Source organism: Bacillus luti, assembly GCF_001884105.1.
GTDB lineage: Bacteria > Bacillota > Bacilli > Bacillales > Bacillaceae_G > Bacillus_A > Bacillus_A luti.
On sequence record NZ_MACI01000069.1, the window covers coordinates 230,687 to 288,357 of the forward strand.

The 57,671-nt window shown below is 31.8% G+C and carries 58 protein-coding genes, 2 pseudogenes, 1 riboswitch and 1 other annotated feature (2 of these 62 running past the window's edge); of the genes and pseudogenes, 16 read left to right on the forward strand and 44 right to left on the reverse strand.

Annotation, left to right across the window (positions count from 1 at the left end; all coding sequences use genetic code 11):
• From BAQ48_RS17270 to BAQ48_RS17285, 4 genes are all read left to right on the forward strand, one after another.
• Positions 1-827, forward strand: the 3' portion of a protein-coding gene (locus BAQ48_RS17270; RefSeq protein ID WP_071712083.1) for an FAD-dependent monooxygenase. Its footprint begins 496 nt before the window's first position; the window shows 827 of its 1,323 coding nt (coding positions 497-1,323); its start codon lies beyond the left edge, outside the window; its stop codon occupies positions 825-827.
• Positions 828-890: 63 nt separating this feature from the next.
• Positions 891-1,418, forward strand: a complete 528-nt coding sequence (locus tag BAQ48_RS17275) for a GNAT family N-acetyltransferase (protein ID WP_071712084.1) — start codon at positions 891-893, stop codon at positions 1,416-1,418.
• A 16-nt stretch (positions 1,419-1,434) separates the two neighbouring features.
• Entirely contained in the window at positions 1,435-1,956 is a 522-nt protein-coding gene (locus tag BAQ48_RS17280; protein WP_000999083.1) for a YfiT family bacillithiol transferase, read from the forward strand.
• Position 1,957: 1 nt separating this feature from the next.
• Positions 1,958-2,431: a GNAT family N-acetyltransferase gene (locus BAQ48_RS17285; RefSeq protein ID WP_071712085.1), complete on the forward strand. Its 474-nt coding sequence runs from the start codon at positions 1,958-1,960 to the stop codon at positions 2,429-2,431.
• Positions 2,432-2,552: 121 nt separating this feature from the next.
• Here BAQ48_RS17285 and BAQ48_RS17290 read toward each other — a convergent pair whose 3' ends face one another.
• Positions 2,553-2,930 carry a PH domain-containing protein gene (locus tag BAQ48_RS17290; RefSeq protein WP_000522462.1) on the reverse strand — a complete coding sequence of 126 codons (378 nt, stop codon included), beginning with the start codon at positions 2,928-2,930 and terminating at the stop codon, positions 2,553-2,555.
• 179 nt (positions 2,931-3,109) lie between these two features.
• Between BAQ48_RS17290 and BAQ48_RS17295 the strand changes: the two genes are divergently transcribed.
• The 4 genes from BAQ48_RS17295 (at position 3,110) to BAQ48_RS17315 (ending at position 6,999) form a co-directional block, all read left to right on the forward strand.
• Positions 3,110-3,961, forward strand: coding sequence for a patatin-like phospholipase family protein (locus BAQ48_RS17295; protein ID WP_071712086.1), 852 nt, complete (start codon positions 3,110-3,112; stop codon positions 3,959-3,961).
• A gap of 11 nt (positions 3,962-3,972) precedes the next feature.
• A complete protein-coding gene (locus tag BAQ48_RS17300; RefSeq protein WP_071712087.1) occupies positions 3,973-4,344 on the forward strand; it encodes a YxiJ-like family protein in 372 nt (123 codons plus the stop codon).
• Positions 4,345-4,479: 135 nt separating this feature from the next.
• Positions 4,480-6,105 (forward strand): DnaJ family domain-containing protein, encoded by a 1,626-nt coding sequence (locus tag BAQ48_RS17305; protein WP_084064776.1) that lies wholly within the window; start codon positions 4,480-4,482, stop codon positions 6,103-6,105.
• A gap of 78 nt (positions 6,106-6,183) precedes the next feature.
• The gene (locus BAQ48_RS17315; RefSeq protein WP_071712088.1) at positions 6,184-6,999 is read left to right on the forward strand and encodes a YwqG family protein; all 816 of its coding nucleotides are present in this window, start codon (positions 6,184-6,186) and stop codon (positions 6,997-6,999) included.
• Positions 7,000-7,768: 769 nt separating this feature from the next.
• On the opposite strand, the gene BAQ48_RS17320 is transcribed toward BAQ48_RS17315, so the two are convergent.
• Positions 7,769-8,539, reverse strand: coding sequence for an LAGLIDADG family homing endonuclease (locus BAQ48_RS17320; protein ID WP_001166826.1), 771 nt, complete (start codon positions 8,537-8,539; stop codon positions 7,769-7,771).
• Between the two features lie 296 nt (positions 8,540-8,835).
• Between BAQ48_RS17320 and BAQ48_RS17325 the strand changes: the two genes are divergently transcribed.
• Positions 8,836-9,798 carry an MBL fold metallo-hydrolase gene (locus tag BAQ48_RS17325; RefSeq protein ID WP_071712089.1) on the forward strand — a complete coding sequence of 321 codons (963 nt, stop codon included), beginning with the start codon at positions 8,836-8,838 and terminating at the stop codon, positions 9,796-9,798.
• A 169-nt stretch (positions 9,799-9,967) separates the two neighbouring features.
• Here BAQ48_RS17325 and BAQ48_RS17330 read toward each other — a convergent pair whose 3' ends face one another.
• From BAQ48_RS17330 to BAQ48_RS17395, 14 genes are all read right to left on the reverse strand, one after another.
• Entirely contained in the window at positions 9,968-10,489 is a 522-nt protein-coding gene (locus BAQ48_RS17330) for an NUDIX hydrolase (RefSeq protein WP_071712090.1), read from the reverse strand.
• A gap of 22 nt (positions 10,490-10,511) precedes the next feature.
• The gene (dnaN, locus tag BAQ48_RS17335) at positions 10,512-11,642 is read right to left on the reverse strand and encodes a DNA polymerase III subunit beta (protein WP_071712091.1); all 1,131 of its coding nucleotides are present in this window, start codon (positions 11,640-11,642) and stop codon (positions 10,512-10,514) included.
• Positions 11,643-11,672: 30 nt separating this feature from the next.
• Complete coding sequence (locus BAQ48_RS17340; RefSeq protein ID WP_071712092.1) at positions 11,673-12,116, reverse strand: NUDIX hydrolase; 444 nt, start codon at positions 12,114-12,116, stop codon at positions 11,673-11,675.
• Positions 12,117-12,335: 219 nt separating this feature from the next.
• Positions 12,336-12,752 (reverse strand): GNAT family N-acetyltransferase, encoded by a 417-nt coding sequence (locus BAQ48_RS17345; RefSeq protein ID WP_071712093.1) that lies wholly within the window; start codon positions 12,750-12,752, stop codon positions 12,336-12,338.
• A 178-nt stretch (positions 12,753-12,930) separates the two neighbouring features.
• Positions 12,931-13,557 carry a cadmium resistance transporter gene (locus tag BAQ48_RS17350; RefSeq protein WP_071712094.1) on the reverse strand — a complete coding sequence of 209 codons (627 nt, stop codon included), beginning with the start codon at positions 13,555-13,557 and terminating at the stop codon, positions 12,931-12,933.
• 324 nt (positions 13,558-13,881) lie between these two features.
• Entirely contained in the window at positions 13,882-15,090 is a 1,209-nt protein-coding gene (locus BAQ48_RS17355) for an L-lactate MFS transporter (RefSeq protein ID WP_071712095.1), read from the reverse strand.
• A 284-nt stretch (positions 15,091-15,374) separates the two neighbouring features.
• A complete protein-coding gene (locus BAQ48_RS27985; protein WP_000653324.1) occupies positions 15,375-15,518 on the reverse strand; it encodes a hypothetical protein in 144 nt (47 codons plus the stop codon).
• Positions 15,519-15,549: 31 nt separating this feature from the next.
• On the reverse strand, positions 15,550-16,566 hold the full coding sequence (locus tag BAQ48_RS17365; RefSeq protein ID WP_071712096.1) for a serine hydrolase domain-containing protein: 1,017 nt from the start codon (positions 16,564-16,566) through the stop codon (positions 15,550-15,552).
• 102 nt (positions 16,567-16,668) lie between these two features.
• The gene (locus BAQ48_RS17370; protein ID WP_071712097.1) at positions 16,669-16,935 is read right to left on the reverse strand and encodes a heterocycloanthracin/sonorensin family bacteriocin; all 267 of its coding nucleotides are present in this window, start codon (positions 16,933-16,935) and stop codon (positions 16,669-16,671) included.
• A 181-nt stretch (positions 16,936-17,116) separates the two neighbouring features.
• Positions 17,117-17,563 carry an NUDIX domain-containing protein gene (locus tag BAQ48_RS17375; RefSeq protein ID WP_071712098.1) on the reverse strand — a complete coding sequence of 149 codons (447 nt, stop codon included), beginning with the start codon at positions 17,561-17,563 and terminating at the stop codon, positions 17,117-17,119.
• A 25-nt stretch (positions 17,564-17,588) separates the two neighbouring features.
• On the reverse strand, positions 17,589-17,927 hold the full coding sequence (gene cutA, locus BAQ48_RS17380; RefSeq protein ID WP_071712099.1) for a divalent cation tolerance protein CutA: 339 nt from the start codon (positions 17,925-17,927) through the stop codon (positions 17,589-17,591).
• A gap of 30 nt (positions 17,928-17,957) precedes the next feature.
• Complete coding sequence (locus BAQ48_RS17385; protein WP_071712100.1) at positions 17,958-18,416, reverse strand: GNAT family N-acetyltransferase; 459 nt, start codon at positions 18,414-18,416, stop codon at positions 17,958-17,960.
• Positions 18,417-18,492: 76 nt separating this feature from the next.
• Entirely contained in the window at positions 18,493-19,416 is a 924-nt protein-coding gene (locus BAQ48_RS17390; RefSeq protein WP_071712101.1) for a nucleoside hydrolase, read from the reverse strand.
• A gap of 195 nt (positions 19,417-19,611) precedes the next feature.
• On the reverse strand, positions 19,612-20,523 hold the full coding sequence (locus tag BAQ48_RS17395; protein WP_071712102.1) for a DMT family transporter: 912 nt from the start codon (positions 20,521-20,523) through the stop codon (positions 19,612-19,614).
• A 151-nt stretch (positions 20,524-20,674) separates the two neighbouring features.
• On the opposite strand from BAQ48_RS17395, the gene pdxR reads away from it, so the two are divergent.
• Positions 20,675-22,111 (forward strand): MocR-like pyridoxine biosynthesis transcription factor PdxR, encoded by a 1,437-nt coding sequence (pdxR, locus tag BAQ48_RS17400; RefSeq protein WP_071712103.1) that lies wholly within the window; start codon positions 20,675-20,677, stop codon positions 22,109-22,111.
• A 40-nt stretch (positions 22,112-22,151) separates the two neighbouring features.
• Here pdxR and BAQ48_RS17405 read toward each other — a convergent pair whose 3' ends face one another.
• Positions 22,152-22,682 (reverse strand): DUF4269 domain-containing protein, encoded by a 531-nt coding sequence (locus BAQ48_RS17405; protein ID WP_071712104.1) that lies wholly within the window; start codon positions 22,680-22,682, stop codon positions 22,152-22,154.
• Positions 22,683-22,855: 173 nt separating this feature from the next.
• On the opposite strand from BAQ48_RS17405, the gene BAQ48_RS17410 reads away from it, so the two are divergent.
• Together BAQ48_RS17410 and BAQ48_RS17415 are read left to right on the forward strand one after the other, a co-directional pair.
• Positions 22,856-23,317 (forward strand): DUF2306 domain-containing protein, encoded by a 462-nt coding sequence (locus BAQ48_RS17410; protein WP_071712105.1) that lies wholly within the window; start codon positions 22,856-22,858, stop codon positions 23,315-23,317.
• A gap of 722 nt (positions 23,318-24,039) precedes the next feature.
• Positions 24,040-24,756, forward strand: coding sequence for a hypothetical protein (locus BAQ48_RS17415; RefSeq protein ID WP_116758532.1), 717 nt, complete (start codon positions 24,040-24,042; stop codon positions 24,754-24,756).
• A 65-nt stretch (positions 24,757-24,821) separates the two neighbouring features.
• Here BAQ48_RS17415 and BAQ48_RS17420 read toward each other — a convergent pair whose 3' ends face one another.
• From BAQ48_RS17420 to BAQ48_RS17465, 10 genes and pseudogenes are all read right to left on the reverse strand, one after another.
• Positions 24,822-25,037: a hypothetical protein gene (locus tag BAQ48_RS17420; protein WP_001104089.1), complete on the reverse strand. Its 216-nt coding sequence runs from the start codon at positions 25,035-25,037 to the stop codon at positions 24,822-24,824.
• A 472-nt stretch (positions 25,038-25,509) separates the two neighbouring features.
• A complete protein-coding gene (locus BAQ48_RS17425; RefSeq protein ID WP_071712107.1) occupies positions 25,510-26,316 on the reverse strand; it encodes a DegV family protein in 807 nt (268 codons plus the stop codon).
• 199 nt (positions 26,317-26,515) lie between these two features.
• Positions 26,516-27,022: a DUF3189 family protein gene (locus BAQ48_RS17430; protein ID WP_071712108.1), complete on the reverse strand. Its 507-nt coding sequence runs from the start codon at positions 27,020-27,022 to the stop codon at positions 26,516-26,518.
• An 87-nt stretch (positions 27,023-27,109) separates the two neighbouring features.
• A pseudogene (locus BAQ48_RS17435) lies at positions 27,110-27,741 on the reverse strand (VanZ family protein).
• Between the two features lie 178 nt (positions 27,742-27,919).
• The gene (locus BAQ48_RS17440; RefSeq protein ID WP_071712110.1) at positions 27,920-28,945 is read right to left on the reverse strand and encodes a serine hydrolase domain-containing protein; all 1,026 of its coding nucleotides are present in this window, start codon (positions 28,943-28,945) and stop codon (positions 27,920-27,922) included.
• Positions 28,946-29,054: 109 nt separating this feature from the next.
• Complete coding sequence (locus BAQ48_RS17445; protein WP_071712111.1) at positions 29,055-30,293, reverse strand: MFS transporter; 1,239 nt, start codon at positions 30,291-30,293, stop codon at positions 29,055-29,057.
• 65 nt (positions 30,294-30,358) lie between these two features.
• Positions 30,359-30,616: a binding site (T-box leader), on the reverse strand.
• A 175-nt stretch (positions 30,617-30,791) separates the two neighbouring features.
• A complete protein-coding gene (locus tag BAQ48_RS17450; RefSeq protein ID WP_071712112.1) occupies positions 30,792-32,930 on the reverse strand; it encodes a penicillin-binding protein in 2,139 nt (712 codons plus the stop codon).
• A gap of 305 nt (positions 32,931-33,235) precedes the next feature.
• Complete coding sequence (locus tag BAQ48_RS17455; protein ID WP_071712113.1) at positions 33,236-33,835, reverse strand: undecaprenyl-diphosphatase; 600 nt, start codon at positions 33,833-33,835, stop codon at positions 33,236-33,238.
• A 261-nt stretch (positions 33,836-34,096) separates the two neighbouring features.
• Complete coding sequence (locus BAQ48_RS17460; protein ID WP_071712114.1) at positions 34,097-35,086, reverse strand: zinc-binding dehydrogenase; 990 nt, start codon at positions 35,084-35,086, stop codon at positions 34,097-34,099.
• Between the two features lie 165 nt (positions 35,087-35,251).
• A complete protein-coding gene (locus BAQ48_RS17465) occupies positions 35,252-35,758 on the reverse strand; it encodes a GrpB family protein (protein WP_071712115.1) in 507 nt (168 codons plus the stop codon).
• Positions 35,759-35,884: 126 nt separating this feature from the next.
• Here BAQ48_RS17465 and BAQ48_RS17470 point away from each other — a divergent pair, with 126 nt between their 5' ends.
• Positions 35,885-36,766, forward strand: coding sequence for a protein kinase domain-containing protein (locus BAQ48_RS17470; protein WP_071712116.1), 882 nt, complete (start codon positions 35,885-35,887; stop codon positions 36,764-36,766).
• Between the two features lie 40 nt (positions 36,767-36,806).
• Positions 36,807-38,114 carry a sensor histidine kinase gene (locus BAQ48_RS17475; protein WP_116758533.1) on the forward strand — a complete coding sequence of 436 codons (1,308 nt, stop codon included), beginning with the start codon at positions 36,807-36,809 and terminating at the stop codon, positions 38,112-38,114.
• Positions 38,115-38,215: 101 nt separating this feature from the next.
• Here BAQ48_RS17475 and BAQ48_RS17480 read toward each other — a convergent pair whose 3' ends face one another.
• From BAQ48_RS17480 to BAQ48_RS17495, 4 genes are all read right to left on the reverse strand, one after another.
• Entirely contained in the window at positions 38,216-38,323 is a 108-nt protein-coding gene (locus tag BAQ48_RS17480) for a YjcZ family sporulation protein (protein WP_000120182.1), read from the reverse strand.
• A gap of 134 nt (positions 38,324-38,457) precedes the next feature.
• A complete protein-coding gene (locus tag BAQ48_RS17485) occupies positions 38,458-39,258 on the reverse strand; it encodes an energy-coupling factor transporter transmembrane component T family protein (protein WP_071712118.1) in 801 nt (266 codons plus the stop codon).
• Positions 39,251-40,951, reverse strand: coding sequence for an ABC transporter ATP-binding protein (locus tag BAQ48_RS17490; RefSeq protein ID WP_071712119.1), 1,701 nt, complete (start codon positions 40,949-40,951; stop codon positions 39,251-39,253). Before BAQ48_RS17490 ends, BAQ48_RS17485 begins: the two co-directional genes overlap by 8 nt.
• A 10-nt stretch (positions 40,952-40,961) precedes the next feature.
• Positions 40,962-41,510 carry an ECF-type riboflavin transporter substrate-binding protein gene (locus BAQ48_RS17495; protein WP_071712120.1) on the reverse strand — a complete coding sequence of 183 codons (549 nt, stop codon included), beginning with the start codon at positions 41,508-41,510 and terminating at the stop codon, positions 40,962-40,964.
• 139 nt (positions 41,511-41,649) lie between these two features.
• Positions 41,650-41,765, reverse strand: a riboswitch (SAM riboswitch).
• Positions 41,766-41,915: 150 nt separating this feature from the next.
• Here BAQ48_RS17495 and BAQ48_RS17500 point away from each other — a divergent pair.
• The gene (locus BAQ48_RS17500) at positions 41,916-42,599 is read left to right on the forward strand and encodes an aspartate/glutamate racemase family protein (RefSeq protein ID WP_116758534.1); all 684 of its coding nucleotides are present in this window, start codon (positions 41,916-41,918) and stop codon (positions 42,597-42,599) included.
• Positions 42,600-42,960: 361 nt separating this feature from the next.
• Here the strand turns inward: BAQ48_RS17500 and BAQ48_RS17505 are convergent, their stop codons facing one another.
• The 10 genes and pseudogenes from BAQ48_RS17505 to BAQ48_RS17550 all read right to left on the reverse strand — a co-directional run bounded on the left by BAQ48_RS17505 (position 42,961) and on the right by BAQ48_RS17550 (position 54,399).
• Positions 42,961-45,075: a peptidoglycan D,D-transpeptidase FtsI family protein gene (locus tag BAQ48_RS17505; protein WP_071712122.1), complete on the reverse strand. Its 2,115-nt coding sequence runs from the start codon at positions 45,073-45,075 to the stop codon at positions 42,961-42,963.
• Positions 45,076-45,297: 222 nt separating this feature from the next.
• Positions 45,298-47,085 (reverse strand): PAS domain-containing sensor histidine kinase, encoded by a 1,788-nt coding sequence (locus BAQ48_RS17510; protein WP_071712123.1) that lies wholly within the window; start codon positions 47,083-47,085, stop codon positions 45,298-45,300.
• Positions 47,086-47,524: 439 nt separating this feature from the next.
• Positions 47,525-48,379 carry a Cof-type HAD-IIB family hydrolase gene (locus tag BAQ48_RS17515; protein WP_071712124.1) on the reverse strand — a complete coding sequence of 285 codons (855 nt, stop codon included), beginning with the start codon at positions 48,377-48,379 and terminating at the stop codon, positions 47,525-47,527.
• A gap of 211 nt (positions 48,380-48,590) precedes the next feature.
• Positions 48,591-48,746 carry a DUF1540 domain-containing protein gene (locus tag BAQ48_RS17520; protein ID WP_000046092.1) on the reverse strand — a complete coding sequence of 52 codons (156 nt, stop codon included), beginning with the start codon at positions 48,744-48,746 and terminating at the stop codon, positions 48,591-48,593.
• 73 nt (positions 48,747-48,819) lie between these two features.
• Positions 48,820-49,449, reverse strand: coding sequence for a Vat family streptogramin A O-acetyltransferase (locus BAQ48_RS17525; RefSeq protein ID WP_071712125.1), 630 nt, complete (start codon positions 49,447-49,449; stop codon positions 48,820-48,822).
• The gene (locus BAQ48_RS17530; RefSeq protein ID WP_071712126.1) at positions 49,439-50,719 is read right to left on the reverse strand and encodes an MFS transporter; all 1,281 of its coding nucleotides are present in this window, start codon (positions 50,717-50,719) and stop codon (positions 49,439-49,441) included. The genes BAQ48_RS17525 and BAQ48_RS17530 overlap by 11 nt, the downstream gene beginning before the upstream one ends.
• Before the next feature lie 268 nt (positions 50,720-50,987).
• Positions 50,988-52,223 carry a cytochrome P450 family protein gene (locus tag BAQ48_RS17535; protein ID WP_071712127.1) on the reverse strand — a complete coding sequence of 412 codons (1,236 nt, stop codon included), beginning with the start codon at positions 52,221-52,223 and terminating at the stop codon, positions 50,988-50,990.
• A gap of 157 nt (positions 52,224-52,380) precedes the next feature.
• A complete protein-coding gene (locus tag BAQ48_RS17540) occupies positions 52,381-52,785 on the reverse strand; it encodes a hypothetical protein (protein ID WP_071712128.1) in 405 nt (134 codons plus the stop codon).
• A gap of 147 nt (positions 52,786-52,932) precedes the next feature.
• A pseudogene (locus tag BAQ48_RS17545) lies at positions 52,933-53,205 on the reverse strand (hypothetical protein); the annotation flags it as partial.
• Positions 53,206-53,397: 192 nt separating this feature from the next.
• Positions 53,398-54,399 carry a DUF1835 domain-containing protein gene (locus tag BAQ48_RS17550; RefSeq protein ID WP_071712130.1) on the reverse strand — a complete coding sequence of 334 codons (1,002 nt, stop codon included), beginning with the start codon at positions 54,397-54,399 and terminating at the stop codon, positions 53,398-53,400.
• 219 nt (positions 54,400-54,618) lie between these two features.
• On the opposite strand from BAQ48_RS17550, the gene BAQ48_RS17555 reads away from it, so the two are divergent.
• Positions 54,619-54,843 carry a hypothetical protein gene (locus BAQ48_RS17555; protein ID WP_071712151.1) on the forward strand — a complete coding sequence of 75 codons (225 nt, stop codon included), beginning with the start codon at positions 54,619-54,621 and terminating at the stop codon, positions 54,841-54,843.
• 256 nt (positions 54,844-55,099) lie between these two features.
• On the opposite strand, the gene BAQ48_RS17560 is transcribed toward BAQ48_RS17555, so the two are convergent.
• The 3 genes from BAQ48_RS17560 to BAQ48_RS17570 form a co-directional block, all read right to left on the reverse strand.
• Positions 55,100-55,516 carry a DUF3995 domain-containing protein gene (locus BAQ48_RS17560; RefSeq protein ID WP_071712131.1) on the reverse strand — a complete coding sequence of 139 codons (417 nt, stop codon included), beginning with the start codon at positions 55,514-55,516 and terminating at the stop codon, positions 55,100-55,102.
• Between the two features lie 144 nt (positions 55,517-55,660).
• Positions 55,661-56,425, reverse strand: a complete 765-nt coding sequence (locus tag BAQ48_RS17565; RefSeq protein WP_071712132.1) for a DUF3959 family protein — start codon at positions 56,423-56,425, stop codon at positions 55,661-55,663.
• Positions 56,426-56,630: 205 nt separating this feature from the next.
• On the reverse strand, positions 56,631-57,671 hold the end of the coding sequence (locus BAQ48_RS17570) for an RNaseH domain-containing protein (RefSeq protein WP_071712133.1). The gene runs 1,347 nt beyond the window's last position; only the last 1,041 of its 2,388 coding nucleotides appear in the window; the start codon falls outside the window, past its right edge; the stop codon is at positions 56,631-56,633.

Sequence of the window (57,671 nt, forward strand, 5' to 3'; positions counted from 1 at the left end):
CAGATATTATAGTTGATGCAAGTGGATTTGGTTCGAAAAGTATAGAGTGGCTACGAGAATACGACATTGAAGTGCAAGAAGAGAAAGTTCGTATTGATTTATTTTACACAACGAAAATGTTTCAGCTTAAAGAAAATGAAACATTAAACTGCTGTAATATGCTAATGTCTCCAAGTTTCCCTGACAATCCGTATGGTGTTCTTATTCAAACAATAGAGGATAATCGTTATTTTGTGACTTTCAGCGGATATGCGAATGAAAAAGCGCCACAAACAGATGAGGAATTTTATAATTTTGCTGAAAATCTATCAATCTCAAATGTGACTGATTTCCTAAACAAAGCGGAGGCAATTTCACATATCAAAACGTATAAAATTCCTTATCAAGTACGTAGGCGATTTGATTTAGTGAATAATCTACCCGAAAGATTGTTAGTAGTTGGAGATGCACATTGTCGTTTTGATCCTGTTTTCGGGCAAGGTGTTTCAGTAGCTGCTATGGAGGCCCACCAATTGCAGTTACTTTTACAAAGGAGACAAAAGCTTAATAAAACATTTACACAGCAGTTTTATAAAGAGACCGCTCATATAATACAAACTCCATGGGAAATGACTACAACAGAAATATCACGTCATCCTAAGCTAAAAAGAGAATTAACAATAAAGCAAAAATTTCAGCTATGGTATACAAAACAAATATATCAACTATCTGCAACTGACTCTGACGTTTATATTCGATTAGTAAGAGTGATGAATTTAATTCGTAGTCCATTTCATTTATTTCATCCGAAAGTACTAATTGCTGTGTTACTGAAGCGAAAGAAATAGCAGGAAATTAATTGATTTAAAAAGAATATATAACATTTAGTAGATATAGAAGGAGTAATCGAGATGAAAATATACATAGAACAATTAAAGAAAAACGATGCTAAGGATTTATTTACGTTTGAACTTATGAATAAGTCTTTTTTTGAAACAATGGTACCAAATCGTGGGTCGCAATATTTTGATTTTGAATATTTCCAAAAACTACTAGACGATTTATTAATAGAACAGACGGATGGAGATTCTTATTTTTATTTAATTCGTAATGAAGAAAAAGAAATTGTAGGACGAATAAATTTAGTAGATATAGATACGGAAACTCGAAGCAGTTCGTTAGGTTATCGGGTCGGAGAAAAGTTTACTAAAAAAGGAGTTGCAACAGCAGCTGTAAAATTAGTTTTAGACGTAGCGCAAAATAATGAAATTAATGAAGTTCATGCTAAAACAACTACTAATAATCTCGCATCACAAATTGTACTAGAAAAAAGCGGATTTGATTCTTATCATAACGAAGCAGATACAACATCTGTAGAATTAAATGGAGAACATGTGAAGTTTGTACATTATAAATGGAGAAATACTTCGCGCTTATAATAAGGGGGACTTATTCATGAATGATTTACGTTATCCAATTGGCCAATTCACATACAAACGTCCTATAACGGAAGAAATGATTGATACATGGATTCAAGAAATTGAAAATTTACCTAATGAACTAACAAAGGCAATCAAAGATTTAGATCAGAAGCAGTTAGACACACCGTACCGCGTTGGCGGGTGGACGGTTCGTCAAGTAGTTCATCACGTTGTTGATAGCCATATGAATAGTTACATACGCTTTAAATTAGCACTAACAGAGAAGAATCCAACGATTAAGCCATATAAAGAAGAAAAGTGGGCAGAACTACCTGATTCTAAATTACCAGTAGATGTTTCACTAGTAATGTTAGATTCATTACATAAAAGATGGGTTAACCTTTTATATTCTTTAGAACTTGAAGATCTAGAAAAGACATTTAACCATCCAGAGACTGGTGAAACAAAACTCGCTGCTGCAATAGGACTATACGCATGGCATGGCCGACATCATACAGCTCATATTACCTCGTTAAGAAAGCGACTTAATTGGTAACATGGAGATTACATTAGAGAAGGCGACAGAAAGTGATGCAGCATCGTTATTTCAAATGCAAATAGACTCATTTAACCCTTTATTAAATAAATATAAAGACTATGAAACAAACCCAGCAAATGAATCTATTGAAAAAACTATTTTAAGGATAAATAATCCCCGCAGTAATTTTTATAAGATGATGATAGATTCGAACCTTGTTGGAGCGATATGTATATCCCAAAAAGAAATACCTTATAAATTTTGGATCAGTCCAATGTTCATTCATCCAATTTATCAAGGGGAAGGAATCGCTCAAAAGGTACTTATTTTAATTGAAGAGATGTTTCCAAAAGCACGAAGTTTTGAACTTGCTACGATTTTAGAAGAAGAAAGAAATTGTTTTCTATACGAAAAAATGGGGTATAAAAGAACAGAAGTAATAAAGAAATTAAATGATAAAACTACACTTATTTATTACAAAAAAGAAAGGTAAAGCATTTGAAATACGCTTTACCTTTTTATGTTATTTTAGATTAAATATACAATATCAATGTATATTCTTCCAAAATACTCGGGTTAGTAATTTTAAAAATGAATAAACATTCATAAATTGACTATTTCGTCGTATATGTTACCAATGCTTTTTGAATGCTTAAAACACTATCGTCACCTTTAAATTCTTTCGTAATTGGTGCACTTAAACTAGATACCCAAATTTTAAGTTCTGCATCTAAATCAAAATGCCCAGCTGTTTCAATACTAAATTGTGTAATGCTTTTATAAGGAATAGAATGATACTCCGTCTTTTTACCTGATATCCCTTGTTTATCTACTAATATAAGACGACGATTTGTAAATACGATTAAATCACGAATTAATTTATAAGCATGTTCAACTTTCTCATCGTCTAGCATAATCTTCTCTAAATCACGTTCTACACTTTCTGTACTCGCATTTGATGCATTTCCTAAAATACCACTAAATAAACCCATATGAAATTCCTCCTTTAATATCTGTGGAATGAGTTACTTATATTGTACCATGTTACTAACTTAGAGATTACGACATTACCTTAGTAGTTTTTGGCTATTGTTGTAATTAGTTTATATAACCTCATCTTAAAATCTTGTGCTAATATGGAAATAAGAAAAATGAAGCAGAGGGATATAACATGAAGAATACCGGTTTAGTATTAGAGGGCGGAGGAATGAAAGGTTTGTATACTGCCGGCGTACTCGAATATTTTATGGAAAAGAACTTATTCTTTCCTTATGTAGTCGGCGTATCAGCTGGAGCCTGTATGGGAGCAACTTATTTATCACGTCAAAAAGGGAGAAATAAAAAAGTAAATACAGAGCTAGTAGCAGATCACCGTTATATATCTTATCGAAATTTGATTCGAAAACGTGAATTATTTGGAATGGATTTTTTATTTGATGAAGTACCAAACAAAATTGTACCATTTGATTTTCAAACTTTCTTAAACTCAAATGAACAGTTTGTAATAGGAACGACAGATTGTGAGTCAGGACAGGCTATTTATTATAATAAAACAGAACATGGAAATGATATTTTAAAAATCATTCGTGCCTCAAGCTCTGTACCGTTTATAGCACCTGCTGTAGAATACGATAATCGAAAGTTGTTAGATGGAGGGATTATAGATCCGATTCCAGTTCTAAAAGCTCAAAATGATGGTTATGAAAAGAACGTTGTAATTATGACAAAGCCAGAAGGATACGAAAAGCAACGGAATAGATTTTCTGGACTGGCTAAAATTTTATATAGAAAATATCCGAATATCGCAGAATCTTTAGTAGAACACTATCGTTTTTATAATGAGACGATATCTTATATAAATCAAATAGAACAAAAAGATAATTTTTATGTCATTCAACCAAGTGTACAACTTCCTATAAGCGGTATAGAGAGAAATAAAGAAAAGCTCGTTAATCTATATAATCTTGGGTATAAGGATGCTCAATATCATTATGAAAACTTATTAAATTGGCTGGAGAAATAGAGGGGGAAAAGTTGAAATTAGGAAAAAGGGTTATTTTTAATGAATTGCAGAAAATGTATAGTCCACTGCATAAACCGTTTCCTTATCGTGACATTCGAAAAATAAGGAAAGACTACAAAAACATGTTTAAAGAAGATGATTGTATCAGTTCTGATTTCAATTATTATTGGATGCATACAACAGGACCTTTAAGTTTCGTGCTTAATAATAATGAAAAGGATATTGCCTTTGACCAAATAAATTGGCTAAGAAAATCGTTTTTTGAATGGTTTCCGCAATATCGTTTTCTAGAAACTAAAATTGTGAAGTATCCTATTTTGTATAGAGATTTCATGAATCATGAGAAGACCCGAAAACTATTAATTTATTACCTTACTGAATAAAAGTGAAAACGTACAGGTTACAATACTTGTGCGTTTTTGTGTTCATAAAATATACAATAATAACAACTTGTTTATATAGGAATTCTTATTATGAAAAAGAAGTACATATAGAGTATTACGAAGGAGGGAAGAGGTGTGCGTTCAGTAATTAGTCCTAAGTTAGAGGAACTTATTAATCACTTGAAGAATGGAAAAGAGAAAGCTTTAAATACTTTTTTACGTGAATTAAGGTCAATTCATACGCCATTAATCGAACAATGTCCAGAAGATGATCGGTATAAGCTTATCACGTATATATGGTTAGGGAATCAAAATACTGAAAATGTTTATGTATTCGGTGGTTTTCCTGGTTGGGATCTGTCTGTAAATCAACTGCAACGGTTGCTACATACAGATATTTGGTTTAAAACGTTTAGAACGGATAAGACATTTATTTCAACTTACTATTTTTCAGTTAATGATTTTTTTGAAAATGATTGGCTAAAACGAAGTGAGCAATACAAACTAGACCAATTTAATGGAAATACATTTGGAGATGGTGCCAATAAAGCATCTGTATTTAAAATGGATATGGAAATGCAGTATGATAGTCGATTCAGTTTAAACCAATATCCATCTGGAGAGATTGAGACTTATTCATTCTATAGTTCAATTTTAAATAATACACGTAAAATCCATATTTATACGCCTCATAATTATTCTCATAGTTCCCATCCTCATGAACTTCTCATTGCATTCGATGGGAATTCGCTTATTCAGAACCTTTCAATCGAAAAAACACTCAATTATTTAATTTTTAAAAAAGAAATTCCATCTTGTATTGCAGTTGCTATAGATCCTGTTGATCGGTTAGAAGAGCTAACTTATAACGATAAAATGAATACATTTTTAACAGCGGAATTAATACCGTGGATGCAAGCTAAGTATCACGTATATCAAGAAGCGAAACATACAACAATTGCTGGTTTCAGCCTTGGTGGCTTAGCAGCTTTTTATGCAGCGCTTCAAAATCCACACATTTTCGGGAACGTGCTGTCAATGTCTGGATCCGTTCATTGGAAAAAAGATGGTTATGAAAATAAAATTCCTTGGATTGAAAATCAAATTTCAACTATACATTCTAATAGGACTCAACCAAATTTTTATATTGCAGCAGGAGAGCTTGAAAACAAACCTCTTTTAACGGCTAATAGACGCCTGTATAAAGCTTTAAAAGAAAAAGAATACCAAATTACTTATGAAGAGTTCCAAGGTGGTCATGACGGTATTTGGTGGCGAGAAAAGTTATTTGATGGGTTGAAAGCATTAAAACTTACAAAAACGACACTAAAAAATAAAAAGGAGAGAGAATCTATGAATCAAGAAGAACTAGATAAAAAACTAAAAAAGCAAGAGATTTTAGTAAAAGATGAGAAAGTTTGGTCCTATACGTATGAGGATCACATCAGTTCTATCGTTAAAGAGGCAGAAAAGAAAGGGTCATTTGATAATTTACTTGGTAAAGGGAAACCTCTTAATCTTGATAAAGATCTTTCGTACAATCCTGAAAAGCAATTGTATAGAACGCTAAAGAATAATCATGTGTTACCTAGGTGGATTGAGCTTTCAAAGGAAATTGATAATTTAAAAGAGAGACTAAAAGAACATACAAATACGGCAGAAGCAGCGGATTTAATTCGAACTATTAATAAAAAGGTTTTAGAACACAATCTACTTTGTCCACCAAGTGCGCAAAAAACGAGGGCGAAAATGGACTTTTAACAATTTTCAATGAAGTTATCTCGTGCTATATAATTAAGGAAGGCATTTTCAATTCATTATTAAAGGGAGGCAAATGTGATGAAGAATACGTATCAACTTCAAATTCCGAAAGAACTAGAGCAGTATCGTAGTATTTTAGAAGAAAGTATAAAACCGTATATTAAAGTGTCTGGAACATTAGCGGAGACAACTCTTTTTGAAAGCAAGTTTGGTGGTTATCCGTATTTACCTACAGATCAAGAGCATCCTAAAGGTTCAAATGGACAACCTATGATGTTGCTTGCGCAGCTAAACTTTGCAGAAATGCCGCATATTGAATATATGCCTCAAAAGGGCATATTACAGTTTTTCGTAAGTGCTGACGATGATCTTTTTGGAGCAGATTTTGATCACCTAACAACCCAAAAAGACTTTCGAATTATTTATCATTCTACAGTTACAGAAGATTTAAATAAGGTTATTACTGATTTTAGTTATTTAAACACTTTAGAATTAGAAGACTTTATCATACCTGAAGCAGCGAAACTAAAGTTTGAATTGGGTCATCAACCCGTAACATCAAGAGATTATCGATTTGAAAAGATTTTTAACGATAACATTGATTGGGAAGAAATCGTTGATAAAGAAAACAATACAGAATTAGGCGAACTGTATGATGATTTATGCGAAGATCAAGGGCATAAAATTGGTGGTTATCCATTTTTTACACAGACAGATCCAAGAGAATGGCAAGAAAAATACAAACAGCATGATGTGTTATTGCTGCAAATCGATACAGACGACTCATTAAATATTATGTGGGGAGATTCTGGTGTTGCTAATTTCTTTATAAAGAAAGATGATTTGTTAAAACTAGATTTTTCCAATGTTATTTACAATTGGGATTGTTACTAAAAATATAGAAATAAAATACTAGCAAGCTAAAAAATCTTCCTGAAGATGAGGGGGATTTTTTTAATGTTAAAAATAAACGTTATGTTAACTAGTGTATAGAACAATAAGTGCATTAAAAGTCAAGCGTAAATGATAGAAATAACAACAAATAAAGTAAAGCTGTAAAACGTGTGTAAATAGCAATAAATTGAACAAGTAAAACATAAAATAAAATTATTAATTTATATTTTGTATAGAAATAATTTTTCTGCATAAAAATTTCTTGTCGATTAAAAATGATTTGGATTCGTTAAATCTTAAGCAATTATTGATCAGGATTTGCTGTGATGGATTTATAGCAACATAAACAATAAAAACTGCAAAAATGTGTTTAGATACGATTTTATGTGAATCTCACTAAAAATCTCTGTTTCGTCTCATTAAGTATAGTTTACTTGGTTTTTGATACCTGATATTGCTTTGTTTCTTTAACTGCCTATAATATATATTATGTCTACTAGAAAAAAGTTATAAACTTATTATATGTTAGTGTAGATTAGTATACTTCCCTTTTCTTTATTTATTAGTGAATAGTTCGTTGATTTTGGATTAGTGTAATTTAGAAAGGTTTGGTATTCATAATTTATACTCCCGTAAATAATCATTAATAAAACAAAATTTCAAAGCAACTTGTTTTAATTTAAACAAGTTGCTTTGAAATTGACTAAAGTATATTTATAATTTGTTTGCTTTAACAACTTGCTTGTGAATTATTCAATCATCATTACAATTATTCTTTTTCTTGAAAAATATTATATTTACGCTTCAAATGCAAACCTTTATCTTTATAAATCCACTGTGAAAATTTATTAACATTATTTTTACCACTCAGGTATATACGATATTGCTTTTCTTTGTCAACAAAACTCAATTGGAATTTATTATTCTCAAGGATATCTTTAAAAGAATTCATGAAATTATATGATCCTCCGACAAAACTAACAAAATATTTATTAGAGTTTACATGTCCATCCCCATCAAAATATCCACGAACAAAATGATGTAAATATTCTTCAGGTACGAATGGAAATTTGATATTTAATGATTTGCATGGCATGATTCCATGTAGGTTCATAAGGTCGTCTTTTATTGTTTTACTATTAATATTTAGATTATATACGCCTGTTTTTTTGTTTTGGTAAAGTGGCTGGTTTGTTTTTAGTTCTTTTTTTATGTCTTCTAAAATGGAACTTTCTTTTTGTGCTATACTAACGCATTGATTTTCTTTTTGTATGACACCATCTGCTGCTATGAACCCTAATATATAAGCCATGTTATTTGACCATGTTTTAAAATAATCTTCTGTTATGTCATACTTTCTCTTCCAACTCCCTATAGCACGCCTTGGAACGTTGTTGTCTGTTAGAATCATACGAATATACCTTGCAGACACATTAGCAAGTATAGCGATTTCTGAGGTGCTCTTCCCTTCTCCATACAGATGAATGATTTCAGGTTTTGATAGTTTACATTTTGAATTCTTTTTTTCCTGTATTTGCACTTACATTCTCTCCTCTCTTTTACTAATTAGAGACATATTTTCTTCTTTAACATACAACGAAACATATGTTCTTCGTTGCTTTTAAGAAGGAATTTACTCAATTAAAACAATTTACATTTACTTAATATTGACTTTATCTGCTGCTGAATAAAGATCATTTTATATATACGAGCAATGAATTTGACGAATTTATGAAATGTGCTGCATTTAAGATGAAAGATAAAATGATATAGTTTACACTACAAATAGCTACAATAACAACATACGTACATTGTTAAACGTAAAAAGGAGAACGAATGAAAAAGAAATATATTAATCAAATTCACACTGATGTAAGTTTTAAACCGAAAGATATTATAGGTTTAATGACTGATTACTTTAAAATGAAAACTAAGCTGCGTCCTATGAAAAATTTACCTATTGTTTTATCAAATAAAAATAATGAGTCTTTAGAGAGTGTTACGTGGTTTGGTCATTCTGCGTCTCTTTTAAAAATAGAAGGTAAAAAACTGTTATTAGATCCTATGCTTGGCGATGCCTCTTCCCCATTTCCTGTTTTTAATAGTAAACGTTATAGTGGTACGTTTTCTTTAGAACGTGAAGATCTTCAAGAAATTGATGCGATTATCATTTCTCATAATCACTATGATCATTTAAATTATAAAAGTATTATGCAATTAAAAGATCGTGCAAAGCATTTCTATGTTCCGACTGGAGTTGCACAATATCTTATTAAATGGGGTGTTTCACCTAGTAAAATTAGTGAACATAATTGGTGGGATGAAGTTACGTTTGATAATATTAAGTTAGTTTGTGCTCCTGCAAGACATTTCTCTGGACGAAGTATGACAGATAGAGATCGTTCGTTATGGTGTTCATGGCTTATTCTTGGTCAAGAAACTAAAGTCTTCTTTAGTGGTGATAGCGGATATGCGCCTCACTTTAAGGAAATTGGTGATAAATATGGTCCATTCGATCTTACATTAATGGAATGTGGGCAATATGATATACGCTGGTCTGCTATTCATATGTTGCCAGAAGAGACCGTACAAGCTCATATTGACGTTAAAGGAGAATTACTACTTCCGATTCATTGGGGTGCTTTTACATTAGCATTACATGAATGGAGTGATCCTATTGAACGTGTTACGAAAGAAGCAAAACGTTTAGGAGTTAATATTACAACACCACAAATCGGTGAATCTATTACGTTAAAATCTAAAGATTATCCCTCAGCAGCTTGGTGGCGTGAAGTTTAATTATAAATGTAAAAAAGAGCGAACCTTTTTATTAGAGATTCGCTCTTTTTTCTGTATTTAATTTTTTTCTTCTTTAAATTTATTACTTAAATACTTTCATCTGCCTCATATAAAATTCTGTAACAAATAACTTAAAATATTCTATTTCCTCAAGCATTTTCAGTTTCGTTTATGTATTAATTAAATTACGTATAGAATCTATCGAACCGTCCTGCTTAACCAATTCTTCATTCCTGTAATCTATTAATTTATGATTAGATAAAATAAAATTGTGTTCTAATAGTAATTCATTATGCAGGACTTCAGGTAATAATTTTGGTAACATCTCTCCTACACCGTAATTATAGTCACTTAATATCCAGGACACACTTTTCCAATCTAAAATCCCTTCGGATACTTTTTTAGGTGTGTCATATGTAAATTCATACGGTAGTTCTACTATATAAACATACATACCACCAGAATATGAAGAATCTTCCCACTTAATAATGCCTTTAAATTGAATTTGATCATGCTTAACGTCTATATTAGTCTCTTCATTTATTTCACGAATCGCATTTTCTAAAGGTGATTCTCCTGGTTCTATCTTCCCTCCTACCCCGTTCCACAGTCCTTTTACAGGGTCATATTCTCTATTTAGCATGAGTATTTCTTCATTTCTTTTTATAAAACATAAAGTGTGCTTGTACATAATATAATTCCTTCCTTTGTTCCTAATAAGCTCTCACTGGTGATATAAGATGAACAGCTGTAGATTGCTCTCCTGCTTCAATTAATATCGGTCTCATAGAACCACCAAAACTTAAAATAACAGTTTCCTCTTTTATTGCTCTTAAAGCATCAACCATAAATCGTCCATCGAAAGATATATTTAATTGTTTTTCACCACGAATGGTATCTATTTGTTGTGTCTCAGATATTTTTCCGATTTGAGAAGCGTTAGAAGAAACTTTAATAGTGGATTCATTAATGATTTCTAAGTTGACGTTGTTATTCGCCCATTCACTTGCTAATAAACTTGATCGGTCTACACCTTGTAAAATCTTTTTTCTATCCATGTGAATAACCGTTTGAAATTCATTTGGAATGAGATTAGATATATTAGGATATTTCCCTTCAATCAGTCTTGAATATAACGTAGTTGTGCCAAACGTAAAAATAATATGGCTCTCTGAAAGATAAATAGTAACGAATTCTAAATTGTTGTTTATTAATTTTAAAAGCTCATTAACGGTTGAGCTTGGTATAATACAACTGGCTTTCATATTAGTAGAAATTAGTGTTTCCCGTATAGCTAGTCTATGAGAGTCAGTTGCAGCGCAAATTAATTTATTGTGGTCTAACTCGATATGTACGCCGGTAAGAACCGGTCTAGATTCATTTTTAGCTACTGCAAAGGCCGTTTGTTTAAACGCTTCAATTAATTGTTCAGTTTCCATTTGTATTTCTACATGATTATCTATTGATGGTACGTTAGGATACTCATCTGCTGAAAAACCATTTAAGTTTAAAGTGATTTCTTCTGATTGGATGGTAATTGTTTGCTCATTCTTACTTTTTATTACTATATCACCTGGCATTTTCTTTATAATTTCAATGAAGTATTTTGCAGATACAACAATAGTTCCTGTTTTTAAAATAGTTGTAATTTGTTCGTCATCTATGGAACTAGGTATAAATTTTTCGATGAAAATATTCGAGTTACTTGCGATTAAAGTAATTCCAGATTGATCTGCTATTATTTTGATACCAGATAAGATAGGAAGTAAAGCTTTTGTCGATATGGCTTTACTTACTTCTGAAAGTGCTTGAGTGAAGTGTTTATGATTAACGATAAACTCCATTTTTCCCCCGCCTTATATGAAATGATATTTTTATGTTGATTGATGAATGATTGTTCCATTAAAAATGTAAGGTACTGTTTCTTTCTTTTGTAAAATGTCTAGTAAATGTTCTGGTATACGTAAATACGGTGCTGCTATATGAAGTTCCATCCAAGTAATCTCTTCAATTTCTTTTGGACGAGATATATTTGTATCTCCGCCGATTATCTCGCCTAAAAAATTAAAGAAAATCGCGTGATGGTCTCGCTCCTCGAAAAAAGCTTCGCTGATAGAGCAAATCCCGTTTACAGATATATGTAGTCCTGTTTCTTCTTTCACTTCCCGAATTACTGCCTCTTCTAACGTTTCTCCGAATTTAACTGCGCCGCCTGGTAATGTGTAATAAGAACCATTCTTCCCTTTGTTTTTTACCATTAAGATCTTTTCGTTAGCTTTATCGTATAAAAGTGCATATGTAACATTTACTTTCTTCATCTAAGTCCACCTCTAATAATGGGAATTTTCTATCTTTGTTACATTCTACCATTTAATCGTTTTAAAATATAAAAAAAGTTAATTGAGTATTTCATTTATCTTAGCAAAATTAATAATCGATAGTCCTTCATTACAAAATAAAAAAGAGCGAATTTGAAAGTGATTATTCAACGTACACTCTTTATGCTATGATTGATTCAATTTTAGATTCTATATACTTTATAACCTTTTTTCTAAATAGTATCGATTGTGTCCCTTAGGATTGTCTCCACTTACCCCAATTACTTTATATCCATGCTTTTTATAAAAATCAGGTGCCTGAAAACTAAAAGTATCTAAATTGATTAACCTGCACTCTTTTTCAATTGCAAATTCTTCAATAAGTTTTATTAACTTGGTTCCATAGCCTCCGTGTCTATATTCTTCAGAAACCCACAGGAAATCAACATGTACGTGGTGCCAAAATGTAATTGCAGTTATTCCACCTACTATTTCTTCATTTTCATTTTTAACTATAAAACTAATTTTTTCTGAAGGCTTTTTCTCTTCATCCGAAATATGTTTTTGATTATATTCAATTACTTTTTCTCTTATGTAATCACTATCTTCCTGGACCCATTGTTTTACTATTTTCATTTTAATTATCACGCTCCTTTTATGCTATCTATTCAATTTAATAATCGTAATCTCCTGTCTAACTTAAAAGTTGTAGGTCACTGTTTCAGTTCACTAAAATAAAGAAAAGCCCTATCTGTAATAAGGCTTTATACGTTGTTCAATCCATTTTAATAAAAGCGTCCGTTAGTTCAACATTTTAATTAAATAATGTAATTGTATCGCTGCGAAAAAGAATGAATATTCCTAAACCAATTAGAACGATTGGAACAATAATATGACCGTTTTTCTCAAGTGCTTTAGCTAGAATTGGAGTTCTTATCAATATATAGCTAATAAAACACCATATTGCTATCATGGAAAAAAAGATAATTAATGTAACAATATTTGCTTCCAAGGTTTGACTAGCTAGCATTGGTATATAAATTGAAATATTGTCTGCTCCATTAGCTAATGTAATCGAAGCTACTTTAAATAATGAGCCAGAAACGTTATCAATGACTTCATTACTTTTATTAGAACGAATCGACAATAGTCCTTTAACACCCATATAAATTGGCACGAATCCTAATAAGCCAATCCACGAAACAGGAATGAAAAAAGAACTCAAAGAACCAATCATACTAAGAGAAATAATTAGACTAAATCCAAAATATTGTCCAATAACAATATAAAGTTTTTTAATCTTAGCTTTTTCGCGGACAGCTATACCTTCTATCCTAATTACTTCTGTCCTTACTTGTGAAAATAAAGCAAGGAGTATAAAAATATCATCAATATTTGTTGTAGCGAATGCCACAACAGAAGAAATTATAGTTGTAACCAATATAAGCCAACTACCTTCGTGATAAATTTATAAAAAATAATGGTCTATGAATGAAGTGCACATTCCATTACAAAGTGGGTTAACTTTAATTTTCTAAATGTTTTGTAACAACATTTTAGTTCCTTTATAAAACAATATGAATATTCTACTAATCTGCTACTTGATTCCTTAAGTAATAAACAACTTTACTGCTTCTCAAATCATTACACTTTCAATTAAGTAACGCCATTCTTCCTACAAAAAAATAGGTTACACAATAAGGAAAAAGGGAAAATTAAATGTTTTGTAATAAAAAAGAGCCCTATATTAGGACTCTTTTTAGTATTACGCTACTTTCCGATGTAAATGTTTTAGTTCCTTTTTCTTCTCTGCTTTTGGTGGATGAATTAATATCGAAATAATGAAGGAAATAACGCTTAAAACACCAATGATAATAAAGGTCGGTTGAAATCCACCAAGTAATGCTCCGATGAATGATCCTGCAAGCGCACCAAATCCGAACCCTTGGTATACAATCCCGTAATTTGTACTATGGTTTTTTAAACCGAAGTAATCTCCAACAATGGCTGGAAATATTGTAATATTACCACCAAAGCAAAAGGCTACGCTGGCTACACAAGCAAAATAAATCCCGTAATTTAGTGGAATGAAACTTAATGTAAAGACTGACAATCCAATAATAATAAACGTTGCAGAGACAATTTTCATTCGACCAATTTTATCTGATAGCGTTCCAAGAATGATTCTACCTACTGTATTAAAGATTGCAATCATTGCGACGGCGTTAGCAGCAGTTGCTGCGCTAAGTCCAACGAGCTGTACCCCAATATCTTTTACCATCCCGATTAAATACAATCCACCCATACACGACGTAAATAGCATAAAAAACAAGAAATATACTTGTTTCGTTCTCATCATTTCACGCGGCGTATAATCATTGTGTAATGTTTCCGTTACTGTGTTACTTACAATTGCTTCACGTAAGAAGAACGATCCAATTAATACTAAAAGTAAGACGATAATCCCCCAATATAAAAATGCTTGTGATACACCAAGACTGTCGATAAGATTACCGTTTACATATCTAAAGATTAAGCTGCCCATTCCATATGCAGAAACAGATATACCAGAAATAAGCCCTTTTCGGTTTGGAAACCATTTAATTAAATTAGATAGTGATGTGATATAAGCAGTTCCATCTGCATAACCAACTACTACACCAGCTAATAAATATAGTAAGGGTAAAGAAGAAACTTGCGAACTAAGTATTAATCCGAGTCCCAGAACAATTCCTGCAGTAGCGATAAGTTTACGAAGTCCAAATTTTTTCTGTAACTTTCCTGCAAATAAGGTTGAAAATGATAAAGAAAAGCTTGTTATGGAGAAAGTTATCGCAACGGCATTGAGGTTCCATCCAAACTTACTGACAAGGGGTTGATTAAATAAACTCCATGTATAAATTGTTCCAAGGCCAATTTGAACAATGATTGTGCCTAAAACAATTAGTAACGGATTTATAGTGGTTTGTTTCATACTAACTGTCCCCTTCTATTATATTGACATGAATTTTCACAGTTAGTATAACCATCATAAAATGCAAGATACTGTGCGGAAAATGGAAATTAAGTTCATGCACACAAAAAGACACTCCATAATGAAGTGTCTTTTTGCAGGTTATATACAGATATATTTCAAGAAAGCTTTGTTAAGATAAGACATTCTCAAATGCTTATGTATATAGAATATCAAAAAATTTCTTTCATGTGATGGGACTTAAGATGTATTTTTCATTCATCATATAGTCGGATGGATAAAAATTAATATTCGATTTCATCAAAATCCTTCGGCTGCGGTACTGTTTGCATATTAGCTGCATCTTTTGGATCGCTATAAATCGCATTTTGTTCTGTATTTACATCTTTAATGTTTTGCTTTTTGTTTTTATTTATTTTATCTTTCATTTTCTTTCACTCCTTTTCAATATAGGAGTAATTATGCCCTATTACTGCTACGAAATGTATCTGCGACTAAATTGCTAAATTCACGTAAATAATATAAATAATTCTCACCACCGTAGTTATATCTTTTATTATACATTTTCGCAACAACTACATTATATTCAGGTATTACTAATATAGTTGGTCCCGTAATCCCTAATATTTGATACGATCCTTTTGGTACGCGTTCACCAATTTCATTTAATTGTGCAGGTTCATTTTGAACGAACCAAAACAACCCGTTTTGTGGTAGTTCATTATTTTCAAACGCCGGACTCTGTATACCCGTAGCAGTTTTTATAATTTCTTTTGGAACGATTTGTTTACCATTTATCATACCTTGATTTAAATGGAGGTTACCCCAATACGCAAACTCTCTAGCTGAGACGAACAGATTTTTTTCAGTACCATCATCTAATGAACCCACTTCGCTAATCGCGGGTTCATTTGGATTATTAACAACTTTAACTAAATTTTCATCTTGCTTAATTCTCCACCCTGTTTCTTGGAAGTTGGCAAGTTTAAATACACGCTCCTTTAACAATTCAGGAAAACTTTTGTTATATAGTTGATAAATAAGACGTGTCATCATTCTTACATTAATATCTCTATACGCCCAAGCTTGTCCGGGTTCAAATTCACGAAAAATTGTCCCGTCATCCATTTCCGTTAAACCGTGCGAGTGAGTTACTAAATGTCTTATCGTTGTTTTACCAAGTAATAAAGGATCAAGGTCTTTAAAATATTTTATCGCCTCATCATCAATAGAGTTTATTTTACCCTCATAAAGCGCATATGCAATCATTAATCCTAAATAACTTTTTCTCGCAGAAGCAACGTTGAACTGGGAAGATGCTGTTACCTTTTTACTTTTAGATGTATTAGAATGGTATCCACTATAATGCTCTAGTACAATTTTGTTATCCTTTATAATACATAGTGCTGTAGCAGAACTATGATTTTTCTCTTTTATATTCTCTACCCAAGAAATTAACTTATCGTATGTATACAAATAAATCCCCCCTTAATACCCATAACAAATCACAGCATGAAAGAAAAGCATAAACTAGTATTTACGCCTTTCTTTCATATGAAATATTAGTGATTTATAAAATTAAATAACCCACCAGTTCCAGCAATTAAAACAGCTGAAACATCCAGCGCAACCTACACAACCGCCGCAACGTCCTGCACAACCACCGCATCTGCCTCCACATCCACCACAGCGTCCACCACAACCGCCACATCCACCGCAGCGACGTGCATCGTCCTGAATGTAGTAATATGGATATTGTTGTTGTTGTTGATCCCAATACACAACATTACCAGACTGATAATCATTAAGGTTTAATGATTGTAGTTCTTGTTGAAACTGATTCATTACGAAACCCTCCATTTGTTATATAAATTCCGTCCAAATATTAAAATTAATATAGAAACAAGGCTATAGACTAAATGCGTACATCAACAAAATATGAACTTACACTAGGTGATGTACCTTGTTTTACAGCCTATTTTCTTTATATCCTTTCAATGGACGAATTTACTATAAATAGAGTGATTTAAAAATTGCTAATCCAACAATTTAGTAGTTCATCACTTAATTTCCTTTCTAGTAATTCTTTAACTGAAGGCATTGGCATGATTTTATAAGTATTTAAAGATTCTTTACTATAATCTATCCAGTGGAATGCTAAATGAGATTCTCTAGACTTCGGTGTTAACTCAATATATAACTCTTGTGAATCTATTTCAAAAATGTGGTTAATTTCATGATGAAGTACTTCTTTATCTTTCCATTGGTTTTCTATGACCCCCAAAAACCGTTTTATACTACAATTTACTCCGAGTTCTTCTCGTAACTCTCTTATTAATGCATTCTCTGCTGATTCTCCGATTTCAACATGGCCACCAGGTAAAAAATAGTGATGTCCGATGTATTCAGCAACTAATAGTTTTTCATCTTTTATCACGACTGCTCGTACAATATGGTGGAATTTACTTTTCAATTTATATTCCTCCTAGGTATTCAATTTAAACTTGCTCAAAATAGTCATTTAGTATCGGTATAATATAAATCATAGGTGTTTCATACGGATGAATTTTATTAATAACTTCAAGAGCACCTTTTACAAGTTCACGTTTACACTTTATTTCAATTTTACATTCTTGCCCCTCGCATATTTGACCAATTTCCCCATTATAAGGTGATGCTCCCTCTAACGGTCTCCAGTACCCTTTTACTGAACTATAAGAAAGACAATGGTCATATCCTCCGGTTTTACAAGCACCAATTTTATTTAACGCATCCCTTAACATTTCAATGTATTCTTCAGGAATAAATACTTCGATTTTCACTTCAGTAAATTGCACAATTCATTTCACACCTTTACTACTTCATAGTTAAACGAATAAACGATATACTTCCTCACCATCATAATCATATCCTAATGTTTGAAAACCGTAATATTCATATAGTTTCTTTGCAGAAATATTATCTTTATGTACTGTTAATCTAATTTCTTTACACGCCTTAAATGTATTTTTTATTAAATCAATACTTTCTTGTAATGCTGCTTTTCCATAACCATTCCCTTGCCGTGTTTGATCAATGATAAATCCGTTAATCCAATACATATTTGATGTCTCTTTTACAACAGCATGCATAATAAAACCAACCATAAGATCACCATCGTATATGGCAAATGGTATGTATTCTACATTGTCGCCATCTGGTTTTATATATACTTTAGCAAGAGAAACTGCTACTGATGGAACAAAGTTTCTTTGCTCTTTTTTAACTTGTAAATTTAATGCATCTTCCCAATTCTCTCTCGTAACAACCTTTAAGTGGATATTCAATATTGTAAGCTCCTTTATAAAGAGAATGTATTTATATATTCAACGTAGTGAAATAATTCCCTTTTTCGACAACAGCTTATAACATGATTTTTATAAAATCTTGAATGAATTTTTGTTCATCTATTTCTAGTGCTATACGGGCCCCTTTAGATATTGAGCTAGGGCGAAAATCAGCAAATGTTTGTCCTTTCGTATCTCCGTAAGTATCTACATTCACTGTACGATGCACAAATTCAAAAAAACTTGGGTTAACTAATCCACTTATAGCAACCACATCATGTAGCAAAGGTCCTTCGATAGATGGATTAAGTTTTTGGTATGCGGATAAATAGTAATCATACATTGGTTTCATTATCGTATGGAATGGATTCTTTGAATTAGATTGGATATAGTTAAATACATTTGGTGTTAAAACGGCTTTGTTTGTTACATTTAAAGGAAATATTAATAAATTCTTTGCTTGCTGAAAAACAATTTTACTTGCAATAGGGTCTCCATACACGTTTGCCTCTGCTAATGACGTAACGTTTCCTACTTCTAAAAAAACACCACCCATGAAATAGATTCCTTTTACATTCAACATTAAATCATTCCATAAATTAAAAGCAATCGCTAACGAGGTAGATCTTCCTACATCGACAATTGTTAAATCTTTTCCGTACTTTACAAGAATTGAAGTAATACTACCAAAATTGTATATCGGGATAGACAATACACTTTTTGGCACATGAATAGGCCCTAATCCTTCTGGTCCATGAATTTCAGGATAGTATGTTGTAATTTTTTCTGTAAGCGGTTTTGTTGCACCGCTAATCACAGGAATGTCTTGTCTATTTGCTAACTGTAAAATATACGCTGCATTATGCGCAGTATGTATATGTTCAACATTTCCGTATCCAGTTACAATACCGACAATTTCAATTTCAGGATGCAGTAAACCATACATAATGGCAAACGAGTCATCAATACCTGGGTCTCCGAAAAATAGTACTTTTTCCAAAGAATATCTCCTTCCATATAGAAAATAGCAGATGATAATTATGTATATGTAAAAAAATAATTAAACTATACAATTTTATACAATGATTACTCGTAATCATTGTATAAATAAAAAGAACTAACATTATGTTAGTTCTTTCTCAAATAAGCAATTTATTTAAGAGTTCAATAAAATCTCTTGCAAATAGTAAACAAACTACCCTGCTGTATTGCAGTACTCTTCACTTTGCATTTCTTTCTTTAATGATACATGTGCAATTAAAACCCCGAGTATAGTAATTCCCCCGCCAATTATTGAAACAATAGTTGGCACTTCACCTAACCATACCCAAGCTATAAAGCACGCAGTTACTGGCGTTAAATATAGAGAACTTGTTGCTTCAGCAGCACCAGTACGAGATATGATATAGGCCAATGCAATATACGGCAGTACTGTTGGAAATAAGCCTAAATATATAACACTTACATTTACTTCAAGAGGAGCCGCTAGTATTTTTTGATAAATTCCTGGAGAAAAAATAAGCATACATACAGTACTGGACAAAATTGTATATACCGTAAATGGCAAGAAACCATACTTTTTTAAATACGATTTTTGGAAAACGAAAAATAAACTTTCCGAAACTGCTGCTAGTAATATAAATAGTCCTCCGCTATTTAATTGAATAGAATCCCCTTGACTTAAGGATATTAAAGCAATTCCGACAAAGCTAATTACACTACCGATCCAGCCATTTAATTTCATTTTTTCATTCAAGAACACCGAAGCAAGGATTGCTGTTACTATAGGAGTGACTGAAACAATTAAACTTGCAGATCCGGCATTTACAGTTTTTTCGCCGTAGTTTAATGCAATATGATAAAAAGTGAATCCTAAAGCGCCGAACATAAAAATTGCTGGGATATCCTTTAAATCCGGTATCCGTAACTTGTAAATAAAAGAAAACAACAGAAGTATAAATGAAGCGATTAATAAACGTAGTAAAGTAAGATGCTCAGGTGTATACGATTCAAGTCCCATACGAATTGCCGGAAAAGCAGTTCCCCATATAAGAATTGTAAAAGCGTGAGCATATATAATGCGTAAATCCCATTTTTTATTATGCATGTTGTCTCTCCCTTCCTAATAAACCAACCATTTTCAAATTACCAATTATTTCTTTTCATCATATTTAATAGTTGTTACAATGTCTTCAACCAGTTATTTATCGTAAAAACCAACCACTTAGCATTTTTAAAGTGAACGAGGGGGTTTTTTTATGACAACGAATAAAAAACTGCCTAAGTATCGGCAGATAGTAGACTATATGAAAGAAAAAATTGAAAATGGAGAATGGCCCATTGGAAGTAAGATTCCTAGTCAACGACAGCTAGCAAAATTATTTCATGTAAATCGGAGTACTGTAATAACTGCGCTAGATGAAATTATGGCGGATGGCTTAATTCAAGGACAAGTAGGAGCAGGAACAATTGTAACGAATAATACATGGTCATTGTTAGCGACAAATCCTCCGCCCGATTGGAGTGAATATGTAAAAGCTGGTATTCATAAACCAAGCAAATTAATGGTACGAGAAATAAATAAAGCAGAAGCAAATAAAAAACTTATACAGCTTAGTAAAGGCGAACTTTCACCTGATCTTTTCCCGATAGAAACTATGCAATCCATTATGAAAAACGTAAGCGAGGAATTAGATTATTTCGGATACGAGGAACAAAAAGGGCTGTACCCATTACGTGAAGCAATAAGTACATACGTAAAAACATTTGGAATACATGTATCGCCTCATTCTATATTAATCGTCTCTGGTGCACTACAAGCATTACAATTAATTTCAATTGGTCTTTTGCATAAAAAATCAACCGTTTTACTTGAACAACCTTCTTACTTATATTCACTCCATGTATTTCAATCAGCAAATATACACCTATCTGGTATATCAATGGATCATCACGGTATTTTACCTAGCGACTTATTAAAAAGAATTAAATATAGTCAAAAGCAAAATATTTTATATTCTATTCCTTGCTTTCAAAATCCTACAGGGATATTAATGTCTAAAGAGCGACGGAAAGAAATATTAAAAATATGCGAGAAAGAACAGTTACCTATCATTGAGGACGATATTTACCGTGAATTATGGATTGATGAACAACCACCAGCTCCATTAAAATCAATGGATAAACATGGACATGTATTATATATTGGCAGTCTTTCTAAAACACTAACCCCTGGACTTAGAATTGGATGGATTATCGGGCCAGAACCTGTAATTGATAGATTATCAGATATAAAAATGCAAACAGACTATGGATCGAGTTCATTATCTCAAAGAGTTGCTGCTGAATGGATAAATAAAGGGTTTTATGAAGAGCATGTTGCAAACGTAAGAATTCAATTAAAAGAACGAAGACAAATCATGATACAAGCTTTAAATAAGTATTGTGCAGATGTTGCAACGTGGGATATTCCTAGCGGCGGATTCTTTATATGGATAAAGATTGTACCTAACATTCCGATGAAGAAACTATTTTCAGAGGCACTATCAAAAGGTGTTCTTTTAAACCCGGGACGTATTTATGAAGAAGAATCAGATCAATGCATACGTTTATCATATGGATATGCTTCTCCAGAACAAATCACTAACGGGATTAAATTGTTGAGTGAATTAATCCGTATGTTAATGACACAATAAAAACTCCTCTTTTATCTATAGAGGAGTTTTTATGTATCTTTTACCACAACCGCATTTCCTGCCCTAACAAAATAAGTTCCTCATAAGGATCTCCGTCAATTTTTAATACTTGAGCAAAAGCCGGTTCTGTTTTTAAACCTTGTTCCTTTAAGTGCATTATTTTTTCTCTTATATGTGGATGCTGCATTAATAGCATGTGCTCTACGATCATATGTCTATATGCATTTTGGTTACGTACTGGCTTAGGCTGAGCAAATAATTCAAATTCAAAACCTTCAAATTCAAAGTTTACTTTTATCGATTCTGTAGTTTTAATTTTTTTCTTTTTTATTTTGAATCCTTTATAAGAACCGTATAAAGATCTCATTTCCTGTTCAAAAACATCAAAGTTATGTACTTCCATTACTATATCTAAGTCAGATCGAAGAGTATCAATTCTAATAGGAATTGTCCCACAAAGAACCGGACTATACAAAGTTAAATCCTCCATGATGTTTAGTTTATCCAAAACATCATACACTTTTTGTTGCTTCTCATTCCCAGATTGTAAATATGTAATAGATGTAAACATGGAAGTCTCTCCTTCTTTTCACGTAATACGTGTCTCGCTAAGTTCAAGAAAAATTTGTCCGTTTATATTTGTTCTAGGAGTACCTTTATTTCAATATATTAAGGCGAATAAACAATGCGTTTCAACTTTTCTCCTATACTGCAATACTATAAAAATAAAAAGGAGGAATTATTATGAGCATTTTCAACGTTCTTTTAACCATCCACATATTATTTGGAACAATATGTTTAATAACCGGTATTGTAGCGATGGTTGCTCAAAAGAAGAAAGGAAAACATACAGAATGGGGTGAAATATATCATGCATCCTATGTTGTTATCACCGTTACTGCAATTATATTATCCATTATAAACTGGGAAAAAATCGCATATTTATTTTATGTAGCAATTTTCTCTTATTCATTTGCGATTTATGGTTACCTTGCAAGAAAAAAGCGTTGGAAAAATTGGCTCCACCATCATATTAGAGGTATGTTAGGCTCTTATATTGGTGCTGTTACTGCACTTTTAGTAAACATCGGCATTCATATTCCCATTATAAATTTACTTCCACCAATATGGTTTTGGTTTTTACCAACCTTAATTGGCATCCCCCTTGTAGCCAGTGTATCAAAAAAATATAAAAAACGTAGTTGAAATTAATTACATTTTGATTAATTTCAGATTATTATTATGAAAAGTTATACTCAATGTAATATTTTATAAAGAAATTCAATACTAGATTGATTTAAGTTATACATTTAGTGCTAAATGAAAAAGAACCCAATGATTAAATTGGATTCTTTTTCATATTTTATTAAATTTCGTTTCTTTTACACTTATTCCTTGTACATAACGAGCAACATTTGAAGTTTTATATTCTAAGTTATCTATAAGTAATTTTTGATAATTCATCAATTGTCTCCTTCCATACAGAGATTTGTACTCCTTCATTGAAAACACCCTTTTAAATACCTTTATATGACAGGTTGTAATATGAAAGAATTAAAAATGATATAACGTTGTCGGAATGAAAAAAGTGGTATATAATAAATATTAACATTACTAGTAATTATTTTAGGTATTCCTAGAATAAAGGAGCGATACATATGAAAATTACTATTTATTTCGGAAGTCATGAAGATCAAGATGTTCGTACTATGGACTGTCATTTAGATGTAGAAGATACAGAAGAAATTGTTTCTGTATCATAATATAAATAGTAGGGATGGACCCTCTTCCCTACAACGTTTAAGGCACCTTTTATAGGTGTCTTTTTTGTTGTTTTTTCGTCAAAAACCCTTTACTTTAGAGCGTTTTAATAGTAAAATATAAATATACGAACAAACGTTCTTTTTATTTTAATTGTACATGAAGGGATGATTTTTACAATGGCTCAAGCAAAGCGCAGAGGAAGAAAAAAGCAAACACCTATTATTTCAAATACAGGCTTTATCGGCTCTGTCTTTATTGATACATTGGAGTTACAAAAGAAATCCTATTACTTCGCTCGTAAAAAACTCCAAATCGTTCATCATGTTTTAGATGGCCTCTCCGGGGCAACAAGTTCTCTATTTAAAGAACATAATATTTCAGCATATATGTCATGTGTGTATTTACATAAACAAAAGAAAATCGGCTTTGTTCTTTCAACGAAACCATTTGAACAAAGTGACGGTGTTGCTTATTTTGTAAATTATTTAATCGAAAAGAATTTTTACGGTAATCATGACGAAGACGTAGAATATCAAGAAGTATTTAATACAGGTTTTATCGGTGTAGTATTCGCTGATTTATGTAGTATAGATCGTTTTAATTTCGAGTTTGAAATGGGTATGTTAACGAAATTAATGAAAGATATGATTATTCCAGTTAAAGAACTCTTTTTACGCCACAATGTACCGGCCTATATCTCCACCTCGCATTTAAAGGAACAAAACAAATTAGGTTTCGTTCTATCTGTAAAACCATATGATGAACGTGCAGAGGCAGATTTATATTTTGAAGCGTATTTAAAAGAACGCGGGTTATTTATTGGTGATGAAGAAGATGATATTGACAAGATTGTTATTAGAAAAACCGCTGAATTACGATAGATAAGCGCAGAAAAATAAGACTGTCAAAGTAAAACCCCAGAAATCCAACGGTCTCTGGGGTTTTATTATATATTTAGCTCTTTTTGCTTTTTGGTTTGTTTATGTCTATAAAGTAATTTACGAGATGTTAGAGAAATCAGTAATAAAATCAGTATTAGTACTAAAATTTGTATAAATGATAAATCAAAATATTTAGCACCTGTAACAATTAAAAGAGTAGAAATCGTACCTTTTACAATGAAAAAAATAATAATCCATAATCCGCCTTTTTTCCAGTTCATTTTTATTTTATCCCTTCCTGCGTTTAAATTCATAAAAAGTCCGTGATAGTTCTTGAAAGTGACACCCTAACGGGATTCTATTACACTAATAAAAAAGTAAAATTTTTTCACAAAAATAATGTCCAATTAAATGTGACGATTTCATATTAAATGAAAATGATATTCATTGTCAAATTTAGAGAGCGTTTTTAATTAGTCTTTTTTAATATTTTACTATCATTTTATATGAAGATGACATGAGTTTCGAAAAAGTATCTAATATAGGATGAATCTGCTACAGAGATTAAATAATAGAAATGGGTCCTACTACTTCACTAGTAAAAATGCTACATCTTATATTACGTATATCTTTAATTTTTTGTTGTATTCCAGGAATTCCTGCTATTAAACCGACTTAAAGAGAATAACGTAAAATTGTCTTCGATTTCATTAAATTAAATAAAAAACCCGCGAATTATTCACGGGTTTTACTTTAATAACTAATCGCTATTGTTCCTTCACCCGCATGAACAGCAAATGAAATTGGTAATGGATATAATTTGAAATCCATTTCAGGGAATGATTGTCTAATATCTGAAATCCATTCTTCCGCTCCATCTTTATCGTTGGCATGGAACATATGAAGTACTTTAGGTAACTCTTTTTCCAGTTCACTTTTAATGTAATCTCTACATTTTTGGATTTTACGAACTTTCTTTTCAAGTAAAAGTTCTCCACTTTTCACTTCTAGTATTAAGTTGACACTTAATAAACTTCCAAGTAAAAATTGTACCCCTTTTACACGACCACTTGCATATAAACCTTTTAAGCTCTTTGGAAATACATAAAAAGGTCTTCTTTTTTCATCTACTAATGTTTTGTGTATATCTTGTAAAGTCATACCATCATTGTATAACGATTTCGCTTTTCTAATTAGTTCATCCATTGGATAACTTGTCGATTCACTATCTAACACAGTTAAAGGGAACCCTGCCATTTCTGCAGCAAGTTTCATATTTTGATAAGTTCCACTTACTTTCCCGCTAATAGCAACTGCAAATCCTTCTTCATATTCTTCTTTACATTTCGTAAATAACTCTACCATTTCCCCAATGTTAGGTTGTGATGTAGTGACAGTTTTACCTTCGTTTAACGCAGCATAGACGCGTTCACGTACACCTTCTTCACAATCTTTGTACGACACTCCATCAATAATAACTTCAATTGGTACAACAAAGTTATCTCCTTCTGTTATAAAACTCGCAGTTGTACTATCAGTAATCCAAGCAACACGCTTCATGTTGTTCCTCCCTTAATTCAATTCCTCTTTTCTAATTTTTCTATATATTTATGTTATGAAAAGAGAATATCCCTGTAATAGTAACAGGACTTTATAGTTTTGGCTATAGTAGATGAATATTAAATGTGAATATTTTTTGTCTATTTCACAAATAAAAAAGAAAATCAAGGAATTTGCTCGATTTTCTTCTTATCATATACTATTTAAAAGTTTCATTATCTAAAATTACAACATAATCATTCGTTAATCGTCCAGCTTCTTTTGTATAACTAACGAGCCGTTGTATGTTATCGCAGCAAATTTTCGCTCCCCATACGAGTAAAGGTACGCCGATAAAATCGATATGAAACCTTCTAGAAAATAGCCCGCCAAAAGTCATTGGTAAAGGCACTGTTGGTGATGTATTAGAAAAAACAATCTTTTCATGGCTTTGATAATGTTTTTGCAAAATCTCACCTAAATGCTTCATCGCAGGTACAACAACTTTTGATGCACCACATCCAATCGTATATACAGGGTGACCATTTTCGTCTATCCCATGAAAAATAATCTTCCCCATATCTTCGGTTTTCAATTTATTGAAGTAATCTACATTTAAAATTTCTTCTTTCGTTAACTTACGATCCGTTGGTAATTTATTTAAATGATAGGCTGCAGCAAGTGAAGTTGTATGTGTGCCGCCGAAGTCTGTGTAAATGTATATCATATTATCATCCCTTGTTGTAAAAGTTCAATGTTAATTAGTATTACCGTTCACAGTGTTGTTAAACACGGGATGAACTTATTTTAAATTTTATTTATCAATAAATTTCACATTTTAGCATTATTTTTCTCTAGCACTTGAATGTTAAATTTAGTAACTAACTTTAAAAAAACTTTATACATATAATATCCAAAAATAGAGCCTAGTACGTTGCATATTACATCATCAATATCTGTAATACGTCCCCATCCACTAAATAAAGACTCAAGTAATTGTAATAATTCAATACTAACTGATATAGCAAATCCTAATAAAATAGTGTTTTTGATCTTTTTATATGTATCCCATATAATTGGTGCTAAAAATCCTAGAGGCATTAATAATAAAATATTGCCTCCTACATTCCTTACGATTAGAGCAATCATGAATAAAGAATCCCCACCATAAGCACTTCCAATTTGATTGATATCTTTAATAATTGATTCAAAAGGGATAACATTAGCTGAACGACTAAGATTTAAAGCACTAGAAGGAAAACCTATTGGTAAAGGAAATAAGGTTACGGCAACAACCATACAAATATATACTGCGAATAGACAACAAATAAATTCTGTCCACCAATTTACACGTTCTTTACTTATTACTCCAATTAATATAATTCGTACTATCAAATAACAGATAATCCCTAAAATGATACACACACTTCCGTTGATCATATGCAAACTGTTAACACACCCCTTCATATTATTATTTTTATATTACTGAAAAAACTTTAATCTGTAAATTTGATTAATTAAATGTTTTTATGTTTGTAAATTTGGATTTTATTATCTTTAATTTTCATGATAGAAAACCATCATTTTGTAAATAAAATGATGGTTTTTAAAAGTATTTGTACAATTAAAAAGCTTGTTCTATTTCTCCCATTATTTTTTCAGGTCCCGCTCCTTTATTCGAAGGAATAACTAATGTAATTCCCAAATCTGGATATACAGCAGAGCGAAAACTGACGCCTGGATCATAGCCCATCACATGATATTTAAAAACATTGTTTTGTCTAGTTTCAATCCATATTCCGTAACCATAAAACTGATTATTTTTCACTTGAATGTGAGGTTTTAAAAGTAACTCTGTATATTCTTTGCTTATTACTTCATAGTTAAATAATGCTTCCCATAACCTCAGCATGTCTGGCGCAGTAATAAAAGCACCACCATCAGAACCTCCTTTTATTGGTATAGAGTATGCATTTGTTCTCCATGTTTGTTTATTTACATCTTTTATATATCCGAGAGCTGTGTGTCTTGGTAATCTATCTAAAGAGAAATAGCCAGAATCATTCATACCTATTGGAATGAATATGTTCTTTTCTATATATTCCGTGAAAGTGAGACCTGTTTGTTCTTCTATAATTAATCCAAGTATGATAAACCCTGCATTATTATAGTGAAACTTACTTCCTGGTGCAAACATCATATTACTATTTTGGAATAATGATAAAAAGTCTCGTAAACTTTTTAAAAGATACATTGGAGTTTGTTTCCAAAGGTCCTCAAAGTTCTCCATGATACTTTCATCAAAATAATCTGGAATACCCGAACTATGCGTTAAAAGATGATGTACTGTAATATTTTCATTGAAGTTTGGAAATTCAATACTTAAACAATCCTTTAACTTTGTATGAAAAGTAATCACATCTCTTTCAACAAGTTGGCAGATGCCAATAGCAGTGAAAATTTTACACCCTGAGGCAATTCCGAATCTTGTTTGTAGTGTATTATTTATACATTCACTTTTGTTTGCGTAACCAAATGCTTTTTCATAGACTAATTCTTTTTCTTTTTTTATTAAAACTACTCCAGAGAAATCTATTTTCTTATGAATATCTTTTATAATTTTATCCACTTCATTTTTTATTTTTATCACGACAACCACCCTTATCTTTGATATTGTTCTTTCCCCTTATTATTTTTCCATATAAAGGGGAAAGAACCTTCTTATTGAATACGATAAATTGTTAATGAGAACACAAAATTCATTTCGAATTTATTGATTCAGTAGAATACACCTTAGATTGTGATGGTAATAAAGTAAACACACACAATATGATAGTAATAAATAACATTATTAATGATCCTACAATAACTACAAGTTGTATAGAAATAGCTTGAGTTGCAACGCCGAACAAAATCGTTGCAACAATAGTTATTACCGCGATTAATAGCCCATATATACTTCCAATCCGTCCCATCATATGAACAGGAACGTTATTTTGGTAAAAGGTATAAAACCCTGTATTTGCATATGCCATAGCGAAAGATAAAATAAAAAATCCGATAGCAGCTATTAAAAACTCATTTGAAAAAGCATAAAATAAATAACCGATTGCAATGAATAATGATCCTATTCCAATTAAAAATGAAGGTGCTATTTTTTTTGATAAAATTGTATTTGTAATGGCACCTAATATATAGCCTGCTCCAGCTATACTAACTAAAAAACCATATTCACTATCTGTTAATAGTAATACCTCTTTTGCAAACGATAGTTCAAGTGAATCAGTAGCGGTTGCTAATACGATTATGCATTGAAATAAGAAGTAGATATATACGACATACACATGTTTTCTACTAAAGTTTATAACAGCCCTCCAATCTTTTCTTAATACAGTAAGGGATAATGTGTTACTAGTCGTATCCAAATCTTCTTTCTTATCAAGGTTAGGCAGTAGCAGTGTAATGGCTCCTGATATAAGAAAGGCAGTAGCATTTATATAAATAGCAAACTCTGGTGTACTCGCAAATAATAGTACCCCCGCTACCGCCGGACCAATTAAAAATGCACCAGATCCTATTAAGGTACGCAGTGAGTTAAAACGTTGTCTTTGCTCTACTGGTATTAATTTCGTCATATATGTCATAGCAGTCGGTTCAAAAATCGCACTAGCCATGCTTATAACAAATACTAAGGAATAAACACTCCAAAGGGATGGAACTAATGGTAAAATGGCGATTAATATTGCACGAAATATATCAAGGTGAATCATTAATTTTCGTTTATTTAAACGATCAATCATACTTCCTGACCAAGCGTTTGTGAATAGAGCGGCTACTGGTTTTATTACATATAAAATTGCAACAGCTAAGGCTGATCCACCCATATTATAGACAAGTATATTCAGTGCTATTAAGTAAATCCATGCACCTAAATTCGCAATGCCAACTCCGGATAGTAGTAATAAAGGATATTTCCAATCTTTAAGTACGTATTTCATTTCAGGCCCCCGCTTTCCAAATGGTTTTAAAGCAATAAAAAAATCTCACCCCCAAGACTTTTAGTCTTAGGGACGAGATTTATCATCGCGGTGCCACCCTAGTTTATTAATATGTCGCCATATTAACCTTATCAGGTACTGCATTGTTTTCATGCTTATACCTTATCTCTATAACGGGAGCTCCCGTCACACCACCCCCTAATAAAAGGTTCCGATGCGCTGCTCAGAGGCTTGGTTCAATAAAGAATTTTTGCTCCTTTTCAGCTAAATGGAGCTCTCTGTGAAAAATTCATTTTATTTACTCTTCTCTTCACTGCATTTGATTTTTTCCATATTATCACAGTTCTATATAACTGTAAATAAAGAATAATCTGTCAATTGGAATTATGTCAACATTACTGTTCTTGTTTATTATTTTTTCTAAAAATTACGGTGCGTGAAATTACTTGTACTGTTAAAAAAGAGCCTACTGTATCTAGGCCCTTCAAAGTGTCGGAATTAATTTGTATTCGCATCTGCTAACGGTTGCAGTGGGGGTTCTAATTCTATTTTTAATGCATCGCCTTCTTGTATAACTTGTCCCTTTTCAATACTTTGATTCGTTACATAACCCGTACCTGAAGTTTTCAAATCTAATTTTAATAGTTTAGAGAAATACATAACATCACGCATTGACCAACCTTGTAAATTTGGCATTTTTGCATTATTCCCTAATAAGAATAAACGATCCCCTTCGCTCATCACTTCACCAGACTGTGGATATTGCTTTATTATCTTACCTTCTCCTAAAATTACTGGCTGAAGTTTCTTTTTTTCTACACTGTTCTCAACTGTATCCATCGTTTGGTTAACATAATTTTGTACTTTTATTTGAGATTGTTTCGTTGTGTCTGCCATTTGTTTGTCAGTATATGGTTTCACCTTTAAATATTCGAGACTATTTTTCATAACTGGTTTAAAGATTTCAGCAAGAGGCTGAGCTCCATACTCGTCACCCTTTAATTTCGGTTGTTTAATAGCTAAATATACAATTATCTCGGGGTCATCAATCGGAGCCATTCCTAAAAATGAAAAAATATAATTTTCTTTACCTTCCATATATCGTCCATTTTCAGGATTCGGAATTTGAGCTGTTCCTGTTTTACCACCAATCGGATAACCATCTACTTTATACATTGTACCAGTTCCTTTTGAAGATATAATAACACGCTCCATTAAGTTTCTTACCTTCTCTGCTGTTTCTTTTTTTATCGGACTCCCAATTTCTTTCGGTTTATTTTCCATAATAACTTGTTTGTTTGTTGGATTTACAACTTTGTCGACAATATATGGTTTCATCATTTTCCCGTCATTCGCTATTGCGGTAGCTGCTTGGATTAATTGAATAGGCGTTACAGTAGAACCTTGGCCGAAAGAAGTAGTAACTTGTTGAATTTGTGTGTTTAATAATAAAGTATTTTTACTTTCACCAGGTAAATCTATTCCGGTTTTTTGATTAAATCCAAACTTATTCATATATTGCTTAAATTTATCTGGTTTCAGTAACTGATCTTCTAAAATAGAAAAAGCTACATTTGATGATCTTTCAAAACCTTCATCAAATGTAATAGATCCCCACCCAAATCCACCATTATGATCTTTTATATCAGATGAACCAACAGAATATTTACCTGATTGAAAATATTCTTTTCCGTTATATACACCTTCATTAATGGCAGCAGCAAGCGTAAACACTTTCATTGTTGAACCTGGTTCATATGCGTTTGCAATTGGATCATTTAAAAAATACTCTATATCACCTTTATTAGGATTAAAACTAGGCTTGCTAGACATCCCTAAAACTTTCCCTGTCTTTGGATCTGCAATGATTCCTATTAACATAGAAGGATCATAGTGCTCTTGTGCTTTGTTCATCGCTTCTTCTAAAAATCCATTAATTTGTTTATCAAGTGTAAGATATACATTATTTCCATTTTTAGCAGTCTCTATTTTTCTAATATCATTTGTAAGCGGAATACCTTTTTGTGAACCTACATATTCTATATTCCCGTTTGTAGAGCGTAAATATTTATCCAAACTTTTTTCAAGTCCAAATTTCCCTTCTGTATTTCCTTTATCGTCAGGTCTAGCAAATCCGAGTATATAGGATGCAAAATCTTCATTTGTATATACTCTTGCTTTTTCTGTCCTAAAAGAAACCCCCGGTATTTTCAGTTTTTTTATTTCATCCTTCATTTCTCTAGATAAATTCCGGCCAATTTTTCCGATTTCAACTTGAGTACGTCCCTCATGAAAGTTTTTTATTATTTCTTCTTTATCAATTTCAAGCGCATCAGCTAATCTCCCTGCAGTTTCATCTTTATTTATTACTTTATCTTTTCCTTTTAAATTCACAACAACACGGTACGTTGTGGAATCTTGAACTAGCACCTTTCCAGTTTGATCATAAATTGTGCCACGATTCGCTTCTAAAACACCATTTTTATTGTGTTGTTCATTCGCAAGATCTTTTACATCAACATTTTGTATGACCCCTACTGCTTGAATGTAAAAAAAACGTAAAAGCATAGTAAGAAACAAAATAATAAAAACAATCATCATATACCTTGCGCCTTTATTTGTTTGAAGTTTATGCATACTTTTCTCCTTTCTTTTTTAATTGATCAATGCAAAGATGCGCTTTAAAATATGTAGTTTTTGCTTTCGATAATATATGTTTCGAAGTTTTCTTTTTAATTCCTTTAAAACAATGTAAAACTAGTTTTTGTTATTTTCGCTTTTGATTTATTTAAATTTTTAGAATACAGTACGTGAAATTTAAGGATATTCATTCTTTTTAACCTTGCTGCAGTATATTCAATCTTGTCTACAATAAAAAAAATCCCCTTCTGAATCTTCAAAGGGAATTTTTCACCAAACCTATAAATCGTTAGTTATAAAATTTAAGCTACATGGTTATATTTCTCTAAAAAAGGAATTCGTTTCGCAACGAGTGCATACATTTTGAAAACAAGTTTTGCGATTGGTTTAAATATACGTTTTTTCTGCAACAATAAACTACTTGTTATAATTGTTATTACAGCTGCACCGATTACATCTAAAGGAAAATGAACACCTACATACAACCGTGATATACAAACTAAAACCGCCCATACAAGTGCAATATATCTTAACTTTTCTCCTCTAAGAATAAATATGAATGCGATCGATAATACAAGTACAGAATGATCACTTACAAATGATGAGTTTTCTGCATGAGGTACTAGTTGATTTACATCATGTGATACAAAAGGACGTGGATGATAATATACTACATGTATAATAACATTTACTAGTAACGCAATTATTACTGAAAGTGTCGTATATAACACTGTATATTGTTTCCTTATCGCATTCTCTTTCTTGCCGTTATGAAACCATAAAATAAACATGAATAGAATAGCCACATATGCAGCGCTATTTGTAATAGCAACCATTACCTTATCTAAGAGCATAGATGTGCCCGCTAAATTATTTATCCATTGAAATACTGTGTAATTCACATTACTCTCTCCTTATAATTTCTTGTTTTACTTGAAATAAAGATACAAGTTTACTTGATTTACACAGTATACAACATTTACACACATTTAAATTTCCACTTTATTTATTTTACTATTTTTCATTTGACAATTATGTAACTATTTACATGTATTAAAGATATATAGAGTTGAAAAACCTTTTAATTTAAACGATCCACAAACTATAAGTGTATATATTACATAACATATCCATATAAAAACATTAGTTATTAAATCATATTTTTATTCCATACGTAGAGCAATATTCCCAAACTGTTCTCCCAGTTCCATACGTCTTAACGCTTGAATTGCTACTTCTAACGAATAAATTTTATCCATAATTGGTTTAATCTTATATTTCTCTATAAATTTAATCATTTCATTAAATTCCTCACGGCTCCCCATAGATGTTCCCATAATGTCTATTTGATTATAAAATACCGCTCGTAAAGGCAATTCTATTTTATCTCCTGAGCTTGCACCAAAATTAACAATTCTCCCATTCGGTTTCAATACATCAAAATATTTCAAAAATGTTGCCGGACCTATACTATCGATTATTAAATCTACTTTCTCTCCTTGTAAACTCTCTTCCCAATTTCCAGAACTATTAAAAGAAATGTCTGCACCATATTTTTCTGCGATCTCTCTTTTTCTATCTATCCTTGAAGTTACAATTACCTTGGCTCCGATTGCTTTAGCAAATAACATGGCAAAGGTTGCTACGCCACCACCGATTCCTGGAATTAGAACATGCTCCCCACACTTCAATCTACCCTTTGTAAAAAGTGCTCTATATGCAGTTAATGCTGATAAAGATAAAACACCAGCCTCTTCCCAAGTAAGGTATGATGGCTTTTCCACTACATTTTCAACTGGTACAATAACATATTCGGCAAACGTTCCATCTTTCGGTCCACCTAATACTTCGGGTAGCTCTGGAACTTCAGCAGTATGGTCCCATCCAATACTAGGATTTATAATAACCTCGGTATGTAGTGTACTATTTGAAACTCCTTCTCCTATTTCTGTAACAATTCCTGAGCCATCTGATCCTATTACTAATGGTATATCCATTTCTTTTCTATTGTTTATAATAAATAAATCCCTATGATTTAACCCTGCAGCTTTTAATTTTACTTTTACTTCACCAGCATTAGGACTTATCTCAGATGAAAATTTATATTTTAATCCCTCTAATCCTTTTTTATTTTGATGTACAATAGCTTTCATTATTTAATTCCCCCTTAATATTTTCAATGTACTAGAAATATCAAAATAAATGAAATTTTCCGCCTCCAATAATTAAAAAAATGTATTTGGTTATTATAAAAAATCCCCTCCCTATAATAAGTATAGGAAGCGATTTCAAAACTAGTTAGATAAGAATCTGTAAATTTATTGAGTTCTAGCCAATTCTAATATATTTCGAATAAACGGCGCTTTTGCATGGGTATACGACACACGATCAAAAGGGTATGTAGCTGCAAGTCTATCTTTTAATTCTCTATATTCTTTACGTGCCCATTCATTTTTTGTTAGAAAGTCTCGAAATAAAAGATTGTTTTTCCATTCGTCACTATTATAAATATAAACATGCAAATGATGTGTACCAGCTCTCCATTTTCCCTTTCTAAAAAAACGCCAATTAGGTGATTCTTTTGGAACATACTCATAACCAATTTTCGATAGGGATTCAATCCACTTTTCAGAAATATGTAAATCTGTTACGCCAATCATCATATCGATAAGTGGTTTCGCCCCTAACCCTTCTACCGATGTGCTACCTATATGTTCAATAGCAATACATTCTTCTCCCAATAAAAAAATGAATTTATCTTTTTCTTTTAAGTATTCTTCATGCCAGCTTTTTTGATATGGTTTAATAACAATTTGTTGTTCCAATTTTTTGCCCCCTTTTAAGCATTTATTATTATATTTATAAAACTTCATGCAATTTGCATAGGAGTTTAACAAAATATGTCGAATATTGAACTATACAACTTTATTATAATAAATGCGAGGTAAATTATGAAAGATATTCCAGTTGAAATTCAGTTAAATCATGTAACTTTCCAATTAAAAGAACGTCATAATTTTGATTGGCTTATAAAATTAGGGACCGTATTTGCAGTTTTTGACCAACAAGATTCAGGTAATCTTTCTTTTGGTGTGGAAAAAGATGGTCATAAGAAATTCATTAAATATGCTGGGGCACAAACCATTGCATATGAAGGAACAACAAATGATGCTATTGAAAGGTTAAAAAATTCAGTTACTATTTATGAAGAGTTAAAGTATGACTCGCTTATTAGATTAATTGAACATTTTCCAGTTCAATCTGGATATGTATTAATTTTCGATTGGTTTGATGGTGAATGTCTACATTCGCATTGGAGTTTCCCACCTACTGAGAAATATAAAAATCCAAACTCTCCTTTTTTAAAATTTAAGCATTTATCTGTTAAGGAACGAATTCAATCCTTAAATTCCATTTTTTCTTTCCATACATATGTAGAAAAGAAAAATTATGTAGCGATAGATTTTTATGATGGCAGTATTTTATATAATTTCAGTACAAATGAGACAAAAATTTGTGATATTGATTTATATTCTAAAAAACCATATATAAATAAAATGGGACGATTATGGGGTTCCTCTCGTTTTATGGCTCCTGAGGAATTTGAGCTTAATGCAATGATTGATGAGAAGACAAACGTATTTAATATGGGGGCGATGGCATTCGCACTTTTAGGCGGTGGAAAAGATCGCGCTTTTATAAAATGGGACGCAAGTAAAGGATTATATGAGGTAGCATATCGTGCTGTAAATGAAAGCCGTGTAGAACGGTATGCATCAGTTAATGAGTTTTATGAAGCATGGTTAAATGTATCTGATACTGCAAAAATATAACTACATATTTTTAAACTAATATATAGTTTATACTATTATCATGTATAATACAGATGAAATAGAAATTCAGAATAACGAGGCAAATATTATGAACTTTGTTTATATTAATCAAAACGTATTAAATAATCTTCTATACATTTTAAGTAGTATATTTGTTTTTTATTTTATATATGATAGTGGGCGTTATTTAAAGAAATATAGAAAACTACTTATTACCGTTTGTACGACTATCCCTCTTATTTTATGTATGCGTTATCCTATCTATATGGATGAAAATTGTATTCATGATTTAAGGCAAATTCCTGTTTTAATAGGTACACTTTATGGTGGATTCCCTGTTGGTATCATATTGTTTACTATTTTATTAATTACAAGATTTGCATTTTACGGATTTAACATGTTAACTGTCATTGTTTACGGCACAATGTTCATTATTACAGCTTTTGCATCTGCAAAATTTAATACATATAATAGAAAAGTTAAAGTAGCTTCTGCTATGTTTTTAACTTTTTTCCTAGCAATATTTACAACTGTGATTGTATTAACTTTATCAGACTTTGAAGTGAATAATTTGTATATTATTTATTTCATAATATTACCAACTACTTTGATGCTATTTATTGTTTATTTTAATGAAGTATTAAAAGATGCAGTATTTATGCGGTCGAAGTTAATTAAGATGGAAAAAATGGAGATTGTTAGCCAACTCGCAGCTAGTATATCTCACGAGGTAAGAAATCCCTTAACTGTCGTAAAAGGATTTACTCAACTTTTAAAAACACCAAATTTAACTCCAGAATCAAGAGACAAATATATTGAACATATATTGGAAGAGTTAAATCGAGCCCAGGTAATTATTGATGATTATTTAACGTTTGCCAAACCCGCATCAGAAAAGCTAGATCATATTTCAGTAGAACAAGAGTTAAATCGAGTTATTAATATGATATTGCCATTATGTAATATGAATACAATACATATTATAAAAAACTTCTCAGAGGCAACAATTGTTGGCAATAAACAACATTTTCAACAATGTGTTTTAAACTTAATAAAAAATGCGATTGAAGCCATGCCTGATGGTGGTACCTTAAATATTTCCTCTTCTATTCATAACAATAAAGTTATAATACGAATTGAGGATAGCGGAGTTGGAATGTCACAAGAGCAAATAAATCGATTTGGTGAACCGTATTTTAGTACGAAAACGAAAGGTACAGGTTTAGGTACCATGGTTGCTGTTAAGATCATCGAAACGATGCAAGGTTCTTTAAAAATTCGAAGCGTTATTACGAAAGGTACAACATTGATAATCACTTTTCCAAAATATAATAAGAACCTATCTTAAAACAAATAAAAAAGGAGCTAGTATGCTCCTTTTTTATTTGTTTCGATACATAAGTATCTACTATGTTTTTTTCGTTTACATTATTGGAGACTAATTAAAAATTAGTATCCTCCGCCCCAACAGCTGCATCCAACAATAATTAATAAAATAAACAACACAACTAATAAAGCGAAACCTCCACCAAAACCACAAGAACCACCGTAACTCATATTTTCTCCTCCTTTTGGTTTGAAAACTAATAGGTAGTTGATCATTTTAACTGGTTCGTATTATACATTATGTAAATATCCCTTTTTTGAGCATGTCTGCATAAAATAAGTAAAAGCACTCCTATTAGAGTGCTTTAAAATGGATACCAAAAATCTTGAAATACATGTAATTTTAAATAAACTGCAAAAATCAAAATGAATATCCCTACAAGCAAAGCAATAAAATCCCAGGCGTTTGCTTTTCTTGTATAGAACCACGTACGTTTATCCTTCTTGCCAAATCCTCTTAAATCCATTGCATTTGAAACTGTATCAATTCTGTCTAGCGAATGAATAATTAGAGGCCAGAAAATTAAAATACGATTTTTCATGCGCGTCCATAAACTTGCTTCTCCTTTTTCAAAAGCTATTCCTCTTGATTCTTGAGCATGTTTAATAATTCGATATTCGGATTGAATATCAGGTATATAACGTAATGCGATATTTATTGCATATGTAATTTTATAATGAATGCCAAGTTTATTTAAGCTACTTACAAATTCACTTGGATCTGTCGTATAAATAAAGAGAAGTGTAAAAGGTAATAACGTAAAATACTTTAATGAAAGCGTAGCTGTATAAAATAATGTTTCATATGTAATTGTCGCATAACCAATATGTAAAAACGAAGTATATGATCCAGTTAATTCAGATCCATGGGTTGGCGTAATTAATAAAATCATGACAGAGTTTAATAAACTAAATGTAAAAATAACACTAAAAACAATTAAAATTTTACGAAGCGGAATTTTAGCAAGCGAAAGTCCAATACACCCAATAAAACATAAAATTAACAATATACGAAAATCAAAAAACAAAAAGGTAAGTGTCATACAAAAAATAAATAAAAACAATTTTACTGCTCCATCCATACGATGAAAATATGTACTATGCACCTTCCTCACTCCTATTATCACAGAAATAAAGCTCTATAAATTTTTTTGGACAGGAAACTCCGCTAAATGTAACAAGCTTGAATAAAGAACTCTCTCTTAAGTTAGCCCTTTGTAGTATCTCTTGATCTCCTAATACAGTGGATACAGTATTATCAGCAATTATTTCTCCTTCATGTAGTACTATCGCTCGGTCTGCATATTCTAACGCTAGATTCATATCGTGCGTGATAAAAATAAATGAGATTCCTTTTTTAGCTAGGTTTCTAATAAACGACATGAACTGTTTATAATGATAATAATCTTGTCCAGCCGTCGGTTCATCTAATATGATGAGTTTTGGATTTGTTGTTAATACAGTTGCAATAGTTAATCTCTTCTTTTGTCCGTAGCTTAATGCCTGAATTGGCCAATTACGAAATGGATATAAACCACAAATTTTTAACGCTTCTTCAGCTCTATTCTTAATTTCTTCCTTTGAAAATTTTTTTATTTTTAATGTAAATACAACTTCTTCTAAAACAGTCGGTTGCGTAATCATGTGATTTGGATTTTGCATTACATAACATATACTCTCCCCACGTTTACGAATAGACCAAGAATTAATAGTTACTCCATCTAACAAAATTTCTCCACCTTTTATTTTGTTTATTCCAATAAGGCTATTGGCTAATGTAGATTTCCCAGCTCCATTCTGGCCCAAAAGTGTTGCAATTTCTCCTTCATATATTGAAAAATTAACATTTTTTAATACGCTTTGATTATTAGGATACGCAAATGACAAATTTTTCACTTTAAACACTTCTTTATTTTTAGTAGTATCCATTACAAAAGTTTGCTTTTTCACCCACTCTTTTATAATGCCACTAATCCTTTCCTTTTGAAGATTTTCAAGTGGATATAGTAAGCCACTTTTACTATCGTAATGTAATTTCTTTAATGCTTCGATGTAAATAGGCTCTCTTAAGCCGATACGCGGTAATATATGTGACGCTAAAATCTCTTCTGGTGTTCCTATCGCGACAACTTCACCTTCATCAATCAAAATAATTTTATCTAAATCCAAATTTAAAATTTCTTCTATTCGATGTTCAATAATTACAATTGTTTTCTTATATTGCCTATGTATATCTTTAATCAGTTCAATCGTATGTAAGCTGCTTAGCGGATCTAAGTTTGCTAACGGTTCATCGAACAATAATATATCCGCATTTGTTGTTAGCAGACCTGCTAGAGAAACAGTTTGCTTTTGGCCTCCTGATAATTCATGTGGACTTTGTTTATGAGTACTATGCATCTTTACCTTTCTTAATGAATCCGAAACGATCTTTTTCATATCATCTTGATGTACACATTCATTTTCTAAATAAAATGCTACATCTTCTTCTACTGTCAAACCAATAAATTGAGCGTCTTGATCTTGCAAAATTGTTCCTACATGTTTACTCTGTTCAAAAATACTGCCTTTCCTCGGATCTTTACCAGCAATTGAAATGTTTCCTGTACTAATCCCTTCATATGAAAATGGGATTAGCCCATTAATACAATGAGCTAATGTTGATTTTCCTGAACCGCTTCGTCCAGCAATTAATACTTTTTCCCCAGGATATATATGAAAAGTAATGTCTTTTAATGTGGGCTGTGCAGCATGCCCGTATTGAAAGGTAAATTGTTCGAAAGAAATAATCGGTCGCATATTAACATCCCTACTTTTCAATTTTTAAATGTGTATGTTTCTTATTTGATTTAGCTAAGCCAATTGTAATTGGTAATCCAAGAACTAAAAATACAAGAACATCAGATATAGTCGCTCCTAGTACTTGTATAACAATTTTGTCAAACGGTTCTCCCATCACAACAATATCGAAGGCTCCAGCAAATATAATAGCAATGACAATACCAATTAACCCAGTAATGGCTAAATAAGAAATATCTCCCTTATTATATGTCCCGTTTTTCACACTAAAGCCAACTCTTTTTTGAATGAGCCCCATTGCAAAGCCGATAATGCCTGAACTAATAACCCATCCCCACCAAATACCGAATCCGGCGATTGTATCTGTTACGGTATGACCAATTAGTCCTATTAACAGTCCAGCAACGGGACCAAATAAAGCTCCAAAAACAGTTAAAATGGCTAATCCAGGTTTAATAAATGTATTCGGTGCAATAGTGAATCCCCAAAGTCCTAATATGCCATATAAGGCAGCTCCAATCCCAATTGCTACTACTAACTTTGTCGTTAATTTATTCATTACAATTCCCCTCTCATATTAGTCAGCTTTAATTACTCTATATTTATTTTGAAAATGAATTATGCATCGACACTCCCTTTCTGTACAACAAAAAATGACCTCTTGCATAAGAGGTCATTTTCTTTCACGTTCAAGAATCCTCTTATCTTTCAAAAAACACATCGTGTCCTCTGCGGAATTAGCACCTTCCTATGAATTTACATAGGGGTTGCTGAGGTTTCATAGGGCCGTTCCCTCCACCTCTCTGGATAAGTATTAATTTGTAATTCGTATTATGGCACTAAGAAGTATAAATTTCAACACTTTTCTAATTATTTTTATTTTTTGTTTAACAGTACGTTTAAATCATTGTATTCTTATCGGAATTATGAAATAATAAATTCAAAGTTGTTACAGGAGGAATGTATGATGAAAGTAATTGGTTTAATTGGTGGACTAAGTTGGGAATCTACATCACTATACTATAAACATATTAATACACTTACACTTTCTCAATATGATCAAAATGCGAAGCTTGTTTTATATAGTATGGACTTTGGTGAAGTAACTACTTTATTACAAAACCACCAATATGAAGAAGTGAAAAATGAATTAGTCACAGTTGCAAAAAAGGTTGAAAAATCCGGAGCTGAATGTTTATTGATATGTTCAAATACGGTCCATTTATTTGCTGAAGAAGTAGAAAAGGCAATATCCATACCGCTTCTTCACATTGGTGATGTAAGTGCTAAAGAAATGGTAGAACAAAATATAAAGCGTATCGGACTATTGGGTACGAAACAAACGATGGAACAAGATTTCTATACATCACGACTAGCAAGTTATAACATTGAGACAATTATCCCTGATGACAAAGAAAGAGCATTTATCCATCATGTCATATTAAATGAATTAAGTAGAGGAATTATTTCAGAAACATCAAAAGAAAAGCTATTACAAATTACAAACTCATTAGTTCAAAATGGTGCGGAAGGTATACTACTCGGTTGTACTGAAATACCTTTGCTCATTTCCCAGAACGATCTAACAGTTCCTGTATTTGATACTGCTTTTTTACATGCAAATACTGCTGTGCATTTCGCTAGATAATACAAGCATATAGGTGTGATTTCTATGTTTTATATTGTCCAAACTATTAATTTAATTATGGGTCCATGACTGCAATTACTATATTACAAAATTAACATTAACAGTCTTAATACACTTGCTACATTATGTTTATAAATAATCGATATCAATAAAAAAGCATCTACATAAGTAGATGCTTAGATGTGATAAGGAGTGTTCTGTGAGGTTAGGATAAGCTTTTCAGCTTGTCCTATGCTATCAATATATGATTTATTTTATAAAACGTGAATAGTTAATAGAATTATTTTATGCCTCTTTTCTAATTTATTCCTATATTAAAACGTCCCTAGTTTCTATACATACTAGAGACGATTCACATTTTTTAATTCTCTACTTTTGTCACTTCCCCAGTTAATCGCTTACTTTTCAATTCAAAATAAGCATCTAAAACTTCTTTACCAATATCAGAATTAATACCAGATTTATCATTTATAACCCACGGTACAACAATAGAAAATGCTACTTCTGGATCATCATATGGGGCATATCCTGCTAATGTTAAGTTATAGCATTCTCTACGATCGCCTTTCTCATTTCGCCCAATATCACTTTCTCCACCGTATACCGTTTGTGCGGTCCCTGTTTTACCAGCTGGTTTATACGGTGCTTTTTGGAACGCTCTTACTCCCGTTCCATCCCCTTCTTGGAATACCTTTCTAAATCCTTCTTTTACTTGATTTATATACTCCTCTTTCATATCTACTTTATTTAAAACGACTGGTTCTATTGAATGCATCACTTTACCAACTTCATCTTTTTGAACGGTTTGTTCTCTAATCTCTTGAACAATTTGCGGTTTCATTCGATAACCGCCATTTGCGATAGTTGAAATATATTGTGCAAGCTGAAGTGGTGTATACGTATCATATTGTCCAATCGAATAATCTAATAAGAAACCAGGCTGATTATCTTTTCTTCCAATTTGTCCCGCAGTTTCATTCGGCAAATCAATACCAGTTTGTACGCCTAGTCCAAATTGCCTGAAATAATACCTCATTTTATCAAAGTATTCTTGTTTAATATCTAGTGAACTATTTTTCACATAATCCACGCCGGCAATTTTTAATGCAATATTAAACATATAAACGTTTGAAGAAACTTGTAACGCTCTTTGATCGTCTATATTTCCAAACTCTTTCCAAGACTTCTTCTCCTTAGTACCTTTAAACTTCATAGGTGCATCATAAAAATGTGTTCCTGGAGTTATAGCATTTGTTTCAAACCCTGTTAACACTGTCGCACCTTTAACAGTTGATCCAAGCTCATATGAACTTGTCATCGTACCTAAAGCATAATCTTCCACTTCCGTTTTTCCATCTTTTTCTACAAGCTTTTTCCCAGCCATTGATAATACTTGGCCGTTTTTCGGATTCATCATTACAACGAAAGCACGGTCTAACATTGATTCTGATCCTTTATATTGTTTTAATATTTTTTCTATGCTCTCTTCAACTTTTTTCTGTAATTCCATATCAATTGTTAAAGTTAAATTCTTTCCGCTTTTTCCTTCCGAAACCGTTTCTGTTCTTGTCGTATTACCCTGTTTATCGGCAATGCTTCTTACTTCTTTTTTCGTACCGTGAAGTACATCTTCGTATTGCTGCTCGATATAACTTTTGCCGACTCTATCATTTCGGCTATAATCACGCACCAAATAATAATCTAATCGTTCACTTGGTAATCCTTCATCGGCATTAGAAACATTTCCAAGAACGGATCGGAATAATCCATCATTTACATAGAATCTCTCCCAATCAACTGATGCATCTACACCTGGGAGATTCGCTAAACCCTCACTAATCACAGTATATTCCTTTTCACTAACATCTTTTTTAATAATTTGAGGTGCCATTTGATAACCAGAAGCCATTTTACTTTTAATAGCTAACACCTTTATATCTTTATCTGTTAATTCTTTAAGATTTTTATCTGTAACTCGTTTTCTTTTTAACTCTTCTATTTTTTTATCTAGCTTCTTTCCACTAATATCTTTCTCCCTAAATGAATCTATTTCTTTTTTTGATACTAGATTTTCAGCAAGTTTTGGATTTAATTGCATCCAAAAATCTTTCTTATCTGTCTCAGTTAACTTATTTATATCTTCTTGCGGCATTTCAATTATTTCTGCAAGTTGTCTTGCAGTTTTTAGCATTTCTTCTGATTTTACTCCTTTCATCTTTGTATATGTAATCGTGCGTAAAGATTTATTATCAACAACTGGATTCCCTTCTCGATCAAATATTTTCCCACGCGGGACAGAAAGACTCACGGTTGCATTTTCTCTCTTCTCTACTTCATTTTTATGCGTCTCTCCATCGATAATTTGCACTTTACCTAACTTTATTATCATGGCAGAAAATAATAAAAATACACAAAAGAATAAAATGTTTAACCGCACTGGCATTGCTCTATTACTTTTTTTCTCTTGCTTCTTCACTTTGTCATAACCTCCTCCTTTTAGCGATTTGAATAATAATGGTACCTCTAAATTAAAAATAATGTACAACTTCTATACATTACTTCGTATGGATATTAATATAATGTTAAAAACTTAATTGAAATTAAAACAAAGGTAAAGAAAAGGTAAAGTTTACTAAAGTAAACATAAAAATACCCAATAACAAAAAGTTTAGCTTTTTGTTATTGGGTATTTAATAATTTAAGAATTAATAGTAGATCGTATTGATATACAACTATCATCACAATTTGATAGAGATTGTTTACTCTGAATTTTTGGCAAGTAAATCGTTACAGTTGTCCCGACCCCAACCTTACTCATAGTACTTATTGTCCCTTGATGACTTTCAATAATTTTATAGCTTAACATTAATCCAATACCGGTACCTTTTTCTTTCGTACTATAAAAAGGCTCCCCTAATCTCTTAATTCTTTCTTCAGGTATTCCTATTCCTTCATCTATTACATGAATAATAACGCCCTCATTATTGATCTTTTTTATATGAACTGAAATTTTCCCGCCAGCTGGCATAGCTTCAATTGAATTTTGTAAAATATTAATAAATACCTGTTTTAGTTGGTTTTCTGAACATTCAATAATTAACTCTTTGGAATCTGTATATAATTCCACTTGAATATTTGTCATAATTGCTTTTGTATTTATTAATGATACGACATTTTTAAATATTTGATAAATATTTTTCTTTTCCGTATTTATTTCATCTGTTTTTGCAATCGACAAAAACTCTTGGAGAATCGCTTCTATTCTTTCAATTTCCGAAAGCATAAGATCAAAATATTTTTCTTGATCTTCTTTATTGATTTGAAATAGCTGTATAAACCCTTTAATTACGGTTAATGGGTTCCTAACTTCATGAGCTACACCCGCTGCTAATTGACCAATCGCTGCTAATGTATCTGATTTGTTTAGCAATTCTTCTGTCTTTTTCCGCTCTGTAATATCGCGTACGATAATCATAATTTTATCCTGCAATAATGGTAAGCATCTAGCTTCAAAGAAATTAACACTTCCATTAATTGCAAGCGGGTATTCAACAATTGTATTTGTTCCTTTTTCTTTCACTTGATGAATTGCTTCTTGAAATTGCTGCGCTACTGGAGATGGTAATACTTCGTAAAACTTTTTTCCCATAAAAGCCTCTGCGGGTACGTAAAATTTTGTAGGAGATCCTGCTTTATAATCTATAATTGTGCCATCATCTTCTGTTAAGAAACATAAATCTGGTAAAGCTTTAAAAATTAATTCCAATTCAGATGTTTGTTGTTTCAACTGCTTTTCTATCGCTTTTAAATGTGTAATATCTACACCAACAGCCCAGTAGCTGAATCCTGTTACAGGAAACTGCTCTGATATATTTGACCACATGATTGTTTTAACTTCTCCGTTTTTACATGTTATACGCATTTCCCAATCTCTAAAATTTTTTCCACGAGTCAAAAATTTACTTTGTATTTGGTGACGATAATTATGGTCTGGGTACAATAATTGAAGTGCATTTGGATTCCCGATTATCTCTTCAGCGGTATAACCTGTAACAATTTCACATTCACGATTCCATAGAATAAATTCCCCATTATGATCAAGCGCATCGACCATGACAGGCATGTTTTGTAAAATTGTATGTAGCTCCTCCTCTTTTTGAGAGAGCAACGTTGCATTTTTACTTTGAAATACTTTTATTACCCCATCTAAAATCAGGTTTGCTAGCATTTCAAAGTATTTTTGACAATTGAAAATTTCACTTTTTGGGCACCATACCACAAAAGATCCTAAATATTGATTGTATAAGAAAATGGGGATTTCAATTTTGGGAAGCTTACATATTTCCATTTCATTTATTCCAAATGAAAATATACATACTTTTTCAGCATCAAGAAGTTGATGTGATATGTTTGTTAACTTATAAAATTGTTCTGCCATGGTTTCTATTGTACTCACATCAATAAGTTCCATTAGCCGCGCATTCATTGCTTTTTCACCTCAATATGTAAAATTAATACAAATCCAAAATTCATACTTCTCCATTATACGAAGAATGTGCGTATAGGTATATAGCTGTAGAATAATTATTCAAACAAATTTTATTTTTCAATTAAAAATAGATAATAGTATACACTCAAGTAAAGCGTTTATCCATTCCATACGAAGCAACTTATTATGTGTATGCCCCCTCAACCTAACTTACTTTATTTTCGTTAAATTTCAAAATAGCAAACGATTCTTAGTAGAATAAAAATACAAAGAGATATAAAGTTCACAAAATTTTCATAATTATTATGAAAATTTTAAACATTTATTCCAATATATTCTATATAATGATAGGTAATAAGGCTTCTATGCATCTCATAGAATACCTTACCCCTAATAAAAAGTAAAAAAGAATCCAATGAGGATTCTTTTTTACTTTTTATGCTAACACATGCGTATAGAGAGCATGTGCAACACCGTGTTCTTCATTTGTCAACGTTTCGTATTGACACATCGCTTTTATTTCTTCAACTGCATTTCCCATTGCAATTGATATATTTGCTTTTTCCATCATGGAAACATCGTTTAGGCCATCACCTATCGCTACTGTATTTTCAACTGAAATATTAAGGTGTTCTGCCAATGTATATAATCCATTTCCTTTTTGAGCCTCTCGATGATTAATCTCTAAATTATGCCAATAGGAAGATGTAATTGCTAAATCTGTATTATGCAGAAACTTCTCTTTTAATTGTTTTAGTTTATCAATGTCATAAGAAAAAGGTAACAGTTTATGCACGTGTATATCTGTTTGTACAATTGGTTTGCAGCTTTCCGCACTATGAAAAGCTGTATGCTCAAGGTATAATGCTGCGATCGTTTCTAACTCTTTCAAGTCGATATTTTCTTTTGTATTCTTCACGTATTCGATTTCGTTACGTACACTCTCTACGCCATATTCCGGTACGTACACACCTTTATCAGTATAAAGTTGATAATATAAGCCATTTTCTTCGAGATAGTTAACAATCTCAAGTGCCTGCATATTTTGAATTGGATGTCTCTTCATCATTTCTTTATCTTTATATATAAGCGCACCATTTTCCGCAATAATTGGACACTCTAAATTAACTTCTAACAATAATCGTTCAATGTCGACGATAGAACGTCCTGTACAAATTGCTACAACGTGGCCAGCTTCCTGACATTTTCGAATTGCTTCTGCATTCTCTTTACTAATCATTTTATTCCCCGAAAGAAGAGTTCCATCTAAATCAATTGCAATTAATTTCATTATTTCTTCACCACTTTCTATAAATACACGAGTGCATATGAAACGAAAGATATCGTTCTCATACTGATCTCGTGAAGTACTCCTTATTTATAATTTATGAAAAGCGTTTCAGGTCAAGAAATAATTTTTAAAAACATGAATGAAAATGAGATTTATTATCAATACTATAATTAATAAAAGGGCAACCACGATTTGGCTACCCTTCAAAAATTTATATTTCTGGATCAAAAGTTTTGCAATCTGTTTCTTCCGTAGTTGATGCATGTTTCCCTTTATTACTTACTACATAAATTGCGTCTGCACTACATTTATTACCGTTAGCCCAAAATTTACAATTGTTTACTTCACATAAAACGTCTTGTGCCATAGTATCACACCTCCTTGTTCTATTATCATTAACAAAATTCGGAGGTATGATACTCTTTAGAATGCATTTTTTATTACCTTTTGAGCTTTCTTAATGATTCTATATCACCTCGTACAATAGCATCGATATTTTGGGTTATCTTTTCAACGTCAAAATGCCACCATTGAATTCGCAATAATTCTTCTATTATTGCATTTGAAAATCTCTCTTTTATTTTATTTGCAGGGTTTCCACCAACAATTGTATATGGTGCGACGTCTCTAGTCACAACAGATTTAGCTGCAATTATTGCACCATCACCTATTTTTATTCCGGGCATAATAGTTGTATCCATACCAATCCAAACGTCATTTCCTATAACTGTATCTCCTTTATATGGTAAATCACATAAATCTGGTGCGAATTTCTCCCATCCATTCCCGAAAATATTAAAAGGATACGCCGAAAATCCATCCATTCGATGATTTGCTCCGTTCATAATAAAGGTAACTCCAGATGCAATACAACAAAATTTCCCAATAACGAGACGATCTCCGATGAATTCATAATGATATAATACTCGATCTTCTAAAGTTTCCCCATGTTTCGCATCATAATAAGAATAGTCATCAACGAGTATATTAGATTTCGTTATTGTATTTTTTATAAAATGAACGTTTTGATTTCCTTCAATTGGGTACTTAACATTTGGATTAGGATTCATGTTGCATACTCCCTTTACCATTCATTTCACTTTCAACTGCTATTACTGGCTTTAAATTGTAAATAGGTAAAATAAACAATAATCCAATTATAAATAGTAGAGCCGTTCCTTCGTACATCGTACTTAATGAAAACATCTCCTTTAATGAACCAGCAATACTCATCGTTACTACCATTGAACCAGTAAATAGCGGACTTAAAATACCATTAACACGACCAATAAAATCCGTATCACTATTTTGAATAATAAGCGTATTAATACCTATTTGGATACATGGAAGAGCTAAACCACTAAAAAGTTGTGCTGTAAGTGTCACCCATAAATTTGTAGAGTATCCTATTATACCAATGCCAATGGCCTGACCGAGCATCCCTACTATTAACATTTTTTGCGGAGCAACATTTTTCGCAAATACCATCGCTAAAGCTCCTCCAACAATCATCCCCGCACCATTTACTGTTAGTAACCATTGTAAACTCTCTTTTGATAACCCTAACTGCTCAGTTACAATAAAAATCCCTAGTGGTTGAATTAAACCTATCCCTAGCCCTGCTGCCATAAAACATAGTCCAAGCAAAGTTAATGCTTTTTTCTTTTTTACGTATTTAATACCATCCAACATTTCCTGTAATAGCGTGATTTCTTTCTTCTCATTATCATTCTCAAGATCTTTAGGAAGAAATAGCAACACAGCTGCTGCAAGTAAAAAAGCAATACCTGTTATGATGATTGAAATATAAATTCCAAAACTATGAAAAATAAATGTTCCAAGAATCGGTCCTAACACCATAAAAATCGCAAATATTGTTTGATATATAGACATAGCTAATTGGATTTGTTCCGTTGATAAATGCTGTTTAAACAATTTCATACCAGATGGTTGAGAAAACTGTGAAAGGATTGCAGAAATAAGCGTGACAAAAAACACAATTTTCCACGTACCAAACATAAGAGTAATTAATACAGCAAATACTGAAATAGAACTTAACGTTTCACACCATATCATTGTCTTCTTCGGCTTCCACCTATCAGCAAAAGTTCCGCCAATAAAGGAAAAGATAAAAATTGGAGCAAACTCAGCAACTGAAATCATCGAAATAGCAAAAGCATCACCTTTTGTCATTTCCATTACGTATAATAATACCGCAAAGTTTCGAACCCATATTCCAATTTGTAAAAATAATGCTGACGCTAGGATTCCTTGCACAAACCGGTTTTTTAATACTTGTGATACCCCAACATTTTGTTTCGTTACTACATTTGTCGACATAAAAAAGCCTCCTATTTCATGTTCTGAACAGGAGGCAGCACAAATCATATGAAAAGACTATATTTTTCGCAGAGCGAAATACATCCCTTTTCTATAAATGTACAGACTAATCCTATTCAGAAGAATATTTCGTTTTTTAACGAAGATCTCTTACAAATAGAATTAGTTGATCATTGGGATGTTTTCACCCTTCCGTTTCGAATTTAAATTACACATACATACTCTATGTACATCATTTTCGATGTATGCATGTCTTACAATAAATATTCTAGAATGTTAATGGTAATTCCTCTAAAGAACGCATTAAATAATTACCTTGCCATTTAATTTCTTCACGATTCCCTTTTATTTGTAGTTCAGGCATTCGATTGAACAAAGTAGTAATAGCAATCTTCGCTTCTAACCTAGCAAGTGGAGCGCCTAAGCAGAAATGGCTACCATGACCAAAGGCAATATGGCGATTATTTTCCCGAGTAATATCGAATACTTCTGGGTTTTCAAATACTGTTTCATCACGATTAGCCGAAGCTAATGAAATGATAACCATGTCTCCTTTTTGTATTATTTGCTCGTGAATTTGAAAAGGTTCTGCTGCCCATCTTGCAGTTGTAACCTCAACTGGAGAATAATAGCGCAATCCTTCCTCAATAGCGGAGTCAATTAAATTTGGATTATTTTTTAATAACTGTAACTGATCCGGATTTTCGAGAAGTGCTAATACTGTATTTGTTATTAAATTCACCGTTGTCTCATGACCTGCAACAATTAATAACATTATCATTGAATATAGCTCTGGAGCATTAAGTTTATGCCCTTCATTTTCTGCAAGTATTAGCGCACTCACCAAATCTTCTTTTGGATCTTTTCGTTTTACATCAACTATATATTGAAGATATGTAATAAACTCAGATAGTTGTTTTTCGATTTCTTTTATTTCTTCAGGTGTTTCAGGCGATGCAATGACAGCATGAGACCAAATTCTAAATTTCGCCTGATCTTCTTTTGGAATGCCAAGCATCTCACTAATCACAATGATTGGTAAGGGGAATGAATAATCATCCACTAAATTTAATGTACCTTTTCGCTCTATCTCTCTTATTAAATCATCCGCTATTCTCTGAATTCTTCCGTCTAATTGTGTAATCATCTTCGGTGTAAAAGCTTTTTGAACTAAAGATCGTAAACGACTGTGATTAGGTGGATCTGAATTTAACATGTGCGTTGTTAAATGATCACTATTGTCAACGGAAAGATACATGTTCGTTGTATCTTGAGGAAACACATTTGTCATATCTTTTTTTAAACGATTATCTTTTAAAAGTGGCAGAGCATCTTCATATCTTGTAATGAGCCATTCTTTACCGAGTTCAACTTCATTTACAAATAATATAGGTTGCATTTTTCGCGATTCTTTATAAATTTCATAAGCATCTTCTTTAAACTGCGCGGAAGCTAAATTAATGCCATCCTCTATTTTTAGCCCAACTTTGTTTTTCATTGACATCGTATTCCCTCACTCTCATTTTTTTGAAAACGAACCAATAGTTGCATTATACTCTAATAAAAACATGAAAATTGTAAATTTTTAAACAAAATCTTACTTCGTATATTGAAAAATAAAAAAGTGAGAGAATAAAATTATTTTACTCTCTCACTTCTTATTATGCGAAACACATAAAATTACTAATTTGTTGATAGCGGTAGCTTACTTTACGACGGCGACCACCTTGCCAAGTGTAACCTGAAACCCCATTTCTCCTCACTTCAGTCGGGAAGAACCATAAGTCTCTTCCGAAAGGTCCAGGACGGTGCAAACGTAAATAGCCCCATCTTCCTAGACAGTTACACATCCATGATTTCATATTCCCTGCTTGTGCTGGAGAAGCAAATGTAGACGGTAACGACGGCGCTTGTGACGGTGGTGGTGACGTTGGCGCATCTTCCGCATCATCTGGTCTATAATCTTCTTGTTCCATATCTCTCACTTCATTTACAGATTCATACCCGTAGCTTTGTGGATTATAATACATCCCTTGATCATATGGATAATTTTGTTGGTTATACATTTTAACAAATCACCTACTTTTCATTCAGTACCTTTAACATTCATATGTGATACGCCCTCTATAGGAAGCTTATGTATAGCCTAAATTTATAAAAAAAGTTGCAAACCACAAATAGAAGAGATTCATAATAAATCTCTCCTATTTGCACTAAGCAAAGCACATATAATTACTAATTTGTTTATAATGGTAAGTTACCTTAAAACGACTACCATTTTGCCAAGTATATCCTGATACATCACACCGCCGAACTTCTGTTGGGAAAAACCATAAATCTCTCCCAAAAGTACCAGGTATATATAACCTTAAATAGCCCCATCTTCCTAGACAATTGCACATCCACAATCTCATTTGAGCTATTGGCATAGGAGTAGCAAATGTAGACGGTAAACTGGGAGGGTTAGATGGAGGTAGTAACTTTGGAGTATCATCTGATTGACATGAACAAAATTGATTGTTCAATGAACTATTCCTCCTAATTATTAGTAAACTCTATATAGTATATGAGCTTTCTTTTTATATGAAACTTCCATTTAGGAAAAACTTCTGTTTTATTTCACAAAAAAATCCATTCTAACTCTTTAAGAGAATTGGAATGGATTTTTAGTTTAATCGCTATTTCAACTTCACACTATAAAAGCGCATTTCTTCTAATGAACCTACAAATTCAAACACTTCTTGTTTAATTAATTGCTTTAAACGATATTCTAAAAACGTATCGCCAACTAACTGCTCTACAAGACCAAGTGCCTCACCGATAACTCTAGGTGCTTTTAGGAATTCTCGATCAGCACCTACACTTTTCGCGCATTCAATAATAAATTGATCAAAAAAATCTTCTTGTACAGAATGCACGTCACTTTCTTTCCAAACTCTTAAAAATTCCGTACTATTCGATAATCTATCCCACTCATTTTCAAAGTTTACTCTGCTCTCTATAGTTAAGTATGGTGAATCCACACAATTTCTTAGGACAGCGGATAAACTTTCAGGCGATAATTCCCCTGTTCCACGAATAGCATAATCTTGTTTTAATATTATTCTACTTGCTTCAGATGTATTAATAATTCTAATATTTTTCTTATCTTTTAATTGCGCTATTACAAAACACAGACCTACATGTTCATGTGCATTATCGGCCTTCCAAATGGTAATTGGTGTTTCATTTGGGATTGAATGAAGATCTTCTAAAGTTTCCATAAATCTTCGCAAATATTCATCTTCAAAATAATTATCATAAGCGGTTAAGTTGTTTACTAACCATTTCTGTCTTGCTAGTTGCCCCTCATTCATATGTATCTTATATATCGGGCCAATTGAAAAGAATTCCGAAAAAGTGACAACCATCTCTTCCAACCGTTCTTCTTGACCCAGCATATGTTTTAAGCATCCAGCTGTTGAATCGTCAAAAGTAATATGTATGTGTGAGCTTTCTTTTACATTCCTGTTATAAGATGTATTGCTCGTTAGTTGCTTGGGAATATCCATCAAATTTTTAATTATATCTTCACTATAGTTTTCTTCTAATAAATTCAACTGAATTAGAAGACTTTGAAGTAAATGTTTTGCTTCATCTTCGTACATATCTTCTACAACATTTTTAATTTTATCTATCATGTAAATCCCTCTATTCATTTCAAAAGTAACATAGACTATAGTGTATCATTTCATTGCAAATATTTAAAAGTTTTATCTTTAGTATTAGTGTGTAAAATTTGCTGTATTTTTTCAATTACAAATTATTTATAGAGTATTTTATTTTTATGAAGAAAATACTTTATAAATCCTTTTATTTGTATGTATAATTATATAAAACAAAACATAGGAGCAATTTCCATAATGAAAAAACTAATTAATTACAAATACCTTTTAAAAAACTGGCGATATCTTTTCATATGTATACTCCCTACAATTAGTTTATTTTACATTTTCGACGTTACTTTTGAATTACTGTACCACCAAGATTTCTACTTATCTAACTTAATATGTGCTGTAATCTTATTCATTTTATTTATCAATATTAAAGATAAATTTAAAATTAAAGATGATAGTACTTTATGATTAAACATGATTCTTTTACGTTCAATCCTTTTTTAATTAGATGCTTATTAGAAACTTACACTGCCTCAAAATGATTGCTCATATCCTTTTCTTCTGTACAAATACCTTTTGTTTCTTTCAGTGTAATTGGTATATTGCTATTTATTATGTTGATTCGACATGTTTTACAAACAAAAAAGAGCATCTTCAATATCGGATGCCCTCATGTGATTACAATTTTTTCTGCGTATTATATAATTATGCGTCGTATTTAACTTCACTTTATGATTACTAATAAAAATGTAAAAGATAAAAACAAACAAAGTGGAATATATAAATTTGTATCCATTCTAGCAAACTTGGTATCTTTTTTTCGTTTAAAGATACCAAAATAATTAAACTCACCAATTACCCTTATGAAAAAAACAATCATACAAATCCAGGAACCGGCTTGAACAATAACATTAGGAACTGCAATGTGAACAATATTTGTTTGTTGTAATAAAATTATTGCTGCTATACTTAATAACAACGCAATGACCAGTGTAATTCCTGTATGAGGTGTAAACGCTTTTTCTCCCGATATAGTTGGAATAACACTATTTGTTCCCCACGTACCTCCGAAAGCCCAATAAATATGCAAAAAGCTAACTAAGAATAATATACAAACAGAGATAAATGTAATAATAAGCATTTTGTCCTCCATTTATTTTATTTCAGTTCCCATCTTTAACATATATTATGAGGCCTTCATTCGCAACCTATATTTCATTACGCAAAAAAACCCTTAATAATTTATCTATTTAACGATAAATCATTAAAGGGTTACTAAATTTCATTACGCATTATACCTATTCCTTCTACGTTCCATCCTTGTTTGTCCTTGAACAGTATCTTCTTTGTATTGATCTATGTCCTCTTTCATTTCATACGTTGCAGCTGGTTCTTCGTAATTACGCTTATGAACTCTTTCTTGATTTTTACGTTTAGACGTCTTTCTCCCCAACTTAAATAATTTCATTTTTAATTTTGGTAATCTTGGAAGACGGACCTTAAATGATAGCCTTTTGCGTTTCTTTTTTTGCTGAAATAGATTTGTATTCTCTTTATTATTGTTCTCTTTGCGGTGTATTAACATCGCAAGTAATCCCCCTAAGATAAGACCTCCAATTAAAAATAGAAGATATACATACTGACTTGTCATTAAGCTCGTCATTCGTTCAAGTATAACTAAAGACTGTACTTCTTTTATATCCCATAGTAAAGCGCCCCATAATGAGAATAAGCCCAAAGTAAGCCCATATGTACGAAAACGGAATAAACACGGTATTAACGCGATACACGCGGCAATTTTTGCATTCGAAATTATTGAACTTGTTGATATATCCTGGTTCCAAATGATTAGCAGTAGTGTTATAAATGGTGCATATGCTATCCAGCTACATATACGTGAATATATCTTTTTCGCAAAATAACTACCGAAACTAGTAAAAAATAATAGTCCTCCAATATATAAAGATTGTTCTAGTGGGATTTGCTTTATAATTCCTGCAATTGGAAAGAGGCCGCTTAGTAGCATTAATAGCACATCTAATTTCTTCACAATTCCCCATTCCTTTCAATTTTTCAAATTAATAAAACTCGTTTTTCCATATGATATAGTTTTTGTATTTCTAAAAAACATCTTAATCCTGTATGTTAATAAAGTAAATACTTAAAAGAAGCGATACATGACAAAGGATAGCATTATTTACATGAAAAAATGACAAATCCTGATCGGTACAACGAACAGGATTTGTTAACTTTATTTATAGTAAAATTACAGAATCTTTCTTTTCTATATTTATTATATCTACATCTAATTCATCTTCAAACTCTTTAAACTCTCTTGTATCTATATCTGTAATGTAACTTTTGATCACTTTAAACATATGCATGGAATACGTCATATGTACATTCTTTTCCAAGAGCATACTAGAATTACAACACATGTAATGAATCATTTTTACGATTTGTTCCCTTTCTAGATGTTTTACACCTAATGGTAGAATTTCAATTATATATCGATGCAAGGTTTCACTATAATTAAACGCATACTCTCCAGCGCTATAATACATACCTTTTCGATCTACATATAAACCGGTACTATCCGTAACCTCATCACGTTCTATCGCACCGTAGGTTGGTACATCAAAATCTGTATTGATTCTAATAATATTTAAATTTGGAACCTTTAGCACATTAGGAACAATCTCAGGTAAACTATCTATATGAATTTTTTTATTTTGTAACCCTTGTATCCAATATTTTCTCATATTCGCATCTACAATGTAATACACCTGTTCATTCTGCTCTTTTGCATGATGTACAATTTCTATTAAAGTTTCGGAAACAAATTGTTTAAAAAGAACCCCCATATCATTTCTTTTTGAAGGTTGCGGTAAAAATGCATTATGATTACTTAAATTTAATAATAAGCGATCAATCGTATACCAATCTGTATCCCCATATAATTTATATAAAATTTCTTTTCCTTTTATCTTTGAAAAAATAGGTAAGAAATCAAATTTCGAGATTCGTTCAATTGATAACATGACGTATGTGCAAGGTAAATTTATCTTATTCCAACTACGCTTCAAAAACCCTCTCTGTTCTAATAAGCTAAAAATACTATTTACAATTGTTTTATGAGATACACTTTGACCAATAAATAAATCAATAAATGTTGAAATGCGATTTGTCCGCGCAAAACCTTCTCTAATGATTTGTTTTGGATTAATTTTTTCGCGCCCATCACAATTTTTTATTGCAATTAATGCTAATGTCGCATCAGACCGCTCTCCTGCAGT

Coding starts and splice junctions, on each gene's coding strand:
- BAQ48_RS17275 (WP_071712084.1), top strand. CDS start 891: ATGAAAATATACATAGAACAATTAAAGAAAAACGATGCTAAGGATTTA.
- BAQ48_RS17280 (WP_000999083.1), top strand. CDS start 1,435: ATGAATGATTTACGTTATCCAATTGGCCAATTCACATACAAACGTCCT.
- BAQ48_RS17285 (WP_071712085.1), top strand. CDS start 1,958: ATGGAGATTACATTAGAGAAGGCGACAGAAAGTGATGCAGCATCGTTA.
- BAQ48_RS17290 (WP_000522462.1), bottom strand. CDS start 2,930: ATGGGTTTATTTAGTGGTATTTTAGGAAATGCATCAAATGCGAGTACA.
- BAQ48_RS17295 (WP_071712086.1), top strand. CDS start 3,110: ATGAAGAATACCGGTTTAGTATTAGAGGGCGGAGGAATGAAAGGTTTG.
- BAQ48_RS17315 (WP_071712088.1), top strand. CDS start 6,184: ATGAAGAATACGTATCAACTTCAAATTCCGAAAGAACTAGAGCAGTAT.
- BAQ48_RS17325 (WP_071712089.1), top strand. CDS start 8,836: ATGAAAAAGAAATATATTAATCAAATTCACACTGATGTAAGTTTTAAA.
- BAQ48_RS17330 (WP_071712090.1), bottom strand. CDS start 10,489: ATGTACAAGCACACTTTATGTTTTATAAAAAGAAATGAAGAAATACTC.
- dnaN (WP_071712091.1), bottom strand. CDS start 11,642: ATGGAGTTTATCGTTAATCATAAACACTTCACTCAAGCACTTTCAGAA.
- BAQ48_RS17340 (WP_071712092.1), bottom strand. CDS start 12,116: ATGAAGAAAGTAAATGTTACATATGCACTTTTATACGATAAAGCTAAC.
- BAQ48_RS17345 (WP_071712093.1), bottom strand. CDS start 12,752: ATGAAAATAGTAAAACAATGGGTCCAGGAAGATAGTGATTACATAAGA.
- BAQ48_RS17355 (WP_071712095.1), bottom strand. CDS start 15,090: ATGAAACAAACCACTATAAATCCGTTACTAATTGTTTTAGGCACAATC.
- BAQ48_RS27985 (WP_000653324.1), bottom strand. CDS start 15,518: ATGAAAGATAAAATAAATAAAAACAAAAAGCAAAACATTAAAGATGTA.
- BAQ48_RS17370 (WP_071712097.1), bottom strand. CDS start 16,935: ATGAATCAGTTTCAACAAGAACTACAATCATTAAACCTTAATGATTAT.
- BAQ48_RS17395 (WP_071712102.1), bottom strand. CDS start 20,523: ATGCATAATAAAAAATGGGATTTACGCATTATATATGCTCACGCTTTT.
- pdxR (WP_071712103.1), top strand. CDS start 20,675: ATGACAACGAATAAAAAACTGCCTAAGTATCGGCAGATAGTAGACTAT.
- BAQ48_RS17405 (WP_071712104.1), bottom strand. CDS start 22,682: ATGTTTACATCTATTACATATTTACAATCTGGGAATGAGAAGCAACAA.
- BAQ48_RS17410 (WP_071712105.1), top strand. CDS start 22,856: ATGAGCATTTTCAACGTTCTTTTAACCATCCACATATTATTTGGAACA.
- BAQ48_RS17415 (WP_116758532.1), top strand. CDS start 24,040: ATGATTTTTACAATGGCTCAAGCAAAGCGCAGAGGAAGAAAAAAGCAA.
- BAQ48_RS17420 (WP_001104089.1), bottom strand. CDS start 25,037: ATGAACTGGAAAAAAGGCGGATTATGGATTATTATTTTTTTCATTGTA.
- BAQ48_RS17425 (WP_071712107.1), bottom strand. CDS start 26,316: ATGAAGCGTGTTGCTTGGATTACTGATAGTACAACTGCGAGTTTTATA.
- BAQ48_RS17430 (WP_071712108.1), bottom strand. CDS start 27,022: ATGATATACATTTACACAGACTTCGGCGGCACACATACAACTTCACTT.
- BAQ48_RS17445 (WP_071712111.1), bottom strand. CDS start 30,293: ATGAAATACGTACTTAAAGATTGGAAATATCCTTTATTACTACTATCC.
- BAQ48_RS17450 (WP_071712112.1), bottom strand. CDS start 32,930: ATGCATAAACTTCAAACAAATAAAGGCGCAAGGTATATGATGATTGTT.
- BAQ48_RS17460 (WP_071712114.1), bottom strand. CDS start 35,086: ATGAAAGCTATTGTACATCAAAATAAAAAAGGATTAGAGGGATTAAAA.
- BAQ48_RS17470 (WP_071712116.1), top strand. CDS start 35,885: ATGAAAGATATTCCAGTTGAAATTCAGTTAAATCATGTAACTTTCCAA.
- BAQ48_RS17475 (WP_116758533.1), top strand. CDS start 36,807: ATGTATAATACAGATGAAATAGAAATTCAGAATAACGAGGCAAATATT.
- BAQ48_RS17480 (WP_000120182.1), bottom strand. CDS start 38,323: ATGAGTTACGGTGGTTCTTGTGGTTTTGGTGGAGGTTTCGCTTTATTA.
- BAQ48_RS17490 (WP_071712119.1), bottom strand. CDS start 40,951: ATGCGACCGATTATTTCTTTCGAACAATTTACCTTTCAATACGGGCAT.
- BAQ48_RS17495 (WP_071712120.1), bottom strand. CDS start 41,510: ATGAATAAATTAACGACAAAGTTAGTAGTAGCAATTGGGATTGGAGCT.
- BAQ48_RS17500 (WP_116758534.1), top strand. CDS start 41,916: ATGATGAAAGTAATTGGTTTAATTGGTGGACTAAGTTGGGAATCTACA.
- BAQ48_RS17510 (WP_071712123.1), bottom strand. CDS start 47,085: ATGAATGCGCGGCTAATGGAACTTATTGATGTGAGTACAATAGAAACC.
- BAQ48_RS17515 (WP_071712124.1), bottom strand. CDS start 48,379: ATGAAATTAATTGCAATTGATTTAGATGGAACTCTTCTTTCGGGGAAT.
- BAQ48_RS17520 (WP_000046092.1), bottom strand. CDS start 48,746: ATGGCACAAGACGTTTTATGTGAAGTAAACAATTGTAAATTTTGGGCT.
- BAQ48_RS17525 (WP_071712125.1), bottom strand. CDS start 49,449: ATGAATCCTAATCCAAATGTTAAGTACCCAATTGAAGGAAATCAAAAC.
- BAQ48_RS17530 (WP_071712126.1), bottom strand. CDS start 50,719: ATGTCGACAAATGTAGTAACGAAACAAAATGTTGGGGTATCACAAGTA.
- BAQ48_RS17535 (WP_071712127.1), bottom strand. CDS start 52,223: ATGTCAATGAAAAACAAAGTTGGGCTAAAAATAGAGGATGGCATTAAT.
- BAQ48_RS17540 (WP_071712128.1), bottom strand. CDS start 52,785: ATGTATAACCAACAAAATTATCCATATGATCAAGGGATGTATTATAAT.
- BAQ48_RS17550 (WP_071712130.1), bottom strand. CDS start 54,399: ATGATAGATAAAATTAAAAATGTTGTAGAAGATATGTACGAAGATGAA.
- BAQ48_RS17560 (WP_071712131.1), bottom strand. CDS start 55,516: ATGCTTATTATTACATTTATCTCTGTTTGTATATTATTCTTAGTTAGC.